This window comes from Cyclobacterium lianum, from assembly GCF_900143075.1.
Lineage (GTDB): Bacteria > Bacteroidota > Bacteroidia > Cytophagales > Cyclobacteriaceae > Cyclobacterium > Cyclobacterium lianum.
This window is the reverse complement of sequence record NZ_FRCY01000001.1, coordinates 288,358-346,028: the sequence shown is the minus strand read 5'-3', so window position 1 is coordinate 346,028 and position 57,671 is coordinate 288,358. Positions and strand designations below refer to the sequence as shown.

48 protein-coding genes and 1 tRNA gene (1 of these 49 running past the window's edge) are annotated in these 57,671 nt (G+C 46.6%); 17 read left to right on the top strand and 32 right to left on the bottom strand.

Going from position 1 to position 57,671, the window contains the following annotated elements; genetic code table 11:
- Positions 1 to 28: 28 nt before the first annotated feature.
- The 5 genes from BUB19_RS01385 to BUB19_RS01365 all read right to left on the bottom strand — a co-directional run bounded on the left by BUB19_RS01385 (position 29) and on the right by BUB19_RS01365 (position 12,485).
- Entirely contained in the window at positions 29 to 2,671 is a 2,643-nt protein-coding gene (locus BUB19_RS01385) for a c-type cytochrome (RefSeq protein ID WP_245802750.1), read from the bottom strand.
- Positions 2,672 to 2,894: 223 nt separating this feature from the next.
- Positions 2,895 to 4,400: a RagB/SusD family nutrient uptake outer membrane protein gene (locus BUB19_RS01380; protein ID WP_073090584.1), complete on the bottom strand. Its 1,506-nt coding sequence runs from the start codon at positions 4,398 to 4,400 to the stop codon at positions 2,895 to 2,897.
- 30 nt (positions 4,401 to 4,430) lie between these two features.
- A complete protein-coding gene (locus BUB19_RS01375; protein ID WP_073090581.1) occupies positions 4,431 to 7,526 on the bottom strand; it encodes a SusC/RagA family TonB-linked outer membrane protein in 3,096 nt (1,031 codons plus the stop codon).
- Between the two features lie 360 nt (positions 7,527 to 7,886).
- Positions 7,887 to 9,392, bottom strand: a complete 1,506-nt coding sequence (locus BUB19_RS01370; RefSeq protein ID WP_073090576.1) for a RagB/SusD family nutrient uptake outer membrane protein — start codon at positions 9,390 to 9,392, stop codon at positions 7,887 to 7,889.
- Between the two features lie 18 nt (positions 9,393 to 9,410).
- Positions 9,411 to 12,485 (bottom strand): SusC/RagA family TonB-linked outer membrane protein, encoded by a 3,075-nt coding sequence (locus BUB19_RS01365; RefSeq protein ID WP_073090571.1) that lies wholly within the window; start codon positions 12,483 to 12,485, stop codon positions 9,411 to 9,413.
- 130 nt (positions 12,486 to 12,615) lie between these two features.
- Between BUB19_RS01365 and BUB19_RS01360 the strand changes: the two genes are divergently transcribed.
- A complete protein-coding gene (locus tag BUB19_RS01360; RefSeq protein WP_073090564.1) occupies positions 12,616 to 12,801 on the top strand; it encodes a hypothetical protein in 186 nt (61 codons plus the stop codon).
- Between the two features lie 81 nt (positions 12,802 to 12,882).
- Here the strand turns inward: BUB19_RS01360 and rplS are convergent, their stop codons facing one another.
- Genes rplS through BUB19_RS01340 form a run of 4 tightly spaced genes read right to left on the bottom strand, consistent with a single transcriptional unit; the run spans position 12,883 to position 15,207 of the window.
- Positions 12,883 to 13,248: a 50S ribosomal protein L19 gene (rplS, locus tag BUB19_RS01355; protein WP_073090559.1), complete on the bottom strand. Its 366-nt coding sequence runs from the start codon at positions 13,246 to 13,248 to the stop codon at positions 12,883 to 12,885.
- A gap of 57 nt (positions 13,249 to 13,305) precedes the next feature.
- Positions 13,306 to 14,031, bottom strand: a complete 726-nt coding sequence (trmD, locus tag BUB19_RS01350) for a tRNA (guanosine(37)-N1)-methyltransferase TrmD (protein ID WP_073090556.1) — start codon at positions 14,029 to 14,031, stop codon at positions 13,306 to 13,308.
- Between the two features lies 1 nt (position 14,032).
- Positions 14,033 to 14,563, bottom strand: coding sequence for a ribosome maturation factor RimM (gene rimM, locus BUB19_RS01345; protein ID WP_073090553.1), 531 nt, complete (start codon positions 14,561 to 14,563; stop codon positions 14,033 to 14,035).
- Between the two features lie 14 nt (positions 14,564 to 14,577).
- Entirely contained in the window at positions 14,578 to 15,207 is a 630-nt protein-coding gene (locus BUB19_RS01340) for a 30S ribosomal protein S16 (RefSeq protein ID WP_073091451.1), read from the bottom strand.
- 224 nt (positions 15,208 to 15,431) lie between these two features.
- On the opposite strand from BUB19_RS01340, the gene BUB19_RS01335 reads away from it, so the two are divergent.
- Positions 15,432 to 15,503: transfer RNA gene (locus BUB19_RS01335), tRNA-Arg, on the top strand.
- Between the two features lie 62 nt (positions 15,504 to 15,565).
- Here the strand turns inward: BUB19_RS01335 and BUB19_RS01330 are convergent.
- From BUB19_RS01330 to BUB19_RS01305, 5 genes are all read right to left on the bottom strand, one after another.
- Positions 15,566 to 16,345 carry a glycosyltransferase family 2 protein gene (locus tag BUB19_RS01330; RefSeq protein ID WP_073090550.1) on the bottom strand — a complete coding sequence of 260 codons (780 nt, stop codon included), beginning with the start codon at positions 16,343 to 16,345 and terminating at the stop codon, positions 15,566 to 15,568.
- Positions 16,342 to 17,175, bottom strand: coding sequence for an FkbM family methyltransferase (locus BUB19_RS01325; protein WP_073090547.1), 834 nt, complete (start codon positions 17,173 to 17,175; stop codon positions 16,342 to 16,344). Before BUB19_RS01325 ends, BUB19_RS01330 begins: the two co-directional genes overlap by 4 nt.
- A gap of 89 nt (positions 17,176 to 17,264) precedes the next feature.
- Complete coding sequence (gene pheS, locus BUB19_RS01320) at positions 17,265 to 18,293, bottom strand: phenylalanine--tRNA ligase subunit alpha (protein ID WP_073090544.1); 1,029 nt, start codon at positions 18,291 to 18,293, stop codon at positions 17,265 to 17,267.
- A gap of 75 nt (positions 18,294 to 18,368) precedes the next feature.
- Positions 18,369 to 22,715, bottom strand: coding sequence for an AsmA family protein (locus BUB19_RS01315; protein WP_073090541.1), 4,347 nt, complete (start codon positions 22,713 to 22,715; stop codon positions 18,369 to 18,371).
- Between the two features lie 488 nt (positions 22,716 to 23,203).
- A complete protein-coding gene (locus BUB19_RS01305) occupies positions 23,204 to 24,238 on the bottom strand; it encodes an RluA family pseudouridine synthase (RefSeq protein ID WP_073090532.1) in 1,035 nt (344 codons plus the stop codon).
- A gap of 66 nt (positions 24,239 to 24,304) precedes the next feature.
- Between BUB19_RS01305 and BUB19_RS01300 the strand changes: the two genes are divergently transcribed.
- Positions 24,305 to 25,213 (top strand): 1-aminocyclopropane-1-carboxylate deaminase/D-cysteine desulfhydrase, encoded by a 909-nt coding sequence (locus BUB19_RS01300; protein ID WP_073090526.1) that lies wholly within the window; start codon positions 24,305 to 24,307, stop codon positions 25,211 to 25,213.
- 159 nt (positions 25,214 to 25,372) lie between these two features.
- Here BUB19_RS01300 and BUB19_RS01295 read toward each other — a convergent pair whose 3' ends face one another.
- The 3 genes from BUB19_RS01295 to BUB19_RS01285 all read right to left on the bottom strand — a co-directional run bounded on the left by BUB19_RS01295 (position 25,373) and on the right by BUB19_RS01285 (position 28,618).
- Positions 25,373 to 26,728: an FAD-dependent oxidoreductase gene (locus tag BUB19_RS01295; protein ID WP_073090519.1), complete on the bottom strand. Its 1,356-nt coding sequence runs from the start codon at positions 26,726 to 26,728 to the stop codon at positions 25,373 to 25,375.
- Between the two features lie 28 nt (positions 26,729 to 26,756).
- A complete protein-coding gene (gene kynU, locus BUB19_RS01290; RefSeq protein ID WP_073090516.1) occupies positions 26,757 to 28,043 on the bottom strand; it encodes a kynureninase in 1,287 nt (428 codons plus the stop codon).
- Between the two features lie 62 nt (positions 28,044 to 28,105).
- A complete protein-coding gene (locus BUB19_RS01285) occupies positions 28,106 to 28,618 on the bottom strand; it encodes a 3-hydroxyanthranilate 3,4-dioxygenase (protein ID WP_073090513.1) in 513 nt (170 codons plus the stop codon).
- 267 nt (positions 28,619 to 28,885) lie between these two features.
- Between BUB19_RS01285 and BUB19_RS01280 the strand changes: the two genes are divergently transcribed.
- Positions 28,886 to 29,500, top strand: coding sequence for a thiamine pyrophosphokinase (locus BUB19_RS01280; RefSeq protein ID WP_073090510.1), 615 nt, complete (start codon positions 28,886 to 28,888; stop codon positions 29,498 to 29,500).
- Positions 29,501 to 29,552: 52 nt separating this feature from the next.
- On the opposite strand, the gene prmC is transcribed toward BUB19_RS01280, so the two are convergent.
- The 3 genes from prmC to BUB19_RS01265 are packed head-to-tail and all read right to left on the bottom strand — an operon-like array spanning position 29,553 to position 31,062.
- Positions 29,553 to 30,398 carry a peptide chain release factor N(5)-glutamine methyltransferase gene (gene prmC, locus BUB19_RS01275; protein ID WP_073090507.1) on the bottom strand — a complete coding sequence of 282 codons (846 nt, stop codon included), beginning with the start codon at positions 30,396 to 30,398 and terminating at the stop codon, positions 29,553 to 29,555.
- A gap of 20 nt (positions 30,399 to 30,418) precedes the next feature.
- On the bottom strand, positions 30,419 to 30,778 hold the full coding sequence (locus BUB19_RS01270) for a magnesium citrate secondary transporter (RefSeq protein WP_073090504.1): 360 nt from the start codon (positions 30,776 to 30,778) through the stop codon (positions 30,419 to 30,421).
- A complete protein-coding gene (locus tag BUB19_RS01265) occupies positions 30,778 to 31,062 on the bottom strand; it encodes a hypothetical protein (RefSeq protein WP_073090502.1) in 285 nt (94 codons plus the stop codon). The genes BUB19_RS01270 and BUB19_RS01265 overlap by 1 nt, the downstream gene beginning before the upstream one ends.
- Before the next feature lie 120 nt (positions 31,063 to 31,182).
- Here BUB19_RS01265 and BUB19_RS01260 point away from each other — a divergent pair, with 120 nt between their 5' ends.
- From BUB19_RS01260 to guaB, 3 genes are all read left to right on the top strand, one after another.
- Positions 31,183 to 32,373: an RsmB/NOP family class I SAM-dependent RNA methyltransferase gene (locus BUB19_RS01260; protein ID WP_073090499.1), complete on the top strand. Its 1,191-nt coding sequence runs from the start codon at positions 31,183 to 31,185 to the stop codon at positions 32,371 to 32,373.
- Between the two features lie 50 nt (positions 32,374 to 32,423).
- Positions 32,424 to 33,086 (top strand): SGNH/GDSL hydrolase family protein, encoded by a 663-nt coding sequence (locus BUB19_RS01255; RefSeq protein WP_073090493.1) that lies wholly within the window; start codon positions 32,424 to 32,426, stop codon positions 33,084 to 33,086.
- 138 nt (positions 33,087 to 33,224) lie between these two features.
- A complete protein-coding gene (gene guaB / locus BUB19_RS01250; RefSeq protein ID WP_073090487.1) occupies positions 33,225 to 34,703 on the top strand; it encodes an IMP dehydrogenase in 1,479 nt (492 codons plus the stop codon).
- Positions 34,704 to 34,937: 234 nt separating this feature from the next.
- Here the strand turns inward: guaB and BUB19_RS01245 are convergent, their stop codons facing one another.
- Genes BUB19_RS01245 through BUB19_RS01230 form a run of 4 tightly spaced genes read right to left on the bottom strand, consistent with a single transcriptional unit; the run spans position 34,938 to position 38,060 of the window.
- Positions 34,938 to 35,498, bottom strand: a complete 561-nt coding sequence (locus tag BUB19_RS01245; protein WP_073090480.1) for an FKBP-type peptidyl-prolyl cis-trans isomerase — start codon at positions 35,496 to 35,498, stop codon at positions 34,938 to 34,940.
- A gap of 12 nt (positions 35,499 to 35,510) precedes the next feature.
- Positions 35,511 to 36,056 (bottom strand): FKBP-type peptidyl-prolyl cis-trans isomerase, encoded by a 546-nt coding sequence (locus BUB19_RS01240; RefSeq protein WP_073090477.1) that lies wholly within the window; start codon positions 36,054 to 36,056, stop codon positions 35,511 to 35,513.
- 44 nt (positions 36,057 to 36,100) lie between these two features.
- The gene (locus BUB19_RS01235) at positions 36,101 to 37,027 is read right to left on the bottom strand and encodes an FKBP-type peptidyl-prolyl cis-trans isomerase (protein WP_073090474.1); all 927 of its coding nucleotides are present in this window, start codon (positions 37,025 to 37,027) and stop codon (positions 36,101 to 36,103) included.
- Positions 37,011 to 38,060, bottom strand: a complete 1,050-nt coding sequence (locus BUB19_RS01230; RefSeq protein ID WP_073091448.1) for a DHH family phosphoesterase — start codon at positions 38,058 to 38,060, stop codon at positions 37,011 to 37,013. The genes BUB19_RS01235 and BUB19_RS01230 overlap by 17 nt, the downstream gene beginning before the upstream one ends.
- 179 nt (positions 38,061 to 38,239) lie before the next feature.
- Between BUB19_RS01230 and BUB19_RS01225 the strand changes: the two genes are divergently transcribed.
- Both BUB19_RS01225 and BUB19_RS01220 read left to right on the top strand, forming a co-directional pair.
- Complete coding sequence (locus tag BUB19_RS01225; RefSeq protein ID WP_073090471.1) at positions 38,240 to 38,662, top strand: nucleoside-diphosphate kinase; 423 nt, start codon at positions 38,240 to 38,242, stop codon at positions 38,660 to 38,662.
- A 145-nt stretch (positions 38,663 to 38,807) separates the two neighbouring features.
- On the top strand, positions 38,808 to 40,181 hold the full coding sequence (locus tag BUB19_RS01220; protein ID WP_073091445.1) for a glycoside hydrolase family 140 protein: 1,374 nt from the start codon (positions 38,808 to 38,810) through the stop codon (positions 40,179 to 40,181).
- A gap of 14 nt (positions 40,182 to 40,195) precedes the next feature.
- Here the strand turns inward: BUB19_RS01220 and BUB19_RS01215 are convergent, their stop codons facing one another.
- Positions 40,196 to 41,260 carry a lysylphosphatidylglycerol synthase transmembrane domain-containing protein gene (locus BUB19_RS01215; RefSeq protein ID WP_073090468.1) on the bottom strand — a complete coding sequence of 355 codons (1,065 nt, stop codon included), beginning with the start codon at positions 41,258 to 41,260 and terminating at the stop codon, positions 40,196 to 40,198.
- Positions 41,257 to 42,012, bottom strand: a complete 756-nt coding sequence (locus BUB19_RS01210; RefSeq protein WP_073090465.1) for a segregation and condensation protein A — start codon at positions 42,010 to 42,012, stop codon at positions 41,257 to 41,259. Before BUB19_RS01210 ends, BUB19_RS01215 begins: the two co-directional genes overlap by 4 nt.
- A gap of 182 nt (positions 42,013 to 42,194) precedes the next feature.
- On the opposite strand from BUB19_RS01210, the gene dxs reads away from it, so the two are divergent.
- Entirely contained in the window at positions 42,195 to 44,117 is a 1,923-nt protein-coding gene (dxs, locus tag BUB19_RS01205) for a 1-deoxy-D-xylulose-5-phosphate synthase (protein WP_073090462.1), read from the top strand.
- Between the two features lie 407 nt (positions 44,118 to 44,524).
- Here the strand turns inward: dxs and BUB19_RS01200 are convergent, their stop codons facing one another.
- The 3 genes from BUB19_RS01200 to BUB19_RS01185 all read right to left on the bottom strand — a co-directional run bounded on the left by BUB19_RS01200 (position 44,525) and on the right by BUB19_RS01185 (position 46,259).
- Positions 44,525 to 45,124, bottom strand: coding sequence for a Uma2 family endonuclease (locus BUB19_RS01200; protein WP_084096883.1), 600 nt, complete (start codon positions 45,122 to 45,124; stop codon positions 44,525 to 44,527).
- A 479-nt stretch (positions 45,125 to 45,603) separates the two neighbouring features.
- A complete protein-coding gene (locus tag BUB19_RS01190; RefSeq protein WP_073090453.1) occupies positions 45,604 to 45,894 on the bottom strand; it encodes a helix-turn-helix domain-containing protein in 291 nt (96 codons plus the stop codon).
- Positions 45,891 to 46,259 carry a type II toxin-antitoxin system RelE/ParE family toxin gene (locus BUB19_RS01185; protein ID WP_073090450.1) on the bottom strand — a complete coding sequence of 123 codons (369 nt, stop codon included), beginning with the start codon at positions 46,257 to 46,259 and terminating at the stop codon, positions 45,891 to 45,893. Before BUB19_RS01185 ends, BUB19_RS01190 begins: the two co-directional genes overlap by 4 nt.
- Positions 46,260 to 46,589: 330 nt before the next feature.
- Here BUB19_RS01185 and BUB19_RS01180 point away from each other — a divergent pair, with 330 nt between their 5' ends.
- From BUB19_RS01180 to BUB19_RS01150, 7 genes are all read left to right on the top strand, one after another.
- Positions 46,590 to 47,087 carry an META domain-containing protein gene (locus BUB19_RS01180; RefSeq protein WP_073090447.1) on the top strand — a complete coding sequence of 166 codons (498 nt, stop codon included), beginning with the start codon at positions 46,590 to 46,592 and terminating at the stop codon, positions 47,085 to 47,087.
- A gap of 41 nt (positions 47,088 to 47,128) precedes the next feature.
- Complete coding sequence (locus BUB19_RS01175; protein ID WP_143155877.1) at positions 47,129 to 49,450, top strand: T9SS type A sorting domain-containing protein; 2,322 nt, start codon at positions 47,129 to 47,131, stop codon at positions 49,448 to 49,450.
- A gap of 509 nt (positions 49,451 to 49,959) precedes the next feature.
- Entirely contained in the window at positions 49,960 to 50,430 is a 471-nt protein-coding gene (locus BUB19_RS01170; RefSeq protein WP_073090439.1) for a hypothetical protein, read from the top strand.
- Entirely contained in the window at positions 50,420 to 51,475 is a 1,056-nt protein-coding gene (locus BUB19_RS24630) for a S8 family serine peptidase (protein ID WP_073090436.1), read from the top strand. Before BUB19_RS01170 ends, BUB19_RS24630 begins: the two co-directional genes overlap by 11 nt.
- Positions 51,460 to 52,872, top strand: coding sequence for a S8 family serine peptidase (locus BUB19_RS24625; RefSeq protein WP_073090433.1), 1,413 nt, complete (start codon positions 51,460 to 51,462; stop codon positions 52,870 to 52,872). The genes BUB19_RS24630 and BUB19_RS24625 overlap by 16 nt, the downstream gene beginning before the upstream one ends.
- A gap of 692 nt (positions 52,873 to 53,564) precedes the next feature.
- Positions 53,565 to 54,719 (top strand): cellulase family glycosylhydrolase, encoded by a 1,155-nt coding sequence (locus BUB19_RS01155; RefSeq protein WP_073091442.1) that lies wholly within the window; start codon positions 53,565 to 53,567, stop codon positions 54,717 to 54,719.
- On the top strand, positions 54,712 to 55,491 hold the full coding sequence (locus BUB19_RS01150) for an alpha/beta fold hydrolase (RefSeq protein ID WP_073090430.1): 780 nt from the start codon (positions 54,712 to 54,714) through the stop codon (positions 55,489 to 55,491). The genes BUB19_RS01155 and BUB19_RS01150 overlap by 8 nt, the downstream gene beginning before the upstream one ends.
- Here BUB19_RS01150 and BUB19_RS01145 read toward each other — a convergent pair.
- The 3 genes from BUB19_RS01145 to BUB19_RS01135 all read right to left on the bottom strand — a co-directional run.
- Positions 55,485 to 56,240: an SDR family NAD(P)-dependent oxidoreductase gene (locus tag BUB19_RS01145; RefSeq protein WP_073090427.1), complete on the bottom strand. Its 756-nt coding sequence runs from the start codon at positions 56,238 to 56,240 to the stop codon at positions 55,485 to 55,487. The genes BUB19_RS01150 and BUB19_RS01145 overlap by 7 nt on opposite strands.
- A gap of 217 nt (positions 56,241 to 56,457) precedes the next feature.
- Positions 56,458 to 57,204, bottom strand: coding sequence for a DUF547 domain-containing protein (locus tag BUB19_RS01140; RefSeq protein ID WP_073090424.1), 747 nt, complete (start codon positions 57,202 to 57,204; stop codon positions 56,458 to 56,460).
- Between the two features lie 37 nt (positions 57,205 to 57,241).
- On the bottom strand, positions 57,242 to 57,671 hold the 3' portion of the coding sequence (locus BUB19_RS01135) for a rhodanese-like domain-containing protein (protein ID WP_073090421.1). 71 nt of this gene lie beyond the right edge of the window; the window shows 430 of its 501 coding nt (coding positions 72–501); its start codon lies off the right edge, out of view; its stop codon occupies positions 57,242 to 57,244.

Genomic DNA, 57,671 nt, shown 5'->3' with positions numbered 1-57,671 from the left:
CTGAAATATGGTTATTTATAGAGAAATATTATTGGTAGACCTCATGGTTGGGGTTGCCACCCGACACGAGGTAGGCCATCAGATCTTTGAGTTCTTCTTCGTTCAGCCGGTTTACCAATCCCGGCATCATGACAGAGACATCAGATTCCTTGATGCTGGTCACCTGATCCTTAGGGACCTCCTTGATCACTTCGGGTGCAAATGGATTCTGGGATACGTAATAGGTGTCATCGTCCTCCCGGATCAACCGGCCTACGACAGAGGATTTATCGCCCATTACAAAGACCATGGCAGCATACTGGTCTGAAATCACCGCACTGGGGTCTAAGGTAGCCTCCAGTATATCTTTTGGCGTAAAGCGGGTTCCCAACTGGGTCAGATCCGGCCCTACAGCTCCGCCTTCTCCACCAATGGCATGACAGGAGCTACAAAGTGCGGCTGCATACATGGCCTTACCTTTTTCCAGATCCCGATCGCTCAGGTCTTCTACCAACGGTGCCGCCTCGTCAACTGTCCACCTTCTGCCGGGGCCCTCGGGCTGCACCGCAGACACCGCGATGTCATTTCCGGAGCCAGTAAGCAGCTTGCCCCCGGATAATTCATCATACCGTTCGTATTGGGATTGAGGCACCGTGCTCAGTGCCATCTTTCTTGCCCTGTCTATAAATCCAACGTAGCTTCTGCCTCCCTTGTATTGAAAGGCATTGTGGGTCCAGTTGAAATATTTCTCGTAAGCTTCTTCATCCCAACCAGCCTTGGCACCACCCAGTACGGTAGCATAATAGGTTTGCTGTGCAGGGGGTACATTGGCCAGCATGTTGGCGATATCCAGACCATATTGAGGATTTCTCATGATCAGATCTGAAGAGGCGGTGAGCGTCTTCTGGAAATTAGGATCGTCTTCAGCGCTTTCCAGCAGGCTCAGCAACTGTGGAACGGCAGACGGAGCTTCCAGTGCCACCAACACTTTGCCCAATACCCTGTTCAGGCGGTTGCTTTGGGCAGGAAAATGTTCATCCAGGTAGCTGATCAATTGATTCCTCACTGCTCCGGAAGGATTGCCATGCCGGTCAATTACCACTTCTACTGCCCTGGAAAGGTCCATTTGATCCTGTTCATTCAGAGCGCCGTAATCTATCCCCATCAAAGCCTGTAACATGGCATCTCGCTGAGAGGAGCTACCATGTCTGGCCAGGGCAATCATGGCCTGGGTCAATGTTCTGGGATCTTTTTCATTCAGCGCCTTGCTTTGCCATTCTGAAAGCGGCTGGTGTTCTACGGCAATTCTGGCAGCATACTGCACAAACCTGTCAGAATGCTTCAGGTAAGGCCAGGCAAAATCGATTGCCCCGGATTGGGGACCGCTATGGTAGGCTTCCAGTTTACGACGTATCTGGTGTTCTTCCGGCAGATCTGCCTCTGTCAGGCCACCATTCTCATCGGCACTCAGGTCTCCGGTATAATGCACCCTGTACAGATCTGACTCCAGTCTTCTTCCTCCGGTCATGAAATATAAGGCTCCATCAGGGCCGATTACGCCATCCGTAAGCGGCAGTGGCGATCCTGAAATAAATTCTTCTCCGGTAGCCTTATAGGAGCCGCCTTCGGGTTCAAGATTTATTTTGTACATGATGCCAAAACTCCAGTCAAAAGCATATAAGGCATTCCTGTAAGATGCGGGAAATTTGGCCTTTGTGCCATAAAATACATTGGTAGGAGAACCCTGCCCAATATTGAGAATTGCAGGAAGGTTGTCGGTATAGTCAGGAGACCATTTTTTGTTTCCTGTTCTCCAGCCATATTCGCTGCCGCTGGTTACATGGTTGATCCTGGTAGGTCGGTACCAGGGCATGCCAAAATCCCATTCCATATCCGAGTCATAGGTAAAGAGATCCCCCACCTCATTGAAGGCGATGTCAAACGGGTTTCGATAGCCTACACTGATCAGCTCCCACTCTTTTCCTTCCGGATCAATTTTGGCTACCCATCCTCCCGGTGCGCCCCTGTTATTGGCATGTCCTCTGGGGTCTTTAATTTCCGGGATCAGGTTATCATCGGCCCATACTCTGGGGATCCGGTAATGGTCCATTTCAGGCACATCAATGTGATTGCCAACTACAATGTATATGGATTGTCCATCAGGTGAGACCACCATGCTGTGGGGGCCATGTTCACCCGGACTACCGGTAAATTCTTTGATGGTGGTGATTTTATCGTATTGATCGTCTCCATTGGTATCCTGTAAACGATAAAGACCGGTTTCTTTGTCGAAATTCTCGTTTGCCCGGTTGTTTACCATCACATAAAGGCTATTAAAGGCATAAAGTAAACCCTGGGCATAGCCCATCCCGATTTTTCCATCCCCGTTCTCCCCTATGATGAGTTTCTCCACCTTCGGAGTCAGCGAATCTGAACCGATAGCAGGTACCTCAAGCCGGTATATCGCCCCGTATTGGTCTACGGTGAGCAGCCTGTCCTTGTCGTCAAAGGTCATGCCCACCCATGAGCCCTGCTCATGTTCTCCGGGACTGTAAAGGTGCTCGGCTTCAAAGCCAGAAGGTAATTTCAGCTTGGCTACCTTGGGATGCACATCCTTTTGCTCTCCACTGCCTCCATCGCCGCAAGCTCCGGCAATTGCCAGAATGATTACGGCCATCAGCCAGTTTTTCATTGAATTTCTGTTATACATATGATTGTTATTAATTGGCAATTCTTTATTCAAATGATCGTAAAGAAACCTGCTTAAAATTAAACCAATTGGCCCGCTTATTAAAGCCAGTAATAGGAAAATTACACCTTTGGTAATAATTAACCAAAAACAGCGGAAAGCCATGATGCTCTCCGCTGTGTCTTTTTGGCTGGGTTACACCGCTGATTTCATATTTTTCAACGTATCAGAAATGAGGGGTAATCTCTGCTTCGGCAGCAGGCAGCGCATAGTATTTGGTAATATTGGTAAAGGCATTGGAACGGAAGGTGGCACCTTCAGGATAGTAATAGTCCTGTGGGTTGGCCAAAGCCCTTTGACCAAAATCACCAATAATTTCCTGTACCCTGTCGGCACGGGTGATGTCAAACCACCTTTTGTTTTCAAAAGCCAGCTCTACCCTTCTCTCCTTGAAAATGGCTTCCCTCATGTCTGCCTGACCGGATGCACTGGTATTTCCAAGCCCCGCACGATTCCTTACCATATTCAGGTAGCCTGCAGCCTCTGCGGTTTTGCCCTGCTCATTCAATGCTTCCGCCAGGAAAAGTAATACTTCTGCATAGCGGTAAATTGGCCAGTTGATTCCATGATTTCCATGCAGGTCATGGTGCTTGGCATATTTCTTAATGTAAGGATAAACCTTATCATCCCTGTCGCTCCCTGAAATTTCTACATAAGCTATGGAAGCATCCTCTCTCAAATCGCCCTCTTCGTAAGCCGCAATGATGTCAGGTGTAGGAATGTTATTTCCTTCGCCATCCAAAGGCTGGGGATTGGAAGTCCCTGTAATGGGTTGCAATTCATCAGGCGATATGGGTCTGGGCATGAAACTGTACAGAAAGCTGCTGTTCAATCCCTCAGGACCTTCCAGATACTGCACTTCAAAAAGGGATTCGGCATTGTTTTTATTGGCAACGCTTTCTGAAAACACATCGGCGTAATTTTCGATCAACTCATATTCGCCACTGTTTTCAATGGCCTTCAGCAAGGTTTCGGCTTCTGCCCAGCGCTTTTGCGTGATAAACACATCTGCCAGCAACATCTGGGCAGCGCCTTTGGAGGCCCTGCCTACTCCCTGCTGGGAGCGAACAGGTAAAAGATTGATCGCAGACTGAATATCGCTGATAAGCTGGGTATAGATTTCAGCCTCTGGCGTCAAAGGCAGGGCAGCTTCTTCCCGGGTAGTAACCGGTGTAAGGTGAAGGGGAACACTACCGAAGTATCGGGCCAGTTCATAGTAGGCATACCCGCGCAGGAAAAGCGCCTGACCTTTCAGGTTGTCCTTGGTAGCCTGATCAAAGTTCACGTCATCGATCAGGTCCAAAATCTGATTGGTTCTGGCGATGATCAGGTAATCCTGACGATACTGGTTCAATACATGCGTATTGGAAGTGATTCCCTGTGCTTCAGGCAGGGCATGATCAGAAAGGTCTTCCTGCTGCTCGGTAGCACCAAAGTTGATATTCCGCGCATAGATGGTGTTGTCGGAGCGCATTTCGCAAAGCAACCAGGAACGGTCGTTGGCAATGGTACGCAAAGGTGCATAGGCTGCATTGACAGCCTGTTCAAAATCCGACTCCGTTTGATAGAAGGTGGCCGAACTCAGGGCCGTCTCCGGAGCAATGGTCAGGAAATCTTCACAGCTTGACAGCATGATCCCCAAAACTGCTATTATAATATGTATTTTTTTCATTTCTTAGTCAATTTTAGATGAATAGCTTCTTTAGAAGGTAATGTTGGCACCTACTGTAAAAGTTCTTGGCACGGGATAACCGGTAAGGTCTATACCAGGACTCAGGTTACCGCCATCGCCACTTCCATTATCTTGCTGACTTACTTCCGGATTGGGACCACCCCAATAAGGAGTGAAAATATACACGTTTTGAACAGACGCGTAGACCCTGGCAGCTTTGATTACATTTTTAATGGCTCCTATATTGTACCCCAAAGTAATGTTTTTGATGCTAAAGAAGGAAGCATCCCATACAAAGTTGCTGTTTGCCCAGTCTCTTTCGATACCGGTCACATTACCTCCACCCACGGTGGTCCCGAAAATGCCTTCACCGGGATTTTCAGGAGAACGGAAACGATCGGTAGCTTTCTGTACCATATTGAACACCCCATCCAGGTTAGCTGTACTGTAAAGGTGTCTCATGTACAACTGATTGCCATAGGAACCGGATCCGATGATATTCAAATCCCACTTTCCATAACGGAAATTATTGGTGATTCCGTAGGTAAAATCAGGGAAAGGGTTGCCGATTATGGTTCTGTCATCGTTATCCCCGCCAATGGTAATGATGCCATCTCCATTTACATCTTCCAGTTTGATCGAACCAACCGTAGAGCGGCCGGGTACCTGTGGAGAGCTGTTCAGATCTTCCTCATTCATGTAGTTGCCCAGCTTCCTCAAACCGTAAAACTGGCCAAATGGCTGCCCTACCTGGGTTATGTGGAAAGTACCATACACCCTGTCGATACCTTCGGCGAGATCCAATACCTTGTTTCTGTTAAAGGAAATATTGGCATTGGTGGTCCATACCAGTTTCCCCTGGGTATTTCTGGAAGTGATGGCAAACTCATGGCCCCAGAATTTGATCTCACCAATATTATCGGTGAAGCTGCCAAATCCGGCTTCCTGCGGAATCTGCACGTTGTAAAGCAGGTTGGTGGTGTTTTTAGTATAGAAATCGTAGACAAACTGAATGCGGTCGTCAAGTAATCCCAGATCCAGGCCGATATCGAATTGGTGGGTAGTTTCCCATCCCAGGAATGGGTTTTGTAGTGAGGTAACGGCCGCCCCAGGTACTACCGTGTTATCGAAAACATGGTTTACCGTATTGTTTACCAGGGCATATTGGGTATAGTTACCAATATTGTTGTTTCCGGTTACGCCATAGCTACCCCTTAGTTTCATGAAGGAAACCTTGTCGCTGGTATTCAAAAACCCTTCGTCAGACATCACCCATCCTGCAGATACAGAAGGGAAGACACCCCAGCGGTTTTCAGAGCCAAATCGGGAGGATCCGTCTGCCCTGATGGCCGCAGTCAGCAGGTATTTACCCTGATAATTGTAAGTCAGCCTACTCAGGAAAGAAGTCAAGGCCCATTCCTGTACATCCGATATGGTGCTGCCTCTATTGATATTGATGGCTCCCTGTACGGTAGGTAGGCGGTCATCCGCATAGGTATTGGCGGCCACCTGGGTACGGTCCAATCGAAATTTCTGATTGGTAAAACCTCCCAGCAACTGGAAATTGTGATCGTTGATGGATTTAGTATAGGTTACCGTATTTTCATTCAACCAACTGAATATTTCCCGATTATCACGGACAGAAGACGCCACCGTGGGAATGGCCACATTCATGCCAGGTGTGGCAGTGGAAGGGTTGAAATAGAAATACTTGCTGTTTCTGATTTCGGCGTTTATGGTGGACTTGATTTCGAGACCCTCTATGGGCTGGTATGACACATAGGCATTAGACAGCAAATTGGTTTGCTTGGTCTCATTGGTGATTTCAAGGGCAGAACGCACATAATTGGGATAGGCGAAAATATTTCCTGTTTCACTCGGAAAGCGATTGAAATACGTCAGCTCCCCATTTTCATCGTAAATGGGCATATTTGGCCAGGTATGTAGTGCATTGAATAATATACCCGTTCCTCTCGACCCGTCTGTTCTTGGAGTATTGTCTCTGACGTAAGTGGGAGCGAGGTTAAAACCCAAAGTCAATTTATCATTAGCGGTGTAATCAGTGTTCAACCGCAATGAAAACCGCTCGTAGTCAGTATTTAATACCACACCTTCCTGATCAAAATAACCTCCGACCACTGAGGTGCGCATTTTCTCAGTATTGGAGTTAATCGTCAGGTTATAGTTGGTGATAGGAGCCGTTTGCAATAAGGCATCGTACCAATCCTGGGTTTGACCCTCGTACGAGGAAGGATTCTGAAACATTTCCGGAACCGGACGTCCTGCGTCTTCAAAATACTCCTTTTTAAATTGCGCAAACTCAACTGCATCCATCATTTCCAGTCGGTTATAATGGGGGACGTTTTGCAATCCTGTGTAAACGTTTAGGGATACTGAAGATTGACCGGCTTTTCCTCTTTTGGTTGTAATCAAAACCACACCATTTGCAGCCCGGGATCCGTATAAGGAGGTAGATGCAGCATCCTTGAGAATGGTAATATCCTGGATCTCATCCGGATTCAAGGTAGCAATGTCTCCGGTAATCGGGAAACCATCCACCACATAAAGCGGCTCACTTCCTGCAGAGACGGACAATTGTCCCCTGATCCGGACATTCATGCCCTGACCTGGTTTACCTGTGGTCTGGTTGATTTGTACACCAGCTAGTTGCCCTTGCAGTTTCTGGGCCATCTGCGGAGCAGGGATGTCCATCAGGTCATCGCCCTGAATCGTTTGTACAGCCCCGGTAATTTCCTTTTTCAATTGGCTACCATACCCCACGACCACTACTTCGGTCAGGTCGCTCATAGAGGACGCCAATACGATCTCATACTCCGTCTGCCCTCCCTGGACAGTTACTTCCTGGGTGCTGTAGCCGATATAGCTCACAGACAATACCTCGCCCGGGGCTGCCTGCACCTGAAACCTGCCGTCCAGATCGGTGACGGTTCCCCTGGTGGTACCCTTTACGAGGACAGAAACTCCCGGAAGGGTCTCATTGTCTCCTTCAGAACGCACCACACCCGAAACGGTGTCCTGTGCATAGGAAACGAAAGTCAATAGCATGGCCGCCATGAAGGCAATCAGGCGCCTGCTATCCAAAATTGGGTAACAATCTTTTTTCATAATTTTTAGGTTAATTTACATGGATTTATCCTAACATCCTCACAGGCATGCCTGTGAAAATTTCCGGAATTAAACACATATATTTTTTACAGCCATCCTGTACTGTGCTGAATAGATTTTGCCAATATAGATTCTGAAAAAATATTCATTGCTGTATTTTATCTGAGCGAAAAAGGACAAAACAGTATATTATTCCTAATGTTATCTATATTAGGGGCAGTAGGAATATATAATTAGAATGTATTGAGCTTGATAAAAATTTACTTTTGATAAGAGGAAAATTATCGGAAAGACAAATCACCGGAAAACTGAGCTGATGGCTTTGCTTTCCGGTGATAAAAATCATGTAATATCCGGACCTCAATAACCTGGATTTTGGGTCAAATCCGAATTGATCCTGATTTGGTCCTGAGGGATCGGAAACAAGATTTCATGGGCCTCAAAAATAAAATCTCCATTGGAAAAGGGGATGCCTTCTCTTGATGTGGTCGGATCTGCCCGCTCTCTCAATCCATAGTCATTCAGGAAAGTAACCAGCTCCTGAGTACCCATGGTTCTCTTCAGGTCAAACCAACGGTGATTTTCAAAGGCCAGTTCAATCCTTCTTTCCTGCATTACAGCCTGACGGAATGCATCCTGTCCCAAACCACTCAGGGGTTCCAGACCTGCCCTTTCCCTTACATCGTTCAGATAACCATATGCGGCTCCGGTGGGTCCATCTGTCTCATTGATGGCCTCTGCAAGCATTAGCAATACATCTGCATAGCGGATTACCGGCCAGTTGTCATTGGTGACCCCGCGGATGGAGTGGGGATGATTGTACTTATTGATGAACGGTACCGGCACGTACTCACCATCCAGGTCGGTGAAGCCTTCTTTTAAAGAAACGTCCTTCCTCAGGTCTCCTTCTTCATAGGCCGCAATGATATCATTGCTGGGTGTATTCCATCCGCCACCTTCCTGTCCTGGAAAATCGATCACTGCTCCGAAAGACTCCCGTGGAGCGAAGGTGTAGATAAAATTACTGTTTACGCCAAACTGATTCTCTCCCTGATACTGGATATCCCAGATGGATTCCTGATGGTTTTTGTTTTGGGGGTCAAAAATGGCAGCATAGTCGGACAACAAGTCATAACCCAGGGTGGTCACCTGGTTTAGCGCCTGTATGGCCTCTGGGTATTGTTTGCGTGTGAGGTGCACTTTTCCCAGCAGGCTCAGTGCTGCACCTTTGGTCACCCGCCCTACCTCATCGTCATAGCTCACAGGCAACGCATCTACCGCGGCATCCAGGTCTGAAATTATTTGCTGGTAAACTGTCTCAACAGGCTGTCGCTCATATTCGAAAGCTTCTGCAGGGGAGCTTACAGGTTCGGTGATCACAATCACGTCGCCAAAGTGCTGCACCAGGTGAAAATACAGGTATGCCCTGATAAATTTCATCTCCCCCTCTGAGCGGGTTTTTATGGCATCGCTTGCATTGGCATCCGGAAGCTTTTGCAAAGTGGTATTCACGTTTACCAGTATTCCGTAGGTACTGTTGTAAAGGTTTGTAATATTGGGTGTAGCCGGATTGTACTGCCAGAATTCCAATGCCTCCAGGGCAGGCCCCTGTCCCCGGTTTCCCGGATTGAAATGCAGGGTGGTATTGTCTGAAATAAATTCCGTGTATTGCCATTGGTTCAAGTGCAAAGGTCTCAATTGCCCATAAACTCCATTGACGGCCTGAATGAGTTGACTTTCGGTCTGGTAAAAGTTGTCGGCAACCAGCACGGTAGGATCTGTTTTGTTCAGAAACTCTTCGTCGCAAGCGGTAAATGCCAGCAAAGCTCCCAGACAAAGGGATTTTATATCTGTGTATTTTTTCATCTCTTCGGTAGTTTACTGTTAGAATCTGATGGTTGCTCCCAGGGTAAAGGTTCTGGGCATGGGATACGCTTCGTCATCCACCCCAATATTGATTCCTCCTCTTCTGTTGATCTCCGGATTGGTGCCGGGAAATGAAGTGAAAAGGAAAGGATTCTCTGCGCTGAAAAACACCCTGGCATTCGGGATCACCTCATTCTGGGGGATTTTGTAGCCCAGGGTAATGTTTCTCAGCCATACATGGCTTGCGTCATATACATACCTTGAGTTGGATTCGCGCTGCCACTTCCAGGTGTTGGTGGTAGCACCTCGTCCGTCACCGGGATTTTCTGCCGAACGCCAGCGATTGATCCCTGACTGCAGGATGTTGAATACCCCGTCCATGTTCATGGTGGTGGCTTCAATGTTTCGGAAAACATCGTAGTCAAAGGCTCCGGTAAACATGAAATTGAAGTCAAAATTTCTGTAATCTCCTCCCAGGGTAAAGCCCAGCACATAGGCGGGATGGGGATTACCGATTTCGATCATGTCCTGTTGGTCGTAAGAGATCTCTCCATCTCCATTGGCATCAAAATATTTGTAGGTACCCGGAATGGCACCGTCTTGGGTAGGCCAGGCTTCAATCTCATCTTCTGTATCAAATATACCCATCATGCGGAATCCATGCAGCATAGCCAGAGGACGACCTACTTGTGACACATTGTAGGTACTGTAGAAACCTCCCGACCAGATTTCATCGTTTTCGCCCCTGATTTCAAGCACCTTGTTTCTATTGATCGTCAGGTTCAGGTTACTTCTCAGATTGAGTTGGTTGACCCTTGTCCGGTAGTCCAGAGCCAATTCCAGTCCCCGGTTTTGTACCTGGCCCACATTGTCCAATGACTGTGTAAATCCAGAAATCACTGGCATCTCAACCGACAGCAGCATGTTGTCGGTCAATCTATTATAGTATTCCGCAGTAAAGATCAGCCGGTTGTCAAACATGGCCAGATCCAGTCCTATATCTGTCTGCTGGGACTGTTCCCAGCCCAGATTGGCGTTGGCAAAATTAGACAATACCTGCCCGTTGGCAATAGTCCCGCCCAACACGTAATTGGAGATACGCATATTGGACAAGCTGGAATAATTTCCGATAGCATTGTTACCGGTGATGCCATAACTTGCCCTTAACTTCAGGTCCGTTATCCAGTTGGTTTGCGGCATAAAGGATTCTTCTGATATGCGCCATCCGGCAGAAAATGCAGGGAAATTACCCCATTTATTATTGGCACCAAACCTGGAACTCCCCTCTCTTCTGTAGGAAGCAGAAAAAAGATATTTATCATTGAAGGAATAATTGGCTCTGGCAAAATAGGCCAGCAAACTCCAGTCGGCCTCACCCGAGGTAGACACCTGGCGGATCGCTGCACTCAGGTACCTGACCTGGTCGTTGGCAAACTCGTTACCATTACCCTGCAGGTATTTATAGGTTTCTTCCTGGGCCGAAAATCCCAAAAGGCCCTCTACTCTGTGGTTGCCCAAAATTTTATTGTAGGACAAAAGCTGGTCTGCGGAAATGTTCAGGATCTCATTTCGTCGCTGATACAGGGTAGCTTCTCTGGGAGGTGCTTGATTAAACCCGGGGCCGGCAAGTGTGGAAGGCCGAAACTCCTTCTGATCTGTATTTTCCAAAATGGCATTCACGGAAGTTCTGAATTTGAAATCCTTGAGAAAGGAAAATTCCAGATAGCCGTTGGTCAGCAGGTTGTTTTCATTCAAGGTCCGCTCCATTTCCATCAGTTCCTGTACCACATTGGCCGTTCCGAATACCCCATGTGTGCCTCCGATAAAATCATTGAAGCTGCCGTCTTCATTATAGACCGGATACCGGGGATCTGCCCAAAGTGCCCTGCCGATCAGCGCATCTCTGCCATCCGTTGAGGCATAATCTTCTCTCGAGTGCGAGGCGGCAATGTTCCAGCCCATACTGATGAAATCGTTGATCTTGCCATCAATATTGGCCCGCACGTTGAACCGTTCAAAGCCAGTCTCTATCACTGCGCCTTCCTGATTGACATAGCCGACCGACACCAGCGAGCGAATATCGCCCTTGCCAGCAGATAGGGTAGCGTTGTAGTTTTGGAACCTGGCGTTTTGGTTCATGATCTCTTCAAACCAGTCTGTAGAAATGGTGGTCTGCTCCGGAAACCTGAATTCCAGGGGAATTTCTTCGAGTGCCGGCTCGCGCTGCTCAAAATACCTTATGCGATCTACAAAGCTATCGTGTTTGAACTGTGCGAATTCGGGACCACTCATCATGCGTGTTCTGCGGCCGTCCGGCACGTTCTGAATACCATGATTGACCACAAAGTCCAGATTTACAGTACCTTCCTTGGCGGATTTGGTGGTGATCAGGATTACGCCATTGGATCCTCTGGCACCGTAGATGGCCGTGGAGGCCGCATCTTTCAGCACGGTCATGCTTTCAATATCCGCCGGATTCAGGTTCTGGCCCAGGGAGGTCCCCACCGGAAATCCATCCACCACATACAGGGGTTGGCTTCCTGCTCCCAGGGAGCCGATTCCGCGGATGGTAACTTCCATTTCCTGACCGGGTCTTCCGGAATTTTGTCTTACCTGCACACCCGCTGCCTGCCCCTGTAGCAAGCGGGAAACGTTGGTGGTCGGTACCTCGCCGATGTTTTCCATGTTGATCACCGAGACAGCAGAGGTGATGTCTGCTTTCCGTTGTGAGCCGTAGCCTACGACCACAACCTCACCGAGATCGCCCATGGAAGCTTCCATCGTTATTTCGTAGCTGGTCTGGCCCCCGGTCACCGCCACTTCCCTGGTTTCAAAACCAATAAAACTGACCGTAAGTACTTCGCCGGAAGCGGCCTGAATGGCAAAATCCCCATCCATGTTGGTAACGGTGCCGCGCGTGGTACCCTTTACCAGGATGGATACCCCCGGGAGGGGTTCGCTGTCCTCTGCGGCTATGACCTTTCCTGTGATCTGACCTGCCTGCTGGGCATAGCCAGAAAAGGTCAATAACAACAGAAAAGCCATTACAGCTATGCCTGAGCAGCTCAGGGCAGAATAGTAACATTTTTTCATTGTTTTTTGAGTTTGGTTAAAATCGGTTCATGATTTTAAATAAACCCATATTCCCTAGAAATACTATCCTGCACTATCCTGTTTAATTAAAATTATATAGCGGTATAAAACTAAATAAAAAGTAATATATATGGTATATTTTAAATTTAATAAGCAAAAATTAAAGATTCTGGGAGGAAATGCCACAGAAATAAAAAAACTACAACCCGGAAAACTGGATCAGCTTTCAGCTTCTCCAAAGCGTAAACAACCGCAAAGGCTCTCCAGACAGATCTGCCTGAATTCCTGGTACCTACAGGCCCCATCTACAGGATAAAGGCAGGTATCTTGCTGGCCCCCGGGCATAAAAAAAAGGGCCGAGTGGCCCCTTTATCCTATGCTACCAGTAAGTTGATCCTTATTTTTTCAACCTGATTTTCTCCTTGATCTTGGCAGATTTTCCTTGTCTTCCTCTCAGGTAGAAAAGTCTTGCCCTTCTTACCTTTCCTTCCCGGAGCACTTCAATTTTTTCCAGACTGGGAGAGATGATGGGAATAATTCTTTCCACTCCAATCCCGTTGGATACCTTTCTTACAGTAAATGTCTCACCGTTAGTGTTGACATTTTTCCTTTGGATTACAGTCCCCTGAAATTGCTGGATACGCTCTTTGGTACCTTCAGTAATTTTCACGTGGACGTTTACCGTATCTCCGGCTTTGAAAGCAGGAAATTTTGACCTTGCGTCTTTGTAATCCTCTTCTACGAATTTAAGTAGTTCGCTCATTGCTTTACTATTTTGCTTCTCGCTGATATGGATACCCTTCGGATATCCTTGATTGTCTTATTTATCCTTTTTATCTTCTATGTTATCGCCCTTTTCCAAAGTTGGAGTACCAGCAGGTAAATCTGGTCGTCTTTCTCTGGTTCGGCGCACCGATTGTTCAAATCTCCAGGATTCTATTTTGGCCGCATGTCCCGACAAGAGTACTTCAGGCACTTTCCACCCGGCATAGTCTGCCGGCCGGGTATATACGGGCGGAGCCAAAAGGCCATCCTGATAAGAATCTGTCAATGCAGAAGTCTCGTCATTCAACACCCCCGGGAGCAACCGGATGACTGCATCCGTCACTACCGCAGCGGCCAACTCTCCACCTGAAAGCACGTAATCCCCTATACTGATTTCTCTGGTAATCAGGTGCTCCCGCACCCGCTCATCGACCCCCTTATAATGGCCGCAGAGTATGATCAGGTTTTGCTTCAGAGAGAGTCCATTGGCCATGGACTGAGTGAAACGTTCTCCATCCGGACTCATGTAGATGACTTCATCGTAGTCGCGCTGGTCTTTCAGATCGCTAATGCAGCGAATGATGGGTTCTACCATCATGACCATTCCCGCGCCCCCGCCGAAAGCATAATCGTCTACACTTTTCTGCTTGCCGATACCATACTTTCTCAGGTCATGGAGCCTCACTTCTGCCAGCCCCTTTTCTTCTGCTCTCTTTAAAATAGAGTGCGAAAAGGGACCCTCCAGCAGGCCCGGCAGCACCGTAATGATATCCACCCGCATATCAGTCTTCCAGGTAAATGTCAAGCAAGCCTTCCGGCAGCCGGCAGAAAACTTTTTTCTCTGCCTTATCTACTTTTTGCAGGATTCCTTCCTGAATCGGGATAAGCACCTCTTTGTTTTGGTATTCCATTCCCAGCAAGTCCTGGGTCTCCAGATCATATATCACCCGAACCTCGCCAAGTTGCCCCAAATTTTCGTCCACCACGGTAAATCCGACCAGATCGTGAAAATAATACTGGTCATCTTTGAGTTTCGGTAGGGAACTAAGGGGAAGAAAAAGGCCGGCGCCCACCAATGGTTTTACCTGATCTACATGGTCAAACTCCTCAAATTTTGCCAAAAACTTATTGTTTGGCTGAGGGACCATGTGTTCCAGAATGAAAGGTACCAATCGGCCTGATTTTTCTACAAAAACATGAGGCAGATCCTCATAGTCTTCGGGAAAATCCACATCCAAAACCAGCAAAAGTTCTCCCTGCAAACCATGAACTTTGGCGATATGGCCCAATTGAAAACAATTGTCTTTGTTCATGGCTAAGTGAAAATTTAAGCTTTGTCTTCTTCAGAATCTGCAGACTCATCCGCTTTGCTTTCTTCAGCAGAGGGACTTTCTTCGCTGGCTGATTCGGCAGTAGCGGCTTCTTCAGCCGGAGCTTCCTCCTGAGGTGCTTCTGCAGCTTTAGCTTCTGCCTCAGCAGCGGCTACCGCAGCGGCAGCTTCTTCGTCCCGCTTTTTGATGGCATCAAGACGGGCCTGATTTTTAGCAGCTTCTGCCTCCAATGCGGTCTTTCTCGCACTATCTTTTGCAGACTGGATCTTATCTACCTTACTTGCGATCGCCTTCTCCTTGTTTTCCAGCCAGGCCTGAAATTTCTCATCAGCCTGTTCCTGGCTGATCGCACCTTTTACCACACCGATTTGCAGGTGCTTTTTCAGCATTACCCCACGGTAGGAAAGCATGGCTTTTACCGTATCTGTGGGTTGTGCTCCATTCATCAACCATTTTAACGCGCGGTCATTGTTGATGTTAATGGATGCAGGGTCAGTATTGGGGTTATAAGACCCAATCTTTTCGATAAAGCGTCCATCTCGTGGAGCCCTTGCATCAGCTACTACTACATCATAGATGGCCATTTTTCTCCGGCCTCTACGTGCTAATCTGATTTTTACTGCCATATTATATTGACTTTTAGTGAATTGATGGAACCCGTCCATCTTTAATTTTTGGACTGCAAAGATAAGGCATTAATATCAGAAAGTACAATAAGGCTATATTTTATTTGTGAAATAGTAAAATAATGGTTTAAATTGCGGTGTTTTTCGGGGGAGAAGCCCCTGTTTTTGGCTTAAATAAAACCTTAGGGACTGTTTTTCAATAGGTTACCGCTTCAAAAAAGCATGGCCTCGTAGTTCAATGGATAGAATAGAAGTTTCCTAAACTTTAGATACAGGTTCGATTCCTGTCGAGGCTACAAAAAACCCCATTTACATGCTGTATTTGGGGTTTTTGTATTTTGGGGGACAGTTTGGGGTTTCAGATTTTCCCCACCCACCTTAACAAATTATTGTATTCCCTGGACCAGGTACGTTGGATGCGCAGGGGACCGTTGAGTTCGCGCTGAAAAAAATCAGCATGCTTTTTATTCAAATAGTCAATCCGCTCCCGCTTTTTCCGGCCGGTTCCCGTCTTTTTCCGCTTGCTATCCGGCGTCATCCGGTAATAAAAACCGACAAACGGAAGCTGAACTACCTTCCCACCATTTTTGAGCATTTTGATCCAGAACTCCCAATCCTCCCTGCCCATGTGCATGTCTTCCGAAAAGCCTCCGACGGCCTCTGCATCTGTTTTCCGGAACAGCGCAGCCACAAAAATCATATTGTCCCTGGCCAGGGCAGCCAGGCTGAAGGGTTTCAATTTCCAGGGTTTTTGCCCTGCTTCAGAAAATTTTACCGCCTTGCAGTAGACTACTTTTACCTCAGACTGCTCCCTTAGCAGCCCCACCGCAGCCGCGATGTAGTCCGCAGAAATCTTATCGTCGCCATCCAAAGGCAGGATGATTTCTCCCTTGGCTGCTCTAATTCCCATATTTCTGGCTTTGGCCACTCCACCATTAGCCTGGTCAATGACAGTAAGTTCTTCATGTTTTCTCTGAAGGCTCAATGCTACTTCCAGCGAATTGTCAATGGAGCCGTCGTTGACAAGCAGTACTTCTAAAGGACGGTAGCTGGAGGCCAATACCGATTGCACCGTTTCCTCAAGGTATTTCCCCTGATTGTAGCAGGGGATGACTACGGAAACGAGCACACTTTTCATCCCTCAAAAAATCGGTTGAACAAAGGATTGGATCTTTTCAATGCCAGCGTATTGGGGCCGAATTTTCGGGTGCCATAACCGCTCTCCTGCAACAGGGCAAGACAGGAAGCATAATCCGCCTCGTTTAAACCCACGTTTTCAAAAACAAGTGCCTCCGGTTGACTTTTGGGTATATCAAATATGCGGATCACCTCCAGGTCATAGCCCTCCGCATCGATTTGCAGCAGGTCTATGTGATCGAGCCCATAACGCTGTATCAGGGTATCTGGAGCAATTACCTCCACCTCTTCCTGACTGATCCATTGGTCTTTGTCTTCTGGAATTTCAATCCCGAATTTCTGACAATTAATCTCCACTATGCCGTCTTCAAACGCCTGCTCGATTTTTTCCCTGGAAAAAGAGCTTAATCCGGTGGCCCACCGCATGCTGGAAAACGCTATTTTGTAAATGGGCTGGGTGCCATCGACCTCTCCAATGGCCGCACAGACTGTTCTGATACCCTCATTCCTGGCATAGATCTTTTTCAGGTATTGGTGGTATACGTCCGGCTGGGGTTCGAGCAAGACCCCCTTCCAATTGTCCCTTTTGATAAACTTGTGGATGGGATCGTGGGTAATGCCATCATTTGCGCCAATCTGCACTACCGTAAAGTCACCTTTACGGGATTGAGAATACTGGTTTAGAAATTCGGCCAAACTACCCTTTCCCGGTTGATACAGATACTTGTAAAACGCAATGAACGCCGGATGATTCGATGCACTCAGCCGGAAACGAAGGTTCTTCCATTGGCTTTGCAGGTTACGCTTGATAGGTAAAAGTATTGATTGCATTGTTTTTTGTATTCAAGCCTGAAGTGCTATTTCCTGACGTGTCTGCGGCAACTCCATCGCGCTGCCCTTACTTCCGCAGTACAACATGCTTAAAGCAAGCTTCTGAATTGCCGCAGAAAGCGGATATCATTTTCCGTAAATAACCTGAGGTCATTGATCTGGTACTTCAGCATGGCGATACGCTCTATACCCATGCCAAAGGCAAAGCCGGTATATTTTTCGGAATCAATGCCACAATTTTCCAGTACATTGGGATCCACCATACCTGAGCCACCGATTTCTACCCAGCCTGTGTTCTTGCAGATATTACAGCCTTTACCTCCACAAAGCTGGCAGGAAATGTCTATTTCGGCACTGGGCTCTGTGAAAGGGAAAAAGGATGGCCTGAACCTCACCTGGGTATGCTTGCCGAACATTTCCCGGGCAAAATGATAAAGGGTCTGTTTCAGGTTGGCAAAACTGACATTTTCATCAACATACAATCCCTCCACCTGATGAAAAATGCAGTGGGCCCGAGCTGAAATGGCTTCATTCCTGAATACCCGGCCTGGAGAAAGCGTGCGAATCGGAGGCTTCTCACTTTCCATCACCCTTACCTGCACCGAGGAAGTGTGTGTCCTCAGAGCAATGTCCGGATTTTTCTCAATGAAAAAAGTGTCCTGCATCTCTCTGGCAGGGTGGTTTTCTGGAAAATTCAGGGCAGTAAAGTTGTGCCAGTCATCTTCAATCTCCGGTCCTTCGGAAAGATTAAATCCGATTCTCTCAAATATTTCGACTATTCGCTGCCGGGTAGCAGTAAGCGGATGAATACCACCCACAGGCCAGGTGGTAGGAGGAAGCGTCAGATCTAGGTCCTGATGGCTCTTCTTTTGCCCTGCGTTTTCTACCTGCTGGATCAGTTCCTGAAATTTTTCCTCGGCCAGTTGCTTAACTTCATTGACCTGCTGTCCGTAGGCCTTTTTATTTTCGTTGGGAATATGCCTCATTTCGGCAAACAAGGCGCCCACCACACTCTTTTTACTGATAAACCGCATCCGGTAAGCCTCCAATTCTTCCGGACTTACTGCATCGGCAGCGGCAATTTCCGCCTTGATCTGATCTATTTTTTCGCTTTGCATCCGCAATCTGGTCTATTTAAGACCACAAATCTAAAATAAAATTTTGAGGCGACCTACCTTTTAAATCAGGTAAAGTCATTCTTCGCGATCAAAACGGGCTTCCTCCTCTTCCTTTCTGGGGATCTTGGGCTGCATCAAGCCAGAACTGCCCATCAGCCCTGAAAAGGTCGCTTTCCACATATAATTGAAAACGAATTTATGGGGCATGCGCTCCACATAAATGGGTGAGGACACCAGCCTCTTGAATATGGGCCTGGGATTGTTTTTACGCATGGCCAGCGCATTGATCACAAATGTAAGAATGCCTTTACGGCCACCAGCCTCCCGAAGGGTACGCTCTTCCAGAAGGCGTACTTTGAGGTCATTGTACCTGAGTGTCATCTCACCGATGGCATTGTCCTGGTCGGCCACAAAATGCCAGTTGCCCCCCTGCACCATGCCTCTTTCTACGGTCACAAAGGCGTTGGATTCCAAAATAGAATTGATTACCGGGAGCTCAAAAGCATTGACACTGGACCGGACCTGTATGGGATAGGGAGCCTCGAACGCCATAGCCACATCAACATCGAGCCGGGCGGCATGATTGATCTCAAAGGAGGCATTGATATGAGCCTCATCTCGTTCCTTGCCAAATGCCCCTAACCTGAAGGGATACATCCGCGCATTCATCTTGTTGAAGTTTATTTCTCCCGGGACCATCCCCTTCTCAGGAAACTCCCTATACCTGAGTCTGCCGTCCGAAACGATAAGCGTGTCCAGCTCCAGAACCATTTTGGCTGCTTCCATCAACTGCTGCGGCATGGGTTTTATTACCGTAGTGTCTTCTGCTACCCTTTTGTCCCTGAATACTTCTGCATGGGGGGAAAACAGGGTCATGGAGCGGGCTACCAGCTTTTCTTCTGCTACAAACTTTCCGGCGTCCAGACCATCGATGACCAGCCGGGGAATATACAGCTCTGCTACGTCTGTCTGTTTGCCCACCTTACGGGCGTAAGCATATCTCCCCAGACGGGGAAAAAACCGCACATCATGCATGACCAGGCTGTCCTCTGACACCAGTACCCTTCCGATGTTCACCTGATTGAGGCTGTCCGGTAATTTTCTCGTATAGTCAGATAATTCAAAGCGAAAGTCTTCGTTAACGAAGAAATCTGTGGTAATTGTCTGGTTTTGAGTAAAATCAAAATTCAGGTCACTTAAGATCAGGCTGAGATTATTCAGGCCAGTCACTTTGCTGGTATCTGCCTTGTCCATCCAGGAAAGTGTTCCTCCATGAAGTTTGAAATTTCTTACCAAAAGACGCTGCAGTACCTGCGGCCCGGACTCCTCTTTTTCCTTGCCAGGCTTCAGCAGGCTTGCCTTCCCGGCCTCGTCCAGGTAGAGTCTGACTTCCGGGTCGGTGAGCTCCAGCAAAGAAACATCCAGGGATCCTGTTTTCTGAAAGCTTTGCAGGGAACGGGTGTTGATGGCCACTCTGGGTACACTTGCCTTCAATATGGGCACACCCTTAATACCGTTAATCGTATTAGGTACCACATTCAGGTTCTCGACGAGAATTTGTTCGTCCCGGGAATCCAGTTCTATTTTAGAAAAATTAAGGGTATGAATACTATCCCGAAGTGCCAGTGAAAAATCATCAACTCCCAGGCTCATGTTTGAAAAAAAACTGGCAATATCGCCTTCAGACAATCGGGCAGAATCCAACATGAAATCAGCGATTGCCAGGTTAATTCCAGTCTTAATCAAATCCAGATCCTTGCCCTCCTGAAAATAGGCTACATTGAAGGAAGCATTGGAAGTAAGAATGGAGTCGATCTGAATGACATCAATCGTCTTGGGTAAATTACGGGATTTGGTAGTCTGCTCTTCTGCATTTTCTTCCTCGCCAAAATCCTGGTTGATAGACAGCTTCACATCAGCATCTGACAACCTCAGCAGGGACAAAGAGAGGGTATTGTCAAACAGAAAGGCCTCCAGATCCACACCGCTGAAGCTGAGTTCCGGCACGACGGCAGCTATGCTAACCTTCGAATCAAGGTAACTGTTGGGCATCAGGCGAACATTAAAGGTATTGATCTCCTCTCTGGCAGAATTGAATGCTATCCGCTCTGCCACAATGCTGTACCTTCCGTTGGCAATGTTAAACAGATAATTATTCAGGTTAACATCCACTTCCTCTGCAAAAAGCGTTCGGTTTTCTGCCGGATCGATGTCTTCATCGAGATAAAAGTTACGGATTTTGATGGCAATGTCATTTTCCGCGAATGTACGGAAGGTTTCATTCGCAAAATTTTCGTAGACAAAAGTTCCCTCTTCTATGCTGAGCGAATCGATGCCGACTTCCTTAAAATAGTTTGAGATCAGATTCAAAATATCACCGCGCTCCAGTTGTTCCTGTTCCGATTGATCGCCGGGAATGTATTTGGACCACCGGATAATGGGACTGGGGATGTCGATATGGTTGATAAACAACCTTTCTTCAAAATACGCTCTGTTGATATCTACACCGGTAGCCAGAAATTCAGGTATTTCTATGTCCAGCACCGTGGTCTTGTCATATCTTTCTAAAATCGGCAAAACACCGTCCGGAGAATGGGGCTTGAGGCGAAAGCCATTGATCATGAGCCGTTCATCATGGGTATCAATCAGTATCTTGTCTGCTGCAAACAAGTGCAGGTTGTCGGATAACTTCAACGCATAGTCATTGATCTCCAGACGCAGGTTATCTGCAAGAAATATCCGGGAGGAGGAATCTGCCTGCTGTTTTTCATCCAGCTGAAAATTTTCCAGTACAAAATCGATTCTGCCAAAGGAAAGGCTGTCTTGCCGCAGCCGGAGATGATTATCCAAAACCAGGCTACCTTCCTCCATTTCCAGTTTCTGGATATAAATGGCTTTCAGAAAACCCTGAGTAAGCTGTGGCAGGGCGGTAGTAGCCAGGCTTGTCTTCGCCCGGGAGGAATTCCCCAGTATGTCTTTGATCACCACATCAGGTGACCTGATCATCAATTCTCCGATATCTATGATTTTTTCATTATAAATTTTCCTGAGGTTTGCATTGGCAAATTCCAATTGGGGCACCGTGATTTCGAAAAGGGATACATCGGACAAACTGTCCTCCTCCACCAGCGGCTTTAATTCAATTTCATTGATGGTCACCCGGTCTTCAAAAGAAGAAAGATAGATATCACTGCCCGAAATCCAGTGGATTTCGTCTGCCAGGGCAATTCTCGCCCTGCTGATCTCCAGCGAAGCATCCCTGGCATAGAAAAAACTATTTTCCCTTAAAGCCTCATCCTGTCCGATATATACATCTTCCATCGCAAAATGAATATCCTCCGCTTCAATTCTATTTTTATTGGGTGAATTAACGCCTCTCTGAAGGAATTGCCCCTGGTTAATCGTCAGGTTTTGGATGGAAATGGACGCCAATACCTCCCGGATCAGTTCATACAAGTCGGTCGTTCTTCTTTCGCTCTCCAGGGTGGCGCGGTCGGTGTACAGCACAAAATCAGGTGCTTCCAGATTCAGATCACCAATGTCTACTTCTGCGGTCTGAAACATTTCCATGATATCGGCATCCGCCAACTCCAGATGATCCAGGGAAATTTCATAGTACACATCGGCTGTCTGTTTCAGATCGGGTACTACCTGAAGCATTTCGGCGTTTATGCGCTTTTCTATAGAAGAAATACCGACTTTTTGCGCCGCCACCCTATGGATACTGTCTGCCAGTATAATTTCAAAATCGTCAAAATCCAGTTCAAACCCCTGAATGCCAAATGGTGTCTGCTCCTGTTCTTCGCTGCTCAGATGAATGTGCTGTACGTATAAATTGGTATTGGAAGCGGAAATGGACTTCTGGCTGATAAAGTTCTCAATCAACAAATTGGCCTGGTCTACATAAAAGTCCCGGATATGAATTTCCTGAACTTTTTCTCCCAGGGACTTTTGGATTTCTGCTTCCAATAGCTGGAGTGGGCTGGCATCTTCGTTTCCAGGCAGCTCAGAATGTTGCCGTGCCTGCACTACAGGAGATGTGAGCCGCAGTACCCCGATGTCTATGCTGCCGCTGCTCCTTGAATACCCGATATCCAATATCTCGAGCTGGTCCAGCGATATCCGGTAATAAGGGATCTTCTGGCGGTCAAATATCTCCGGATCTGCAGGAAAGAGGCTAAAGCCTTCTACAAAAACTCCAAGCTGAAACAGGGAAAGGTAAATCCGGTCAAACTCTACCCCGTATTTTCCGTCCGAAATCCTCTCCACCTGCTGCTTTACGTATTCCCTAAATAGCCAGTCACTTAAAAAATATAAACCTACCTGCAGGATCAGCAGCAAAACAACAACGATTCCCGTTATTTTCAGCCAACGCTTTCGTTTGTTTCTGCGCTGTTTGGTATGTAGGGTTTCTTCACTCATTTGCCAACTCAAGAATACAAAATATAGTGGATATTATTCAATATTGAGCGACAAAAGAAAAATTGAGGCTTGCAGCAAGGCGAGAAAAAAAGCCGGAAACTATCCTGGGATAATTTCCGGCAGCAAATCTGTGCTGTAGGAGAAGGATTCGAACCTCCACGGAGCCGTTAGGCAACACATTGAGCTCGATGTGCGCTTTATCCGGTACACCAGATATATCTGGATCCTCCACCCCCGAGACAGGAGGGCTTGTCTGCCAATTTCAACATCCTACATGAACGAAAGGAAGTGTATTCAGCTCGGTTGCCTATAGCAAATTGCCAAATAAAATTCCGATGCAACAAATGTAATAAAAACCTTCTTTTGAGGAAATTATTTCATTAAAAAATGAGTTATTTTTCTGTTTTTTAAATTAAAAACGATTTTTATTACAGTTAATATAATTTTGGGTTTATTTTTAAACACCCAATTAACAATTTAATAACCACCTAACTGTCATACTGGACGTAATTTTTCCATTTTTCGATGACTGCTGCCATGTCTGCAGGGATCTCGCTATCAAAAAACAGTGATTTGCCGCTGACAGGATGAATAAAACCAAGCGATTTGGCATGCAGGGCCTGCCTTGGAAGGAGTTCAAAACAGTTGTGAACAAAGGTTTTGTATTTAGAGAATTGTGTTCCCTTCCTGATTTTATCCCCTCCGTATACTGCGTCGTTGAACAAAGGATGCCCCAGATGTTTCAGGTGGACACGGATTTGGTGCGTTCTACCCGTTTCCAGCGTACAGCGGATCAGGCTCACGTACCTCAATCTTTCGATCAATTCCCAATGGGTGACGGCCGCCTTTCCTGCATCCCCCTCCGGGAAAACCTGCATGACCTTCCTATCCTTCAGTCCCCGACCTATAGGCATGTCAATCGTACCCGATGCTTCTTTCATCTCCCCCCACACCAGAGCCACATAACTTCTTTGTATGCTGTGGTCAAAAAACTGTTTTGCCAGATGGGTCATCGTTTTTTCCGATTTGGCGACTACCAGGAGGCCCGAAGTGTCTTTGTCTATGCGGTGGACCAGTCCGGGACGACCGGAATTTCCCGGAAGTTCGGGTAGATGCTTGAAATAATAGGCCAGGCCGTTTACCAATGTACCGGTCCAGTTACCGTGTGCCGGATGCACCACCATTCCTGCCGGTTTGCAGACCACCAGCAAATGCTCGTCTTCATAGCGAATATCCAACGGAATAGGCTCAGGAATCACATCCGGATCCTTTCTGCTTCTCTCCATCACAAAGCTGATGACATCACCTGCTTTGGTTTTGTAATTCGCCTTCACAGGTAATCCATTTACCTTTACCTCTCCGTCAGTAATGCGCTGTTGTACCTTATTCCGGGAAGCATTGGCCACCTTATCCGTGATAAATTTGTCTATTCTCAGCGGACCTTGTCCGGGATCGACCCGCAGCTCTATGCGCTCAAAATACGAGTCCTCTTCCGGCAGTTCCTCTTCTATCGATGCAGTCATGGTGCAAAATTAGGATTTGATCAAAAACAATCGGTATTTTATCTGTAATTACTGTCAAAATTTACTGTGGAAAAGCAAACTTTACCGGCTTACCAAAATATCCGCCTTCCGCTGCTGGCGGAAAAAAATGTCCATCTGCAGATCAAAAGACTCGATGTACTGCACCCTGAGATCCAGGGCAATAAATATTACAAGCTGCTATATAACATCCGCGCTGCAAAAGAAAAAGGATGCACCGGCATCCTGACCTTTGGTGGTGCTTTTTCCAACCATGTCCATGCGACAGCCATTTCGGCGGCGCAAAATGAACTGGCGGCTATAGCTATGATCCGGGGGGAAATTCCACAACCCCTCAATCCCACACTGGCCGATGCCGCAGGTCATGGCATGCAGCTTTATCCCATGAGCAGAGCTGCCTACCGTGAAAAGGAGGATCCGAAAGTGCTGGAACAACTCCAAAACAGGTTTGGCAACGTGTACGTAATTCCGGAAGGAGGGACCAATGCTCTGGCAATTAAGGGTACTTCCCAGATCCTGAATACTCTGGATACCGAAAAAGATATTCTGGCACTGCCGGTTGGTACCGGGGGGACCTTTGCCGGATTGCTGGCCAGCGCGCATAGCAGGCAGCTATTGCTGGGCTTTTCCGTGCTGAAAGGGGAATTTATTCATGCTGAAATCAACCGGTTACTCGAAACAAATCAGATCAGGCCACGATGCTCCTGGCAGATTCAGACGAGCTACCACTTTGGAGGGTATGCCAAATTCACACCCGAACTGATCGCATTCATCAAAGAGATGAAAAACGATTACGCACTCCCCCTTGATCCGGTTTATACCGGTAAAATGCTTTTTGGTTTGCTGGATATGGTCAGCAGGGACCGTTTTAAGCGGGGAACCCGCATCCTGGCCATCCATACCGGGGGGCTGCAGGGCATTCGGGGGTTCAATCAGCGATTTGGTACCGGCATTTGATTTCGTTCGCTGCATCGTATATGCCGCACCCAGCTATGATGCAGGTGGCTGGGAGACCTGGTGTTCAGGTCAGTCTGAAACACTTCACGAATGCGGGGACAGGATGGATTCACATCAGGTATCACACAGCCCGGAATACAGTTGTCATACAGGCTACAATTAAACCGCACCCGATACCACTACCTGATGGAGAATATCTTCATAGTCCAGACGGTCCCAGTTTTGGGTGATCAGCGGATCACTCATCACCCGATCCATCACCTTCTCCTGAAGCTTACCAATCGCATAGGCCTCGGAATATTTCATTTCCGAAAAGGTAACCATACTATACAGCGGAACCCATTCCTGCGGGTACAATTCGTGCAGGCGGGCTTCAATTTTCTTTCTGATCAGGAACTTCGGATCTGCGACGTTATCGCTCATCTCAACAAAATTGTCCATGGCAAGTTGGCAGATGGCATCTGTGTCCGGCTTTCTCCCTTTCTGAAACTTTTCAAAAACAAGGTCCCAGGAAGAGGTCCCGTATTTGGCGATCAGACCATCCAGAATAGAACAATCTTCAAACCCGCAATTCATCCCTTGTCCATAAAAGGGAACCATGGCATGCGCTGCATCTCCGATCAGGAGGGTATTGTTTTCTGTCCACGGATAACATTCCGTATTGATCAGGGCTGCTGTGGGGTTACGCGTGAAATCTTCCAGCAGGTTGGGCATCAGATTGTACGCATCGTTAAAGTGCGTTTTAAACACCTGCTCTATATCCCTTTCATCGTGAATGTTCGCAAAGCTCACCTTGTAACCCTCAAAAGGCAGGAAGAGGGTGCAAGTAAATGATTTGTCCAGGTTGGGGAGTGCTATCAGCATGAATTTTCCCCTTGGCCAGATGTGTAATGCATTGGGATCCATCGCAAACTCACCCTCCGGACTGGGTGGTATACTCAGTTCCTTATAGCCATGCGAAATGTACTGCTGGTTGAAATTAAACCTGAGCTGGCTCTGGAAAGCATTTCGGAGAGCTGAATAGGCTCCATCAGAACCAATAAGAACTTCCGAATGGATGCTTTTTTCACTGCCATCTTCCAAACTGAATGACACTTCCCTTGCAGCCACATTGACATGCTCTACTTTGTGACCGAAATGGACGGAAGCACCCTGCGCCTCGGCCTCGTCTAGCAGTATCTTATTGAAAGCATTTCTACTAATGGAATAGATCGCCTGATCTTCTTTGCCGTAGGGCTGGAAGAAAGTATCTCCATGCTCGTCATGAATCCTTCTCCCATACATGGCCTGGGTATACGGAATTACTTTATCCTTTATACCTGCCCTTTCCAGCGCCTTCCATCCCCTGTAGCTCAAAGCCATATTGATGGAGCGGCCCTCGCCGGACACATTCAGGTGACGCCAATCCTGTCTCTTCTCGAAAATGGAAACCTCCAGCCCCCTCTTTCTCAAATAAATAGCCAGCAGCGATCCGATTAATCCTGCTCCCAGTAAGTTTATTCTTTCCTTTTTCATTGGTTCAATAAATTGTAGGGGAGACCAGTCAGCGCGAGTCTCCCTGAGATAACTGCATCAGTTTGCCGAATGCATAAATATCCTCAAAACTGTTGTACAAAGGTACGGGTGCCAGCCGGATCACGTTTGGATTTCTCCAGTCTGCCACCAGGCCCTGTGCCGTCCATAACTCAAATTTCTCCCTGCCTCCCTGATGCAGAAACAGCGACAATTGACAGCCTCTTTCACTTGGTTTTGAAGGAGTTATCAATGTAAACTCTTCCGGGTTACCAATTGTTTTACGAATTACAAACTCTAAATAAGCGGTCAATAGTTCGGACTTTGCCCTTATTTTTTCCATTCCTGCGGCTGCAAAAATATCCAGGGATGCCTGATGGGCTGCAAGGCCCAAAACCGGATCATTGCTCAGCAGCCACCCGTCTGCTCCCGGCATGGCATCAAAGCCTTTTTCCATCAGAAACCGCCTTTTTTCATTATGGCCCCACCAACCCGCAAAGCGGGGAATATCTTTATTGCTGCCGTGCTTTTGGTGAACAAAAATCCCGGATACATTCCCGGGGCCTGAATTCAGGTATTTGTAACTACACCAGCTCGCAAAGTCCACCCCCCAGTCGTGCAGGGAGAGCGGCACATTGCCAATGGCATGGGCCAGGTCGAAACCAACTTTAATCCCATACCGGGAGGCTGCTCCGCTGATGGCCTGCAAATCAAAAAACTGACCGGTATAGTATTGTACTCCTGACATCATCACCAGAGCCAATTCATCTTGATGCTTGTGGATTTGCTCAATGATCTCACTGGTTCTGAGGAGCTGCTCTCCCGGCCGGGGTACCAATTCTATGATGGCCTCTTCAGGACTATAGCCATGGAACTGTACCTGCGAAGCCAGGATATACTGGTCGGAGGGAAAAGCACCCGCTTCGGTAAGGATTTTGAATTTTTTTCCTTTTGGCCGGTAAAAGGAAACCATCAGAAGATGCAGATTGACGCTCAGGCTGTTCATGGCCACGACCTCGTCTGGATGTGCCCCCAGCAAGTCTGCCAGTATAGGTCTGGAAGGCTTGCGGGCATCCACCCAGGGAAGTGGGCCATCAAAATGCCCCTCCACACCTTTCTCAGCCCATTTCTCCAAATGTCTGCCAATATAGCTCCCGGTAGTCCTGGGTTGTAGCCCCAGGGAGTTGCCACAAAAATAAAGGACCGGATTACCATTTCGCTCCGGAATATAGAATTTCTCCCGGAATTGCCGTAGCGGATCCTGCTGATCCATGGCTCTGGCGAATTCCAGGCTAAAATCAAATGATACAGGGTTCATATACAGTAAAATTGGAATAATGGCCACCCGGTAAAGGTTGATACCTGAAGAGAATCAATTTTTTATCTGGACATGACAGTACCACATTTGTCACAAGTGGTGTGTTCCGGGTTGGCCCAGAAACGGTCCATAATAGGCGGTAGCTGATGGACAATATCGGTGATGGCGGCATATTCATCATACAATTTATGCCCGCAATTTTCACAAAACCATAAAAACCCATCCTGCTCACCAGGTTTGCGGTACCGCTCTATGACCAGACCTACGGTATTGGCGGGTCTTCGTGGACTGTGAGGAACCCTGGCAGGCAGTAAAAATACCTCTCCCTCTTTGATCGTAATGTCTTTCATTTGCCCATCATCTACCACTTTCAGGGTAATGTCTCCCTCTACCTGGTAAAAAAATTCCTCACCTTCATTGTAATGGTAATCCTTTCTGGAGTTGGGACCTCCGACTACCATCACGATGAAATCGTCGTTTTGCAGGTACATCTGCTTGTTGCCTACCGGCGGTTTGAGCAAGTGCCGGTTATCTTCAATCCATTTTGTAAAATTTATTGGCGGGAATATGGCCATGACTTTATGGTTTCTTTTTGATAAACTCGATTAAATATCAAAAATACACTTTCTACATCCAAAAGTAAAATTAATTAAAAATCCTCCAAAACAGGGTAAACTGAATCTGCAAAAAAAAGCCCTGTCTCACAATTCAGAGCTATACATCAGACAGATTAAAATAAAAAAAAGTTAACCTTCTTATACTGAAAAATTTTATTTTAGTTTTACTGCCATCCTACAGACTTTGAAAAACCTGGCCGCAAGAGCAAACGTTGAAACAATACCATGTCTTCCCACCATTTTGTAAAAGAACAACAAGAACCTGCCTTACTCATTCTGGATACCGAACAATTGAGCTTCTCCCGGCTTGAGAGCCTTTTGGAGTGGGTGCCTACGGTGATTGTAAGCCAGGACGCCGTTTTCAAAACCATTAGCTGGGGAATCAAGATAGACCTCATTATTGCCGATCAGGCATTTCAGGAGATTCATCCGGACTTACCTGACGCTCAGTATCCGGTGCAGTTCATCGATTTGGATGGTGAAAGTTACCTGGATGCAGCTATGAACTACCTCATCGCGACCGGACACCATGCAGCCAGCATTGTGCAATGGGATCACCAGAAAGCAGGGGAATTAGAGCCCTATTTGAAACATCTGGACCTCACATTTCTGGATGGAATCCTGCGGTACTTCCCCGCAAAAAATGGAAATGTCCAAAAATGGTTTGCAGAAGGGTCCATTCAGCTTCATGGGAGAGAGGGGCAATTTGTAGAAGTTCGGTCGGAAGGACTGCGGGATATTGCCCAAATCAGGCATGCTACGTTTATAGAAGTGAACGCTGGGCTCGTTCGTTTGAAAAGTAGCCAGCTCTTTTGGGTAGGATGCTTTCTTGAGGCATAAACCAAATCACAGGTACACCGAGACCCTCGCATGCCAGATCGTTGTACATACATCAACCGGGATTCACCGCCCAGGCAAACCGGTCTTTTCCGTTGAGGTCTTTTTCAATGTGTACCTGCGGGTACCCACATGATGACAACAGGGCTCGCACTGCTGCACCGAGTGCTTCATTGATCTCGAAATAAATATATCCGCCGGATTTGAGGTGATGCCTGCCTTTGATGGCAATGGCGCGATAGAAAACCAAGGGATCATCATCGGCTACAAACAAGGCCAGGTGGGGCTCATGGTCCAATACATTGACATGCATGGTTGCCTTGTCCATTGTCCTTACATAAGGTGGGTTGCTGATAATAAGGTCCAGATCCTGCTCCGGCAAAGGCTCCGTCAATACGTCTGCTAAAAAGTAACTCACGCGGGCTTTCAGTTTCAAAGCATTTGCTCTGGCCACTTCCAGAGCCGTCCTACTGACATCCATGCCAAAAACCTCCGATTCGGACAGTTCCAGAGACAAGGTAACGGCGATGCACCCGGAACCCGTTCCGATATCCAGTATGCGACTTCGACCCCTATGCCGTTTGATGACCATGTTCACCAATTCTTCAGTTTCATTTCTTGGAATCAGTACGTCGGAATTCACCATAAAATCCCGTCCGAAAAAAGCGGCCTCTCCGAAAATATATTGTATGGGCATACCTTTCAGCAGCGCGTTCAGCGCCTCGGGGAGGTCAGGCGGAATGAGAGCGACAGGTTTCTGAAGCAACAAATCCCGCCGTTTCAATCCCAGATACCTGTTGAGCAGCATCAGGGTCAGGCTTTCGGCTTCTTCCCTCGAATAGATTTGCTGCAAAGATTCTTTGTATGTCTGGTATATGTTCCTGGCTGATCGTTCGGGCATGGCTTTGCAAAAATAGTAACTTATCGCTTTGGGGTATTGATAAAATAATAAAACCAGATGGCGCCTAACAGGTAACAGAGCAGATCCCACAAGTCCCTGGTGTAGGTTGCCGACCAAATGGGGAGCAGACCTTCGAAAAGAATACCAAAGTAAACCAGACCTACCCCGACCTGAATTGAGGTAAATAAAAAATTTTCTCTGCGGGGATGAATCCATCGATAAACCTGCAAGGTAATTCCCAACACTACAGGCATGGCCAGCAGGTCATCCAGATAACTGAACAAGAAGGGGATAAAAACCTGCTTCACTTTTTCCAGGTACTGGTTGGTCCAGAAAAGCAGGACCGGTATAAAGAAACAGGGATTTTTGAGGACGGACATTATCCAGGTAAGGCTGCGATCAGCCAGGCAATAAAGGTAATGATGGAGATGTAGATGGTGTAAAAGAAGTTTCCGGTTTTCTTCATCGCCCTGACAAAATCACTATCCGTCTCTTTGATATAGAAAATCCACTGCTCTTCTCTTTCCTTTTTTTGGGCTGCTGCCTTTTCCTGAAAGTCGAGGTCAGCACCCCCTAGTGTTTTGCCGCAGTGCTGGCAGGTATCGGTTAAATTCTGGTTCCATTCGGACCATTCCCCGCAATGGGGGCATTTTTTTTCTCCCATAGCCACAAAAGTACCAAAATCCTGCCAATTTCCGGCATTTTCTCGCTAGGCGAATACAGGCTTAACCTATCCGGCACTTATAATTTAGCTATATTTGTGCCTTAATGTCAAAAAGAAAACATGAAGCTTTTCCCGAACACGGTAAACGGGGTCGTCAAATCCCTTACAGATATTTTTGACAACAACCAATATGCCGATAAAGTGATCGAGCGGGTATTGAAATCCAATCCAAAGTGGGGAGCCCGGGACAGGGCATTCATTGCTGAGAGCGTATACGAAATTGTTCGCTGGAAACGCCTCATTCAATACCTGAGTCCGGCTGAAGATTATTACCATTGGTTTGGCACCTACTGGACACTGCAGGGACGCAGCCTTCCCGAGTGGAAAGAATTCAGGAAAATTGACCACGAGAAAATCCTCAAAAAGCAGGAAACAATAACCCAGCGGACCCTCCGGCAGTCCATACCAGATTGGCTGGATCAAATGGGCCAGGAGCAGTTGGGGGACAGATGGGAACCGGAGCTGGAGAGTCTCAACAAAGAGGCGGAGGTGGTACTCCGGGTCAATACGCTTAAAACCAGCAAATCCAAATTAAGAGAGGACCTGGAAGCATTGGATATCTCTGCTTACACCGTCAAGGGATATCCTGACGCGCTGGTACTGGAAAGGCGCCGAAATGTGTTCCGTACCAACCTTTTTAAGGACGGACTTTTTGAAGTGCAGGATGCCTCTTCACAGCAGGTGGCTGAGGCCCTTGACGTAGCCCCGGGCTTGCGGGTGATCGATGCCTGTGCAGGTGCCGGAGGGAAATCCCTGCACCTGGCCGCACTGATGGAAAATAAAGGACGGATAGTCGCGATGGACCTGGAGGCCTGGAAGCTCAAAAACACCAAACTCAGGGCCCGCAGAGCCGGGGTGTCCATAATTGAGACCCGACCGATTGAAGGAAGCAAAACCATCAAAAGACTTTACCAAAGTGCCGACCGACTCTTACTGGATGTACCCTGTTCGGGCCTGGGCGTACTCAGGAGAAATCCGGATACCAAATGGAAATTAAGTCCCGAGTCCATCGGAAAGGTACAGGGCATGCAAAGTGAAATTCTCACACAGTACCCCTCCATGCTTAAACCCGGAGGTATTCTGGTCTATGCCACCTGCAGTATTCTGCCATCAGAAAACAACCTGCAGATAGAGGCATTCCTCAATAGTCCTGCAGGGCAGTCATTTGAGCTGCTCGAGGAAAAACAGGTCTTTGCTCACGAGAGCGGCTTCGACGGGTTCTACATCGCCAAAATGAGGAAAAAAGCATAAAAGCAACAGGTTCACCCATAGTGAAACACTTGAAACGACCCCGTACTACAATGAAAATCTCCGCATGGCTGGCTTTGATCCTACTTTTATCCGCCTGTGGCCCGGAAGAACGCGATACCGTCCAAATCCGGAAAATCCTCGTAATCGGTAACAGCATCACCTATCATCCTCCCGAAGCCGCCATCGGCTGGAACGGCAACTGGGGAATGGCTGCGACTGCTCCGGATAAGGACTATTTTTCCCTGCTTCAGGACAGCCTGGGAGTTCACCTGCCCGAATTGGAAATGATCCGTGAAAACGTGTTTCCTTTCGAACGGCAATTTACAACCCTCGATTTCAACCAGTACGACTACCTGAAAGCCTTTCAACCTGATTTGTTGATTATCAGGTTAGGCGAAAATGTACCACTCGAAAATATTGATGGCTGGAATTTTTCACAAAGCCTGAGGGATTTTGCCGCATACCTGGGCACCGCTCAGACCCGGGTGCTGCTGACCACCACCTTCTGGCCAAACCCATTGGTCAATGAGCAGTTGCTTCATGCGGCTACAGCGAGCAGATGGGAGGTGGTGGACCTTTCTCCACTGGGCACAGAATCCGTGTATATGGCTTTGGGTGAATACAGCAACGAAAGTGTGGCCCGCCACCCCAATAACCTGGGCATGCAGGCCATTTCCAGGCAAATCGCCCGTCAACTTCTCAGGGAGCCATAGGCGGCCCATCATCCAAAGAAAATTCCACTGATCAAAACAATTCAGGATGCAGGCGGCAACTTTTTTTGTTAATTCATTGATTTGCATTTGAAAATCATCGTATCTTTGACGGGCAAATAGGGTTACTAACCATTTGCCATGAATCCAGAAACAAACAAGTTCCTCTTTGAAGCACTCACCTATGATGACGTGCTTTTGGTACCCGGTTATTCCGAGGTGCTTCCCAGAAACACCAGCACTGCCACCCAACTTACCCGCAACATCCGGCTACAGATACCTTTGGTTTCTTCCGCTATGGATACGGTTACTGAAGCCGAATTGGCCATTGCCATCGCCCTGGAGGGCGGATTGGGTTTCATCCACAAAAACATGTCCATAGAAAAGCAGGCCGCGCAGGTCCGCAAGGTAAAAAGGTCTCAAAGCGGGATGATCCTGGACCCCATTACTTTGGATATCAGCGCCAAAGTAAAAGATGCAGAAGCCATCATGAGGGAATTTAACATCGGTGGCATCCCGGTAGTCGATGAGAACCGGTACCTGAAAGGAATTATCACCAATCGCGATTTGAGGTTTATCAAGGACATGAATCGTCCGGTGAGGGACATCATGACGAGAGAAAATCTCGTAACTGCCAAAGCCGGGATAAGCCTGGAACAAGCGGAAGAAATTTTACAGGAATACAAAATTGAAAAACTGCCGATTGTAGACGAAGAGTATAAACTTACCGGCCTCATTACCTATAAGGATATCCTGAAAAGAAAAGACAAGCCTCATGCCTGTAAGGATGAGTTTGGCAGACTCAGGGTAGGGGCCGCAGTGGGAGTTACTTCCGACATTGTAGAACGGGTCGAAGCACTGAAAGTTGCCGGGGTAGATGTGATATCCATCGATACCGCCCATGGTCATTCCAAAGGAGTGATCGATACCTGCAAAAAGATCAAGACTCATTTTCCGGATCTGGAGGTGATCGTCGGCAATATTGCGACTGCTGAGGCTGCCGAAGCCCTGGCTGATGCAGGGGCAGATGCAGTCAAGGTAGGTGTGGGACCGGGTAGTATATGTACGACCAGGGTAATTGCCGGCGTAGGCATGCCGCAGCTCTCCGCGGTGATGGAAGCCTGCAAGGTACTGAAAAAGAGAGATATTCCCGTAATTGCAGACGGTGGTATCCGGTACTCCGGAGATATCGTCAAGGCACTCGCTGCGGGAGCAAGCTCGGTGATGATCGGCTCAATTTTAGCCGGAACAGAAGAAGCTCCGGGTGAGATCATTATTTTTGAAGGCAGAAAATTCAAATCCTACAGGGGAATGGGATCCATTGAAGCTATGGAGTCCGGATCAAAAGACCGGTACTTTCAGGACGCAGAAGACAATATCAAAAAACTGGTGCCCGAGGGAATTGTGGGCCGGGTGGCATTCAAAGGTCTGGTATCTGAGGTTCTGTACCAACTGATAGGCGGCTTGCAGGCAGGCATGGGCTACTGCGGTACGGCTACCATTGAAGATTTAAGAGAGAATGGAAAATTTGTGAAGGTCACTGCAGCCGGAGTGAGGGAGTCTCACCCGCATGACATCAGCATCACCCGTGAAGCGCCGAATTACAGCGTGAAAAATTAATGCAGGGCGCTTGTTCGCCCTGTCGATTCCTACCAGGTATGAAGGAATTGCAGGCGGATCATCCCGATTGGATATTAAATCAGCCCCTGGACTATTGGTACGGACAGCACCAAAACCAACCGGATAAGGGTCTGTTTTTCGGGACTATTTCGATGCGATTTCCTGCAAATGAGCATATAAAAAAAGCCTTCCAATCGGGAAGGCTTTTTTTATTCTCTTTTTCGTTTCAGTTTTTTAATCCATTCCCAAAAATTCCACATCAAACACCAAAACAGAATTGGCAGGGACCCGAAGCACATTTTCGTTATCCTGGTACCCATATGGGGAGGGTATAATGATGGTGGCTTTGGCACCACTTCTGAGGCGTTTGAATCCCAGGCTAAAGCCTTCTATTGCTCCGCCCTGAGATGCGGGTAAATCCAGAAAGAACGAAAAAATATCGTAATTTCTGTCTTCGTCATAGATGTCGTTCTCCCGCGCTACATCTTCCTGATTGGAGTCAAATACAGTACCATCAAGCAGGTAACCGGTGTAATCCGTATAAACCACATTGCCTGATGTCGGCCGGGATCCTTCCCCCTCTTCTTCTACGATGATGACTACACCTGAAGGATCGTGGATCCTGTAAAGACTATCGTATGGAGCTGTCTCCAGGTAATCAGCAATGATTTCCCGGTCTATGGCCAGATTACCCTCCCTGTCATATACCGGTCCTCCAAAACCCCCTAACCTGTCGTCACAGGAAAAAACCACTAGTGCCAATAAAAAAATACAGATATGATGGAATGATCTCATTTGCTTATGTTTTTAAGGTTGGTGTGGTCTCACCTCTACCAGGTCCAGTTCAAACACCAGTACTGAATTTGCCGGAATGGGCCCCTGAGCCTGACTGCCATAAGCGTAGGCTGAAGGGATCAGGGCTATGGCTTTTTCCCCTTCCTTCATTCTGGAGAGGGACCAATGCCATCCGTTGATCACATTGGACACACCCAATATGACACCATAGGGCTCATAATTTCGATTGGGATTAAGCAAACCATTGTCCTGAGCGACCTGTTCTACGGAGGTGTCAAATACTGTTCCGTCCAGAAGTTTTCCGGTATAGTCTACCGCCAGGGTATCTCTGACCTCCGCCAATTCTCCTTCCTCTACTTCCTCAGTGAACAAAAGAACGATCCCCGTCTCTCCCACAGTTTCTCGCCTCATGTATTCCGTGTCTACGGTTTGGATGTATTCTTCTATCTTCTGCAGATCCTGTTCAAAGATCACATCCATATTTTCTTCCTCAGAAATACAGGAAGCCAACAGTATCAGCCCAGGCAGCAATCCCCAGGCAAAAGCACTCGTTTTCATGGTAGTTGTTCGTTTATTTACAGATCAACAATCCGTCTGCCGGACTATTGCTTTTCTACATCGGTCACTTCTACATCGAAAATCAATATAGAATTAGGAACAATGACAGCTCCACGCTGACTGGGTCCATAGGCCAATGGTGAAGGAATCAAAAACTTGGCTTTTGCCCCCTCTTTCAACAGCTGAAGACCCTCATCCCAGCCCGGAATCACCATTCCCTGTCCCACATCAAAGGTGAACGGTTCGTATGGTCTGTTCTCATTATAGGTATTGGATTCCCGTGCTTTGCTCTCAATGCTGGTATCAAATACGGTTCCGTCCAGAACATAGCCGGTATAATTAACGGAAATTTTGTCTCCCTGCTCCACCTGAGGACCGGACCCTTCTTCTTCTATGACGTAATAAAGACCCGATGCTGTCTTGCTTGCATCCAGATTATTTTCCTCAATATACGATGCTATGGTTTGTACGTCCTCATCCAACTGAACACCGGCTTGTTCTTCTTGTTTTTTCTGCTGTTCTGCAACAAGGTCATTGAAATAATCTTCGAATACTTCCTCTTCCAACACATTGAGCACCCCTATGCTGATGGTCACCGTTTCTTCATTGTCGAGAAAAGGAGGCACCCCTTCCGGTGTAAATATTTTCTCAGCGGTGGAAGTGATGACGATGCTATCCCCATTGTTTAGATTGAGAAATATCTCATCTATCCCTGTTTTGGCTTCGGCAGAGTCCAGGTGCTGCAGATAGGGTGGTACCGGCTGATCGTAGCTGGAAATAAAAAGCGAATCACTACCGGTCTTTGCAGTAAAGTGATAGACGACAAATTCGCCGTCCTTGGTTTCATCGTCACCTTGTTTGATATACTTGTATTCTATACCATCCGAAGTCGTCTGGGTCTTTTCACAGGAATAAAGTAAGGCGGAACCCGCCAAAAGAACTCCCAAAACTAAATTATTGATTTTTTTCATCGATTAATTCTAATTGATTAAATAGGATATGTTTGTTTTCTTTTACTAATTTTTCAAACCTGTTAATGGTCTCTTCCAGAGAGAGTTTAGAAATTCCTCCGGAGGCATTCTTATGGCCGCCTCCATTGAAGAAGGTTGCCGCAAATTTATTGACGGCCACATCTTCTGAAGAGCGAAAAGATATCTTAACCCCATCTTTCCTTTCTGTAAAGAGGGCAGCGATTTTTATGCCATCAAGGGAGAGTGCGTAATTGACCAAACCCTCGGTATCTCCGGTTTGGGATTGGTATTTTCTCAGGTCTTTTTTGCTAACTCCAAAATAGGCGGTATTCAGCTCCGGCAAGATGGTCAGCCTTCTTGTAAGGGCAAAACCCAAAAACTTCAACCTGTTTACAGAATAGGTATCGTAGATCAGCCGGGCGATCTTTGAATTGTCTGCGCCCAATTCGATCAATTCTGCTGTGACCAGGTGAACATTCTTGGTGGTATTGGGATGCCGGAAACCACCCGTATCGGTCATGATGCCCGAATAAAGACATTCGGCAATATCTTTATCGATCAGCTCCCGGTCCCCAACTTTTACGATCAGATCGTATAAAAGCTCGCAGGTAGCTGCAGCTTTGGGACTACAAAAACTGAAATCTGCAAAATCTTCCGGATCCTGGTGGTGGTCAATATTGACTTTGTAGGCTTTAGCATCCCTTACCACCTGCTCCATTCCCTGCAACCGTCCCAGATTGGAGAAATCCAGACAGAAGATCATCTCTGCCTGAGCGATCAGGTTTCTGGCTTCCTTTTCCTTCTCAGGATCTTCAAAATTCACCACTTCATCATTGCCCTCCATCCAATGCAAAAACGAAGGATAGTCTGAGGGACTCACCACAGTGACCTGGTGATTCTTTTTTTTCAGGTACCCTGCGAGGGCCAGAGATGAGCCCAGAGCGTCTGCGTCAGGTTTATGATGGGTGGTGATGATGATCTTTTTAGATGAAGCTGATGAAATCTGTTCTTTAAATAGATCTAATTCCTGCATGAGTATTGATTGAATACCGTATTTAAAAAACACGGACGACAAAGTTCTGTATAATTTTCTGAAATTCCCAATGACAATTTTCTCTGCTCCAGGCATATTGTCCAGAAATGCCCCATAAGCTTCGGTGTTTCGTGGAAAAGGGTTAATTTTGTGGGCTCAACAAACATGCTTATCAATTTATGGCTACCAACCGAACATTTACCATGATCAAGCCTGACGCCTTCCAGGCAGGAAACGCAGGTGCAATAATCAAGATGATTGAGGCATCCGGCTTCAAAATCATCGCCCTCAAAGCCACCCGTCTCAGCAAAGAACTGGCCGGTGAATTTTATAAGGTGCATCAGGAAAGACCCTTTTATTCCGATTTGTGCCAATACATGTCCTCCGGACCCATCATCGCCGCTATACTGGAAAAAGACAATGCAGTGGCAGATTTCAGGGAACTGATCGGCGCCACCAATCCGGAGAATGCTGCCGAAGGAACGATCAGAAAATTGTACGCTACTTCAATCGAAGCCAATGCCGTTCATGGCTCGGACTCCGATGAAAATGCAGCTATAGAAGGAAATTTTTTCTTTAACGCCTTTGAGCTTCTGGGCTGATGCTTATTCCCTCCACTTTCCTTTTCCGGTAAATGTGGAGGGAATCTTTTATGATTTTTTAACATTTATTCCTGATACCGTCAACGGCATGATGTCTGGTTTTTTGATTTTTCTTAATTTGCCTGCCTACCAGATCCTCAGGTGTATGATACTGAAAGCGCTTTTATTTTCTGTGATTTCTCTTGGTCTCTTTTCATTTTCAGCGGCACAGGCCCAACTTCCCCGCCTCAAGGTGGCCGAAAACCAACGGTTTCTCGTAACAGAAGATGGTGAGCCATTTTTCTGGACTGCAGATACTGCATGGGAACTTTTCCATCGCTGTGACCTGGAGGAGGCAGCTTACTATCTCAACAAGCGTGCCTCACAGGGATTTAACGTAGTACAGGCAGTAGCACTTGCAGAGATTGATGGGCTTCAGACGCCAAATCCCTACGGTGAAACGCCGCTGCTCGGAATGGACCCCAAAAAGCCTAACCCGGCCTATTTTTCCCACGTGGATAAGGTAGTGGAAATGGCCGCATCAGCAGGTATTTACGTGGCACTGCTCCCCACCTGGGGCGATAAGGTGTTTACCAATACCTGGGGGAAAGGACCAGAAGTCTTCACAGAGGAAAATGCCAAATCATTTGGCTTCTGGATAGGCAACCGCTACAAAGACCAGTCAAATATCATCTGGGTCATAGGTGGTGACCGTAATCCCAGGGAAGGTACCCCCGATGTAGCCATTTGGAGGGCCCTGGCCGCGGGAATCGTCGAAGGAACCGGTGGACATGATAATGCCTTGATGACTTTCCATCCCCAGCCCACTGGCCCAGGCGGGTCCAGCAACTGGTTTCATCAGGATGAATGGCTGGACTTTAACATGCACCAGACCGGGCACTGCGCCAATCAGGCCACTTACAGGAAAATAAGCCACGACTACCAGCTCAGCCCGACGAAACCCACTCTGGATGGAGAGCCATTGTATGAAGATCACCCAAATTGCTTCAATGCCAAAGCGCTCGGTTACAGCTCGCAGGAAGATATCCGCAGGATCATGTATTGGAATGTCTTTGCGGGAGCCTTTGGTCAAAGCTATGGATGCCATGCCGTTTGGCAAATGTATACGCCGGAAAGGGAAGGAATCAATGGTCCCCTCAGGCCCTGGAAGCTGGCCCTGGATCTACCCATGGCGCATCAAATGCAACACCTCAAAAACCTGATGCTGAGCCGCCCCTTTCTGAGCAGAATACCGGCACCGGAAATGGTGATGGGGGAGCAGGAGGATGGTATAGATTTCGTGGTCGCGACCAGAGACAGTGAGGGGAGCTACGCTATGGTATACTTTCCCACCGGAAAGCGCACGAAAATCGACAGCAGCCCACTATCCTCAAAAATGCTTAAGGTCAGCTGGTATGACCCCAGAACCGGAAACCAGATCGAGGCGGGATATGCAAACCGGAGCCCGCAGAGTACATTTGTACCACCAAGCTCAGGGAGGATAGGACATGACTGGGTGCTGATTCTGGATGCCATTTAGAAATTCAAAATACCTCAGCTGGCAGGCCGGTCCTTCTTCCTGAAAAAAACCTGCCGGATCCAACGCGGCAGAAAGATGGCTCCCAATAACAGGTAAGGGTAATAGGAAAACATACGCCACAATATACTGGTCACAAAGGTGTATCCGGTAAGGAACTCATTGAAAAACTGTGCAAAGAAGAATTCAGCCGTGCCACTACTCCCCGGGGTAGGGCTGATCATCATCACAATCCACATGATGATCTGCCGCGCAAAAATGACCACGTGTTCGAAGAAACTTATACCGGCATAAGCGGATATTAGCGCATTCAGCATAAAATACCTGGAACACCAGATGAAAACAGTTGCGCCAATGATCACCAGCCAGTATTTCAGATTCTTTCCCCTGAATTCTTTGCTGGCCTGGATGATTTGGTCTCCGTAGGTATTGGCCTGGTATTTCCACTTTTTCAGCCATCTGATCGAAAAAAGCTTCAACAACAACCATTTGAATACCCGTGGCCGGTAAAACAATGCCAGGGCCATAAGTGTAGAATACAGGGTGTAAAGGGAGTAGGATACCCAAAAAAGGTACTCCAGGCTATTTCCGAGCCGCATTTCCAAAACCCGGCTGTCGGGAAAAATAAAACCTTTGGCAAAGAACAAGATTATTGGTGCTCCAAGTACAAAAAAGAGGTTGTCCAGAATGGCGGTTAACATGGTAAAAGCCAGTGCCTTCCCAAGAGGTATCCCTTCCTTATTCAGAATAAACACAGCCACGGCCGTACCACCTACAATAGAGGGGGTAACGGCAGAGGCGAATTCCCACAAAACAATCACGAAAATGGCCCTGCCCCAGGTAAGGTGCTTGTCCGTCACTTCCCTTATCCTGAACACATAGCCAGCGTCTCTCAGGAAAATAAACAGTACAGCCAGCAAAAGCGACCAGGCCGAAGCATCAAAAACCCCTCTCAGCGTCTGAACGTTTACGGTAGGGTCCATGTAAAACATCAGCAATACAATTGCAATCCCGATCAATACAGGAACCCAAACCTTATTGGGATTTAAGGTTTTAAAAACTTCCCTATTGTCTATTTTCATGTGCTTTCTACTGGTATGGATGCTAGCTTCTCAACCCAGAAATTATTGAAACCTTCACCAATTTTTATGGTCACCAGGGCAAGCTGAAGCAATTCTAAGATGGCTAAAAAGGTATAAATGACAAAAATCTTGTTTGGGTTGTAAACGATGAAATCCGAAAAAGGAATCCTCGGCTTTTCGTTGAGCTGGTCTAAAATAAAGGATTTCTGCTGTTCTATGGTATAAGGGTATTGAATGACGGTGTGTTTGGTATCGTCACTTCTGTGGGCATATTTGGTCATTACTTTTTGGTACACCTTCAGGAGACTGTACAGGTCCAGGTCCTGTAACTCCGCATCTACGTTATCAACTTTGGAAATCTGCCGAAGCTCATCCAGCACATTGCCACGGGTAAATTTGGCCATCCGGTCTGCCTCCATCTGCCCAAGCTCAGCGATCACGGATTTGTATTTCTTGTATTCCAAAAGGTGCCTGATGAGTTCCTCTCTTGGATCTATCTCTTCACCATCTTCGTTTAGCTCCGGTCTTGGCAGCAGCATTTTGGATTTGATCTTCATTAAAGTAGCCGCAAAAAGAATGAATTCACTGGCTATTTCGATCTCCATCTTTTCCAACTGATGGATATAATCCAGGAAGTCATTGGTGATTTTGGAAATAGGTATATCGTAGATGTCCAGCTCATCCCTTTCTATAAAGAAAAGCATCAGGTCAAATGGTCCTTCGAATAAGGGTAATTTGATTTCAAAACTCACTGGATACGATTATTTTTTGTTATTTTTGCATTTCCTGTTGCGTTCAAAGATATTACATATCTTTTTAAATCAATAGGCATCCGAATAATTTCCCCAAAACCATGGCCTCTTGAATAATTATTGGTATTATTAAACATTATACAGACTCAGGGGTTGTTAATTTTTACAAAGAAACGCTGCATATGCAAATAGAACCTGGAAAATTACTCAGGGAAATCCAATATCCGGACGACCTAAAAAACTTCCATAAAGACCAATTGGTTCAGATCTGTGATGAATTGAGGCAATTCATCATCGACCATGTTTCCATCTATGGTGGACACTTCGGTGCTGGACTGGGAGTAGTGGAATTGACCGTAGCTTTGCATTATGTACTCAATACCCCTGATGACCAGCTGGTATGGGATGTAGGGCATCAGGCCTATGGGCACAAAATCCTTACCGGTCGCAGGGAGCAATTTTATACCAACAGACTTTACAAAGGTTTATCGGGTTTTCCCAAAAGAAAAGAAAGCCCTTACGATGCATTCGGAGTAGGACATTCAAGCACCTCCATTTCTGCTGCATTGGGCATGGCCATGGCATCCAAATACAAAGGCGAAACCCAGAGACAACATGTGGCCGTGATCGGTGATGGGGCCATGACCGGCGGTATGGCTTTTGAAGCCATGAACCATGCCGGGGTTTCAGATACCAACCTGTTGATTATCCTCAATGACAATTGCATGTCCATTGATCCCAATGTAGGTGCGTTAAAGGATTATCTAACCGATATTACCACCTCCCATACCTATAATAAAGTAAAGGACGAGGTGTGGAGCCTTTTGGGCAAAATCAGCAAGTTTGGATTCAGTGCGCAGGATGTAGTTTCCAAAGTAGAAGGAGCCATTAAGTCTGCCCTGCTGAAGCAAAGCAACTTGTTCGAGTCTTTAAACCTGCGGTACTTCGGACCTGTTGACGGCCATGATGTCAATCACCTGGTTGAAATTCTCTATGACCTGAAGCATATACCCGGACCAAAAATCCTGCATTGCATCACCGTAAAGGGCAAGGGGTTTGCCCCGGCAGAAAAAGACCAGACCAAATGGCATGCTCCTGGAAAATTTGATAAAATTACCGGTGAAATTGCTAAAAAAATTCATACTACCCCTCAGCCCCCCAAATACCAGGATGTTTTCGGCCATACGCTGGTAGAGCTGGCTGAGAAAAACGACAAAATAGTTGGTGTTACTCCAGCCATGCCTTCCGGTTCGTCCATGAATATCATGATGAAAGCTTTTCCGGAAAGATCCTATGATGTGGGCATTGCTGAGCAGCATGCCGTGACATTTTCGGCCGGACTGGCAACGCAGGGGCTGACTCCCTTTTGCAATATTTACAGCACGTTCATGCAACGAGCTTACGATCAGGTGATCCATGACGTCTGCCTGCAGGATCTTCCGGTGGTTTTCTGTCTGGATCGTGCAGGTTTTGCCGGAGCCGATGGCCCCACCCACCACGGTGCCTACGATTTGGCTTTTTTCAGGTGTCTGCCCAATCTGGTGGTCAGTGCACCCATGAACGAAGAGGAGCTACGAAACCTCATGTTTTCGGCCTCGGAGCACAACGGCCCCTATTCCATCCGGTATCCAAGGGGCCAGGGCGTGATGCCTGACTGGAAGCAAGCCCTGCGGAAAATACCAACCGGGCAAGGCAGAATCGTAAAGGAAGGAAAAGACCTGGCCATTTTGAGCATTGGTCATGTGGGGAACTATGCAGTGGAAGCGGCAGCAATACTCCAGAATAAAGGCATCGACATGGCGCATTACGACATGCGATTTGTAAAGCCTTTGGACGAGGCCATGCTTCATGAGGTTTTCAGCAAATTTGACAAGGTGATTACCATCGAAGACGGCTGTCTGATGGGAGGGTTTGGCAGTGCCGTCCTGGAATGGATGGTAGATCACGACTACCAGTCTAAGGTAAAAAGACTGGGAATCCCAGACGAGGTAATCGAACACGGCGAACAACTGGAACTGCACCGGGAGTGTGGATTCGATCCGGAGGGGATTGTGGCCGCTGCAAAAGAAATGCTCGGAACGACCATTTCGGAAAAGTTGAAGTAGTTAAAGGCCAGGTAGGGCTTACCGGAAATTTGAAGTTCATGCTTACTAATAAAGGTACGTACCGTCTCTGCGAGAATTAACTTTTTTAACGCGGCAATTTGGATGACGATGTGTTTTTGCAACTCATTGGACCTCGCCTGTGGATGGAATGACATCCGGGCGAATAGAGGATAAACGAACAAATTGGGAGTCACAAAGCGCACAAAGGTTGCACGAAGAACACGAGGTAGTATCAAAAAATCCTCTGGGTCCTTTGTGGTTCTTTGAGTCCTCTCTACATGCGGCAGACAGGTGTGACAAAAAATTAGAGGTTCCAAGAACACTGAAGGTGCACGGCTGCCTGCCGGTAGTGCCATCCTATCATCAAACGTTCACATGATCAAAGTAGCAATGCTGAGGACCTGCGTCTACACCTCCCCAAACACCTCATCCAGATCCAGGACAAAACCCGAAAGAACTTGAGACTCTACCTGGTCTCCCAGTGTGAATAACCGGGAAGGGTGGTATTTTCTGTCTTCCAGGGTATAGATCAGCAGGGTACGTTCGTCGGGATGAATGACCCAGTATTCCTTCACACCAGAGGCTTCGTACACATCATATTTCAATTGCAGCTCTTTCTTATTGTTTCCCGGAGAGAGAATCTCCACGATCAGGTCCGGAGCACCCAGGCAGCCTAAATCATCCAGCTTATCCGGATCGCATACCACACAGAGGTCCGGCTGTACCACGGTATCGATGTCCGTATGCTTTCTGGAAGCAACCGGAAGGCGCACATCAAAGGGGGCCGTATACACCTTACAGCTTCCTCCTTTTAAAAATCCGTGAATTCTCGTTACCAGGGCTACCGTAAGCCCCTGGTGGATTCTACGGGGAGCAGCCGCCTGCCGGAATACTTTTCCGCGGATCAGCTCCACCATCTCCTCCAGCTGCCAGGAAAGGTAATCCGCATAGGAATAGCGTCCATAGGCGGAAAACGGCTCGTTCACTTTATCTTGGGGCTTTTCCATATTTTGCACAAACCGAAAATGGTTACTAAAGATAATAAGATTTGGGCAAATCCACCAGGGTCCAAAATCGGTATATTGAATGCGATCGCAAATGTTTAAAGTACTGCCGGTTCCGTCGTTCCCTTTACTACGACAGGTCACTGCGCAGCAAACCTGGGCTCCGTTCAGCCTGAAAAGCAATTTGAAGGGAAATAGAAACGTAAGATAATCCCAATGTGTACTTCAGGTGTTATCATCCGGTCCCGTAGGGACCAAAGGTGGCTATAAATAACATAATGAATCCTCTTCCGTGCCTTTAGGTACGGAATATGGTGATCGGAAACGGGGAAACCGATCGGTTTCGGAATTCAGCTTGGAGACGGCGGGTCCTTCCGGAGCCTACTTTTCCTGGCCTGATCGAATATTGTTGGATTAACAAAATAAAATTTTTAACGCTCCCCCTAAATGGATTCAAGGTGATGATATAGACCTGATTTTTTTCAAACTTCAATGGAAATTTTGACTTTTCCTCCCAATCCTTTTTCAACTATGTCGAAGAGTGTTTTAAGTGTCAGGTTGCTTCCGTTATTTTCGACTCTTGAAATGTAGGTTCTCTTCTTGTCTACTAATTCTGCCAGTTGCTCCTGAGTCAAATTCCTGTCCTCTCTGGCTTTCTTTAATAATACGCCGATCTTAAATGATTCAAAATCTCTTTCAAGTTCGTCTCTTCCTGATGTGCCTTTCATTCCATACACATCATCTTTTATGTTATTCCAGCTTTTTGTATTCATGGCTTCGTTCTTTTCTTTTCTTCTGATTCTTTTTCGGCAAAGTATTGGTCCATCAACTTACTCGCCTTTTCAATTTCCTTTGGTGGTGTCTTTTGTGACTTTTTTTGAAAGCCATTTAACAAAATAACAAGCTGACCTTCATCAAAAAAACAAAACACTCTCCAAATGTTTGATCCCAACTGAATACGGGCTTCAAACAACCCCTTCTTGGTCTTGATAGGTTGCAGGTAGGTTTTGGGTACTCTTTCCAAGGTCTCAATAGCCTCAATAACCTTGTAAATTTTGTTTTGAACTTTAACTGTCTGCTTTTTTAGAAAGTTCTCAAAATGGTCTTGGTAGGCTATGACTTCCCTTACTTTATCCATGAACGTAAATGTAACTTAAAGGTTACTATTTTCAAAGTTTCAGAAAGTTGTTTATTCGTGAATGTACCTCCTCAAAGTGCTAAAACTATCAAATCTATTGTGTTCCCGAAAGGGTTACCAACCCTGTTTATCCAGGTTCGGCATTGCAACTCCCAAACAACTCATTTGGTCCCAGGCCATCTTATCCCTGTAGCGTTTTGCAGTCTTTTTTCGTCTTAAGAGGAAAAGACGAAAGGATTAGGAAATTAAAAATAAAACCTATATGTTTAGTAGTGTTTTTAATCCTTTCTTTTTTTAACCGGATGGAGTAGCAATTAAAACTTGATTCTAATGAAGAAAGTAGTAGTTTCTAAAAGTAGATGGATGGTTTTGGTAGGCATGGTTTTTCTTATACCGGTTCTCGGCGGATGCCAGGATGAGGAATTACCGGAGGGCGAGATCCGCTTAAGCCAAATTCCTGATAACCCTGACTATACATCTCTTCCCTTGATAGGCACCACATGGAAACTTATCGGGTTTGTGGATGAAGGGCGGAATAGGGTGAAACTACCAGAACCTGATGGGGAAAGCACCTATTTGCTAAAATTTAATGGCAATGGTGAAATAAGTGGACGGACATCTACTAACTCGGCCTATGGTCGGTATCTTTTGGGCAGTGATGGTCTCTTGGAAATTCTAACATTTACCAATACTACCGAGCTTAATGAGCTATTTGATGGTGGCTATTATATAGCTTCCTTGAACGATGTTTTTTCGTTCGCTCTATCACCAAAAGGGTTGACACTCTACTATGATTCCGAAAAATCCATGCTTTTCCAACCCCAATAAGTGGTAGTTTTAATTAACAAAACAATCAGTAAAACCCAACAATGATGAAAAGAATATTTACTTTGTTGTTCATTTGTCTTTCTTGCTTTTCAGCCATCGCACAGATCAGCACCGATGAGTCTCCCGTTAGCTTTAATTTGTCTGAAGAGACATTTAAAGACCAGAAGATCGATCTAAAGACCATGCCTAGCCTGGATATGGAGCGGATCCGCGAGGAGGACGAAAAAGATGAACAAGAGGGCATACCACCAAGGTTTGGCTACCCCCACAAAGCTGATTTCAACCTAACAAACTCGGGGGTTTGGACAAGTCTTCCTAATGGTGATAAAATATGGCAATTGAGCATCTTTTGTCCTGATGCACTCTCTATAAACTTGCTCTATGACCAGTTTTGGTTGCCTGAAGGTGCAAAATTTTTTCTTTATACAGATGACCAAACACATATGATAGGTGCGTTTACATCAAGGAACAATAAGGGTTCGATAGATAAACCCCAAGGCTTCGCAACAGGTTTACTTTATGGGGAGAAGATAATACTGGAGTATTATTTACCAAAGGAAGCAAGGGAGATTGGTGTTATTTCGATTGCCAGTGTGATACACGGTTACCGCTATATTGACCTGCAAGGTGAATCTTCGAAAAGCCTGGGTTCATCGGGTAATTGTCAAGTCAACGTGAATTGTAATGAAGGCACCAACTGGCAACAAGAAAAGAACGCTGTGGCTATGATATTGGTAAATGGGAACAGATACTGCACAGGTTCATTGATAAATACAACTTGTTCTGATGACCGGCCTCTTTTATTGACTGCCGACCATTGTTTAGGGGGATGGGCTAATAATAATATCAAACATGATGCTATTACAAACCCTGCTTTAAACCATTGGTCTTTTTACTGGCATTATGAAAGACCTGGTTGTCCAAATACCGGGTCACCACCCTTATTGGCTACTTCAGGAGCTACGGTTGTCGCTAACAATGGGGCCACTGATTTCGCCTTATTGGAGTTAACTGAAGACCCCGCAGATAAGAATGGCGTGACACCTTATTACTTAGGTTGGGACAGATCTGGAAATCCAGGAATCGGTGGGGTAGGTATTCATCATCCAAGCGGTGACGCAAAAAAAATTGCGACATATACTCTTACTCCAACTAATTCTAATTGTATGGATGAAATAGATTATCTCGATATAAATTTTTGGAGAATAAACTGGATTCCCACTCCAAATGGCCACTCCGTCACCGAGGGTGGATCATCGGGGTCTCCCCTAATAAATAGTGAAAGAAGGGTAATTGGGCAATTATTCGGATCGGGGCCTCATTGTCCAAATCCTGATTGTTCAAACCCAGGTCAGGACATAGGGAATTACGGCAAATTCAGTGTTTCCTGGACAGGAGATGAAGCTGCTGAGGAAGAACGTAGACTTGATCATTGGCTGAACCCAGGAGGAGGAACTGCTCCGTTAATTCTTGATGGGAAGGATGGCACAAGGATAATCGGCCCCGACCGCATCTGCACCACAAATACCAACTTCACCCTTCAAAATGTACCGGCAGGGCAGACGGTGACCTGGGCGGTATCGCCTACCTACCTCTTTCCCTCCACAGGAAGAACGGGTACGGGTACTACCGCCACCTTACGCGCGGCAGGTACATCTGTCAGTGGTGCAGCCACCCTTACCTACACAGTGGATACGGACTGTGGGGAATACGAGGTGAGCAGGGAGATCTGGGTGGGCGTACCCAATACTAGCATGCAGGTGGATGCAAACTACTACCCCATCTGTCTGAACGAATACACCTATATCAACGCCTTCTATGATCCCTATAATACCAATCCTGAAGGCAATAAGGATGCTGACATTACCAACTTTATCTGGCAGCAGCCCGCTGGTGTCAGTTGTTTTACCGCAGGTACCAGAAATGAGGTGCTGGCTTGCTGGTTTACAACACCGAATATGTATACCGTAAGGGTGCGTGCCGTCAATTCTTGTGGTCAGGGCGCTTTTCAGAACGTATATCTAAATGTGTATGGCTGTTCGTACTATACCATGAGCCTCAATCCCAACCCCGCCAACGGCAGGGTACGCATAGCACTTACCGAAATGCCTTTGGATGAATCCGCAAAAGCCATTCTTCAGTCGGAAAACAAAACCAGCAGGGAATACCAGGAGTACAGTTTCGACAGCCCTCCCCAGCGCATCCGGGTCTTTGACCTGACGGGGGCGGAAAGGATCTGTGTGGAAGAACCTCCTTCAGACAGCAGCTATGAACTAGACATCAGCCACCTCCAGCCCGGTGTCTATGTCGTCCACCTGGACCACCGCAATGGCACCGTCACCCGGCAGCTAAGGGTAGAGTAAAACGCCAGAAAGAACAAATCTGATCCCCGACAGCTTGTCGGGGATTTTTTTGTATCAGGACAGGATAGGTCTCCGGTTCTTTTCAGGCAGCTATTTTAGCAAGACCTGTTTTGGAAATTCATGAAAACATATTCCCTGAATCTCTATAGAATCTTTTTTTAACCACATAGGTACATAGTTCACATAGGGGGCTTCCTTCAGAATTAGGACTAGAGGGATTCCCTTAGAATTAGAACCCCTCAGCAAATTCTGCTTTGGCCGCAACAAACTATGTGCGCTATGTGTGCTATGTGGTTTATTTATCTTCGTACTGAACACGCCATTGCCGTAAATGAATAACAGCTTTGGTCCCAAGCCATCTTATCCCTGTAGCGTTTTGCAGTCCTTTTTCGTCTTTAAAGAAAAAGACGAAAGGATTAGGAAATTAAAAATAATACCTATATATTTAGTAGTGTTTTTAATCCTTTCTTTTTTTAACCGGATGAGGTAGCAATTAAAATTTGATTATAATGAAGAAAGTAGTAGTTTTTAAAAATAGATGGATGGTTTTGGTAGGCATGGTTTTTCTATTTCATTCCTGTGTTGATCGGGAAGAGGAAACTCCTAAAATTGAAATACCTGTCGATACGTATTGGATGTATTCAAGCAATTGTTTGAGGGAGAATTTTGAAATGAATTTTTTGAATAAGCAATATCTCCGGATCACAGACAAAAAAGGTTTTGATGTGCTGACTTCCTGCTCTGTTGAGCTTCCTGAGATAGATTTTAGTGAATCTTTCCTTTTGGTTACTAGGATTGAATCCATGCAATATCCCGACTTAAGGAATCAGGGTTTGTATTTTGAAAATGACACGAAACTTGTTTATGAAATAAATATTAATCTTTCTGACTTTCAAGGTATAGGTGTTATTTATTGTTTCGGAGTTATTCCTAATGATTTTTCTCAAAATGAAATTAACGTCCAAATTTATGAAAATTAAAATTTTATTTTATTTAATTCTAGCAAACTGCCTGTCAAATTTTGTTTTCTCCCAAGATACCTTCTTTTATTCAGGAGACAAGAAAATTACATTGAATGAAAATGCCGAAAAATATTATTTAAAATTTGAAGGGAAAGTAGAGGAAAACAGACTTACTCAATTGGGATATTCGTCAAGAGAAAAATTACAGTTTGAAAATGAAAATAGTTTCGGAGCAATAAACCCTATTAACCGGGACGTTCAATATTCTTATGCGGTCGTTTCTTCCGATTTATCTTCGGTTGATATAACAGAAATATCAAAAGATCTTTATGTAATGCCGTTTTTTACAACCGCTGCAAATATTGAGCTGGGTATTTCACATTTATTTACAGTGAAACTAAAATCTAACAACGATTTCCCCATATTGGATTCAATTGCCAAAGCAAATAAGGTGAAGATTGTTGGCAACCACACATTCAGGCCCTTGTGGTATACATTATCCTGTGATATTGGTTCATTGGGGAATGCATTGCAAATGGCGAATACATTTTATGAAACCAAATTGTTCCAATATGCTATTCCGGATATTATGGAAGAACCTCAGATTCTAGAGCTTTCTCCACCACCGTCAGATCCCCTCTTTTCTACCCAATGGAATTTTTTGAACACCGGACAGGCTGGAGGAACACCAAATGCCGATGTAAATATTACTGGAGCTTGGGGTATTACCAAGGGTTCGAGCAATATAGTCGTAGCAATACTTGACTTGGGCCTACAATCCAATCATCCCGATCTCACAAATATTAGTCCAATAAGCTATGATGCTGATTTGGGACAATCTCCTGCATATTGTTGCTTGCAACATGGGATGAATGTTGGAGGGATAATTGGGGCAAACCATAATTCAATAGGAATAGCTGGGACAAGTCCAAATTCGCCCCTTATGTCCATTTGGAACTCCAATGTTTCTAGCCCATCAATCAGAAAAAAATGGGCTGATGCTATAGATTTCGCATGGCAAAATGGAGCATCAATTATTAATTGTTCATGGGGTTTTATATAGATTATGCAGAAATTGAAGAAGCTATTGACAACGCTACTTCGTATGGCCGATCCAATAATGGGGCTATAGTGGTAGCTGCAATCGGAAATGACAACACAAATGACCTTCAATATCCTGCTGCGTACCCTAAAACAATTGCAGTTGGAGGAACTGATAGGAATGACCAGCGGTCTTCTTTTTCAAATTACGGGAACGGATTGGATATAGTAGCACCCGCTACAAGTGTACCCACACTTGCTTATAACACTAACCAAAATATACCAGCCGACAACTATACTATTTTCAATGGTACATCAATAGCAACGTCTCAGGTTTCCGGAATAATTTCCTTAATTCTTTCCATGGACAATGACTTCACCTACTTAGAAGTTGCGGATATTTTAAGAAGATCGGCGCAAAAAGTGGGTGGGTATATTTACACACCTGGCCAAGGACATGATCCCAACTTAAGCTGGAATAATCAAATGGGATTTGGAAGAGTTGATGCTTGCATGGCATTAATCGAGTCGTTTAAAATGAAATCTGACGTAACCGGCCCCGACCGCATCTGCACCACAAATACCAACTTCACCCTTCAAAATGTACCGGCAGGGCAGACGGTGACCTGGGCGGTATCGCCTACCTACCTCTTTCCCTCCACAGGAAGAACGGGTACGGGTACTACCGCCACCTTACGCGCGGCAGGTACATCTGTCAGTGGTGCAGCCACCCTTACCTACACAGTGGATACGGACTGTGGGGAATACGAGGTGAGCAGGGAGATCTGGGTGGGCGTACCCAATACTAGCATGCAGGTGGATGCAAACTACTACCCCATCTGCCTGAACGAATACACCTATATCAACGCATTCTACGACCCCTATAACAGCAATCCTGCGGGTAATAAAGATGCTGATATTACCAATTTTATCTGGCAGCAGCCTGCCGGAGTCAGTTATTTCACATCAGGTACCAGAAATGAGGTGCTTGCCTGCCTTTTTACGACACCAAACATGTATACAGTAAGGGTGCGTGCCGTCAATTCTTGCGGCCAGGGCGCTTTTCAGAACGTCTATTTCAATGTGTACGGCTGTACGTACTATTCCATGAGCCTCAATCCCAACCCCGCCAACGGCAGGGTCCGCATAGCACTTACCGAAATGCCGTTGGATGAATCCGCAAAAGTCATTCTTCAGTCGGAAAACAAGGACACAAGGGAATACCAGGAGTACAGCTTCGACAGCCCTCCCCAGCGCATCCGTGTGTTTGACCTGACGGGGGCGGAAAGGATCTGTGTGGAAGACCCTCCTTCGGACAGCAGCTATGAGCTGGACATCAGCCACCTCCGGCCCGGCGTCTATGTCGTCCACCTGGACCATCGCAATGGCACCGTCACCCGGCAGCTAAGGGTGGAGTAAAACGCAAGGTAAACAAGTCGCATCAAACCATGCCCTGTAAGGCTGAGCCTGTCGAAGCCCGACGCTGCTCGACCGATAAGGCGAATTTAAAACCCACGATAGCTCAGTACAGGGTGAAGTATGTCAATCACCCTGCTATTTTCGGTGTCATGAACAGATAAGAACTGGCAAAAAGCCATTTGTAATGGCTTCTCGTATGCTTTTTAAAGAGGGATTTTATATATGATTGATCTATGGCTTCTGGCATTACAAATGCCTCGATAGTGTAACTCATCGGATACCTGGGATGTAGCTGCAAACTTCCAGAGACAGTTTTGGGGATTGCAAATCCCCTTTATCTGAACCACGGAATTGCAAATTCCGCGGAGCGGATCTCCCGTTCTTTTCAGGCAGCTATTTTGGAAATTCATGAAAATATATTCTCTGAATTTCTACAGAATTTTTTTAACCACATAGTTGCATAGTTCACATAGAGGGATTTCATAAGAATTATGACCCCACAGCAAATTCCCGGTTTTGCCGCAATAAACTATGTGTCCTCCTATGTGCTATGTGGTAAATCTTTTGCATGCTGAAGATTCATGAAAATTGGGTGTCCATTAAAAAGGATCACTGGTTTTTTGGCATTTATTTTTTTATTTTGGCTCTTAGCAATTCAATGCCAGATACAAACCAAAAAACCTGTCAAGCCCATGTCGTTCCAATTCAATTCCAGACGAGATTTTCTCAAAAAGTCCAGCCTGCTAACGGTAGGCTTAGGATTATCCATGCCCCAAAGCAGCCCTGCTTCAACGATGGCTCAAAATAAATTACCCCGTTGGCGGGGCTTTAATTTGCTGGATTTTTTTAATCCGGATCCGGATAAGGGACGCAAAAGCAAAGACAACTATTTCAAATGGATGGCCGACTGGGGTTTTGACTTTGTCCGCATTCCCATATCCTATCCCAGTTACCTGGATTTTGACCGCAGCAAGCCCATCACTCCCGAAGAGGTCCTGCAATTTGACGAACGAAGGCTGGAGGAAATTGATACGCTGATCGATAAGTGCCACCAGCAAAAGCTGCATGTCAGCCTTAACCTACACCGGGCACCGGGCTTCTGCATCAATGCCGGCTTTCAGGAACCCTATAACCTCTGGGAAGACGCCGAAGCACTGGATGCTTTTTGCGCCCATTGGGAAATGTGGGCAAAACGCTACAAAAATATCTCTTCCAAAAAGCTAAGTTTTGACTTGGTAAATGAACCCTTTAAAAGGCAAAATCCCAATGATCAGCACTCTCCGGGAGGGCCGGTACCGGTAGAAGAATACCGGAAAGTAGCTAAAGCAGCCCTGGATACCATCAAATCCGTCAAAAAAAGCCGACTCGTCATTGCCGATGGAAACGGTGGCGGTGGTATGGCCGTGCCCGAACTGGCGGACCTGGACCTGCACCAGAGTTGCCGGGGTTATTTCCCCATGCACATTTCCCATCACAAGGCCTCCTGGGTATATAAGGATCCCGACAGCCTGAAAGAGCCGGTTTGGCCCGGCATGCACAATGAAAAATACTACAGCCGGGAGGATTTGGAAAAACACTATGCGCCCTGGATATCGTTGATGCAAAAAGGTGTAGGCGTACATTGCGGGGAATTGGGCTGTTACAACAAAACGCCGCACCCTGTTTTTTTATCCTGGTTTGAAGACATCCTGGACATACAGCATGCCCATGGCATTGGTTTTGGTCTCTGGGAGTTTTCAGGTACTTTTGGGGTATTAAACTCCGGCAGGGAGGATGTGGACTATGAAGATTGGTACGGTGAAAAACTGGACCGAAAACTTTTAGACCTTTTGATGAAATATGCCTGACATCGCCTTTTGGAAAACCGGAAAAGGACAGCCACTGGTATTGTTGCCGGGTTTTGGTGAAACCAAAGAAATGTGGCAGGAATTCGTTCCTGAAATAAGCCATGACTGTGAAATCTGGTGCCCCGATTTACCAGGTTTTGGGGAAAGTCCCGCACTCAAAAAGGGATATGCCTTAAATGAGGTAGCTCTCGTTTTGGCAAATTGGCTCCGCTTACAGGGAATCGAAAATGCCAGCCTGATTGGGCATTCGCTGGGAGGCTATATAGCCCTGGAGATGGCTGCAAATACAACAGCTAAGCCGGCGGCCCTGGGTTTATTCCATTCCACTGCCTTTGCAGATAGTCCGGAAAAAAGAGTAAACAGAGATAAGACCGCTGAGTTTATCGAAAAACATGGAGCACCTACTTTTATTCAATCCTTTGTGGCCCCCTTGTTTGCAGCGAAAAACCGGGAAACCTGTCAGGCAGTGATAGAAACTTTGATCCGCCGGGGCAGCCAAAACAGCAAGGAAAGCCTGATCGGCTATACCCTGGCCATGAAAAACCGGGCCAACCATATGGCTACACTGACACAGTATAAAGGCGATAAACTCATGATCTGTGGGGAGGAGGATCCTGCTGTGCCCCTGGAAGCCAGTCTGAAACACCAGCAGGCGGTTACCGCTTTTCACCGGTTGCCGGATTGTGGGCATATGGGCATGTTTGAAAAGCAGGCAGACTGCCAGGCCATTATCAGGCAGTTTATGAAATCCTCATCGCCCAAAGATCAATAAGTGGCCCGTCCTCCGGAGAGGTCAAAAATAAAGCCGGTGTTAAAACTTGCTTCCTCAGAGACGATCCAGGTTGCGATCGATGCGGCTTCTTCAACGGTACCCAGGCGCTGCATGGGAATTTTGGAAGCCATGTAAGCCAACTGTTCCGGTGCTGTGTCCTCGTTCATGGGCGTGCGGATGACGGCCGGAGCAAGACCGTTTACGGTAATTCCGGAAGTAGCATATTCCTTTCCAAGGCCCTTTACCAATCCAATCACCCCTGCCTTGGTGGAAGAATAGCCCACCATATTGGGATTGCCTTCCTTGCCGGCAATGGACGCGATCAGCAGTATGCGGCCATAGCCTCCCTTTTCCATCCACTTCAAAGCATATTTGCAGGTCAAAAAAGAGCCACGCAGGTTGACCCTGTAGATTTCATCGAAAGCGTCGGTAGGGTAGTCGGTTATTTTGGTCTGGGTAGGACCAACAATACCTGCTGAATTGACCAGAATATCCAATTGGCCCAATTCCTCCACCGTTTCACGGAAGGCCCTTTCTACAGCAGTTTCGTCCGAAATATCTACCTGAGCGACCTTCACTTTTAGGCCACTGCGCTTCCAATCCTTTTCCAGCGTTATTAATTGATCGGTCTTGATGTCCCACAGGACTACCCTGGCGCCCTGGTCAGCAAGCCTTCTGGCTATTGCTTTACCTATTCCATCTGCTGCGCCGGTAATCACGGCGACCCTGTCTTTAAACCCCGTTTTCATATTTGTTCTTTTAGTTTTTCCTTTGGCTAAAATAGAGAAGTAGCAACAAAGGTTTTAACCTACAACAAAAATATTGATTCGTATCAATATTTGTATTTAATTGGATTTTATACGTATAAATCTAATACCGTTGAGGTCTTTGGGACCTCGATGATTTTTTGGGTCCCCGCTCCGGTTAAGACCTTCGGGGCTCGGGAAACCCCAAAGGTCAGGGATCTTATTCATTCAAACCCCAGTCATAATCCTTAAAACTGATTTTGGCATTGGGGTCCAGGGGACTATCAGCGTAGCGGTTGATAAATGCTATCAAACTGCCATTTCTGGTAAAATCCTCCTTAAACCAAGAAAAAATACTGGACACCTTGTTCTTGTCCGTTTCATTCAGGATGGGATCATTGATGAAGGCTCTGGTCGCCATTTCCAACTGCTCGTCCAGCCTATCGGCCGTAAAGGCACTGTTGTTAAGTTTGGGGCAGGATACCGAAGCACAATTGATGGCAAAGTGAATCCGGGGTTCTTCAAACTCTTTCCTCAGAATTTGATGCTCGATTTCATCCAGGCTGGCTGCCTTTCCGCCTATTTCAAAAAACTCCAGGTGCCAGACGGTATTTACCAGCGGAATTTCAATCCTGGGTCCAATATCCCGGATGCTTTCTACCGGGTAGTGATCTATGATCAACTTGATGGTAAAGGCATTGTAAGCATTGATCCAATAGGCTAGTTGTTCTTCCTTCGTCCAGGTATTCCTATCCGGCGGGTTTTGAGAAAGCCGTTGCAGGTATTTTTCTAATATTTCCTTATCCCGGATAAATCCTTTGTAATCCACCCTCCCTTCGTCTCCTACATGTTGCTGCAGCAGGGCATCAAACAGTGCATGAGAGGGCGGCTCGGTATTCGCTGCTCCTAACTCGGAATGGCCACAGGAGAGGTTGAACAAAAACAACACAAGAATGATGGATTTCATAATATCAGAATAACGGGTAAGAGTTAAACGCAAAGGTTCAATACACCTTTTTCCCCTTCTCTAACCAGATGCCCCACATTTTATTGTAGGTATGTACCTGCTCGGTCTGGATGCTGTCAGGTGTAAAGACCGGATTCTCCTCGTTGACCCAGTGAAAAATACCACCATATAGGTTGTATACATTTTGGTACCCGGCTGCTTTCAATCTTTTTCCAATTTCCTGACTTCGGGCACCAATGGAACAGTAGACCACAATCGATTCTTCCCTTGGGATATCCGCAACAGATTCCATCGAGAAGGTCTCGTACCCGACCCAGCGGGCCGGTTTCAGGTGGCTTACAGAATATTCCTCCCATTCACGGGTATCCAGGATCACTGCCTCATCCAGCAAGTCTTTCTGATCGGGATAGACCAATGGAAAATCCTTGTCATAGGTGGTTTTTAGCAAGGTTTTAAACGGCAGGCTT

Bases quoted from the DNA above. Each gene is read 5' to 3' on its own strand.
- BUB19_RS01385 (WP_245802750.1), bottom strand. From the start codon at position 2,671: ATGAAAAACTGGCTGATGGCCGTAATCATTCTGGCAATTGCCGGAGCT.
- BUB19_RS01380 (WP_073090584.1), bottom strand. From the start codon at position 4,400: ATGAAAAAAATACATATTATAATAGCAGTTTTGGGGATCATGCTGTCA.
- BUB19_RS01375 (WP_073090581.1), bottom strand. From the start codon at position 7,526: ATGAAAAAAGATTGTTACCCAATTTTGGATAGCAGGCGCCTGATTGCC.
- BUB19_RS01370 (WP_073090576.1), bottom strand. From the start codon at position 9,392: ATGAAAAAATACACAGATATAAAATCCCTTTGTCTGGGAGCTTTGCTG.
- BUB19_RS01365 (WP_073090571.1), bottom strand. From the start codon at position 12,485: ATGAAAAAATGTTACTATTCTGCCCTGAGCTGCTCAGGCATAGCTGTA.
- BUB19_RS01360 (WP_073090564.1), top strand. From the start codon at position 12,616: ATGGTATATTTTAAATTTAATAAGCAAAAATTAAAGATTCTGGGAGGA.
- rplS (WP_073090559.1), bottom strand. From the start codon at position 13,248: ATGAGCGAACTACTTAAATTCGTAGAAGAGGATTACAAAGACGCAAGG.
- trmD (WP_073090556.1), bottom strand. From the start codon at position 14,031: ATGCGGGTGGATATCATTACGGTGCTGCCGGGCCTGCTGGAGGGTCCC.
- rimM (WP_073090553.1), bottom strand. From the start codon at position 14,563: ATGAACAAAGACAATTGTTTTCAATTGGGCCATATCGCCAAAGTTCAT.
- BUB19_RS01340 (WP_073091451.1), bottom strand. From the start codon at position 15,207: ATGGCAGTAAAAATCAGATTAGCACGTAGAGGCCGGAGAAAAATGGCC.
- BUB19_RS01330 (WP_073090550.1), bottom strand. From the start codon at position 16,345: ATGAAAAGTGTGCTCGTTTCCGTAGTCATCCCCTGCTACAATCAGGGG.
- BUB19_RS01325 (WP_073090547.1), bottom strand. From the start codon at position 17,175: ATGCAATCAATACTTTTACCTATCAAGCGTAACCTGCAAAGCCAATGG.
- pheS (WP_073090544.1), bottom strand. From the start codon at position 18,293: ATGCAAAGCGAAAAAATAGATCAGATCAAGGCGGAAATTGCCGCTGCC.
- BUB19_RS01315 (WP_073090541.1), bottom strand. From the start codon at position 22,715: ATGAGTGAAGAAACCCTACATACCAAACAGCGCAGAAACAAACGAAAG.
- BUB19_RS01305 (WP_073090532.1), bottom strand. From the start codon at position 24,238: ATGACTGCATCGATAGAAGAGGAACTGCCGGAAGAGGACTCGTATTTT.
- BUB19_RS01295 (WP_073090519.1), bottom strand. From the start codon at position 26,728: ATGAAAAAGGAAAGAATAAACTTACTGGGAGCAGGATTAATCGGATCG.
- kynU (WP_073090516.1), bottom strand. From the start codon at position 28,043: ATGAACCCTGTATCATTTGATTTTAGCCTGGAATTCGCCAGAGCCATG.
- BUB19_RS01285 (WP_073090513.1), bottom strand. From the start codon at position 28,618: ATGGCCATATTCCCGCCAATAAATTTTACAAAATGGATTGAAGATAAC.
- BUB19_RS01280 (WP_073090510.1), top strand. From the start codon at position 28,886: ATGTCTTCCCACCATTTTGTAAAAGAACAACAAGAACCTGCCTTACTC.
- prmC (WP_073090507.1), bottom strand. From the start codon at position 30,398: ATGCCCGAACGATCAGCCAGGAACATATACCAGACATACAAAGAATCT.
- BUB19_RS01270 (WP_073090504.1), bottom strand. From the start codon at position 30,778: ATGTCCGTCCTCAAAAATCCCTGTTTCTTTATACCGGTCCTGCTTTTC.
- BUB19_RS01265 (WP_073090502.1), bottom strand. From the start codon at position 31,062: ATGGGAGAAAAAAAATGCCCCCATTGCGGGGAATGGTCCGAATGGAAC.
- BUB19_RS01260 (WP_073090499.1), top strand. From the start codon at position 31,183: ATGAAGCTTTTCCCGAACACGGTAAACGGGGTCGTCAAATCCCTTACA.
- BUB19_RS01255 (WP_073090493.1), top strand. From the start codon at position 32,424: ATGAAAATCTCCGCATGGCTGGCTTTGATCCTACTTTTATCCGCCTGT.
- guaB (WP_073090487.1), top strand. From the start codon at position 33,225: ATGAATCCAGAAACAAACAAGTTCCTCTTTGAAGCACTCACCTATGAT.
- BUB19_RS01245 (WP_073090480.1), bottom strand. From the start codon at position 35,498: ATGAGATCATTCCATCATATCTGTATTTTTTTATTGGCACTAGTGGTT.
- BUB19_RS01240 (WP_073090477.1), bottom strand. From the start codon at position 36,056: ATGAAAACGAGTGCTTTTGCCTGGGGATTGCTGCCTGGGCTGATACTG.
- BUB19_RS01235 (WP_073090474.1), bottom strand. From the start codon at position 37,027: ATGAAAAAAATCAATAATTTAGTTTTGGGAGTTCTTTTGGCGGGTTCC.
- BUB19_RS01230 (WP_073091448.1), bottom strand. From the start codon at position 38,060: ATGCAGGAATTAGATCTATTTAAAGAACAGATTTCATCAGCTTCATCT.
- BUB19_RS01225 (WP_073090471.1), top strand. From the start codon at position 38,240: ATGGCTACCAACCGAACATTTACCATGATCAAGCCTGACGCCTTCCAG.
- BUB19_RS01220 (WP_073091445.1), top strand. From the start codon at position 38,808: ATGATACTGAAAGCGCTTTTATTTTCTGTGATTTCTCTTGGTCTCTTT.
- BUB19_RS01215 (WP_073090468.1), bottom strand. From the start codon at position 41,260: ATGAAAATAGACAATAGGGAAGTTTTTAAAACCTTAAATCCCAATAAG.
- dxs (WP_073090462.1), top strand. From the start codon at position 42,195: ATGCAAATAGAACCTGGAAAATTACTCAGGGAAATCCAATATCCGGAC.
- BUB19_RS01200 (WP_084096883.1), bottom strand. From the start codon at position 45,124: ATGGAAAAGCCCCAAGATAAAGTGAACGAGCCGTTTTCCGCCTATGGA.
- BUB19_RS01190 (WP_073090453.1), bottom strand. From the start codon at position 45,894: ATGAATACAAAAAGCTGGAATAACATAAAAGATGATGTGTATGGAATG.
- BUB19_RS01185 (WP_073090450.1), bottom strand. From the start codon at position 46,259: ATGGATAAAGTAAGGGAAGTCATAGCCTACCAAGACCATTTTGAGAAC.
- BUB19_RS01180 (WP_073090447.1), top strand. From the start codon at position 46,590: ATGAAGAAAGTAGTAGTTTCTAAAAGTAGATGGATGGTTTTGGTAGGC.
- BUB19_RS01175 (WP_143155877.1), top strand. From the start codon at position 47,129: ATGATGAAAAGAATATTTACTTTGTTGTTCATTTGTCTTTCTTGCTTT.
- BUB19_RS01170 (WP_073090439.1), top strand. From the start codon at position 49,960: ATGAAGAAAGTAGTAGTTTTTAAAAATAGATGGATGGTTTTGGTAGGC.
- BUB19_RS24630 (WP_073090436.1), top strand. From the start codon at position 50,420: ATGAAAATTAAAATTTTATTTTATTTAATTCTAGCAAACTGCCTGTCA.
- BUB19_RS24625 (WP_073090433.1), top strand. From the start codon at position 51,460: ATGGGGTTTTATATAGATTATGCAGAAATTGAAGAAGCTATTGACAAC.
- BUB19_RS01155 (WP_073091442.1), top strand. From the start codon at position 53,565: ATGTCGTTCCAATTCAATTCCAGACGAGATTTTCTCAAAAAGTCCAGC.
- BUB19_RS01150 (WP_073090430.1), top strand. From the start codon at position 54,712: ATGCCTGACATCGCCTTTTGGAAAACCGGAAAAGGACAGCCACTGGTA.
- BUB19_RS01145 (WP_073090427.1), bottom strand. From the start codon at position 56,240: ATGAAAACGGGGTTTAAAGACAGGGTCGCCGTGATTACCGGCGCAGCA.
- BUB19_RS01140 (WP_073090424.1), bottom strand. From the start codon at position 57,204: ATGAAATCCATCATTCTTGTGTTGTTTTTGTTCAACCTCTCCTGTGGC.